This window comes from Streptomyces sp. B1I3, assembly GCF_030816615.1.
GTDB lineage: Bacteria > Actinomycetota > Actinomycetes > Streptomycetales > Streptomycetaceae > Streptomyces.
Map to the genome: position 1 here is coordinate 7,114,386 of NZ_JAUSYD010000001.1, position 57,182 is coordinate 7,171,567.

The following is a 57,182-nucleotide window of genomic DNA, read 5'->3' on the forward strand; positions in this document are numbered from 1 at the left end:
CACGCGGGGCCCAACACCCTCTCGTACCGCTTCGACCCCGGTGACACCGGTCATGTCAACCTCGACCTGATCACCGTGCACGCCCATGGTGCCCCCGTCCCCCTCTTCGACGGCACCGCCGCCTCCCAGCAGCAGTGGCAGCACACGGACGGCCGGCGCGTCGAATGGCCGTTGGCCGCCGAGCGGTCGATGGAGGTGTGCTGCGGTGACATCCGCACCAAGGACGCCTACCAGGACTTCAGACTGCGGCTGGAGTTCCGGGTGCCGCTCCTGCCGGACGAGGTGACCGGTCAGGACCGCGGCAACAGCGGCATCTACCTCCAGGACCGATACGAGCTCCAGATCCTGGATTCGTACGGCGACACCACCCTCGACACGAACGAGGCCGGCGCGATCTACCAGAAGAAGGCGCCGGACCGCAACGCGGCCACTGCCCCGGAGACGTGGCAGACGTACGACGTCACGTTCCGTGCGGCCCGCTTCGACGACAGCGGTCGCAAGATCGCCGACGCCCGGGTGACGGTCGTGTGGAACGGCCGGAAGGTCCATGACGACGTCGCGATCGACGGGCCGACCGGCGCGGGCGCGCCGGAGGGCCCGGCGGCCGGAGCGATCCGCCTGCAGGACCACGGGAACGCGGTGCGGTTCCGTGACATCCGCATCGAACCGCTGAGCTGACGCCCCGGACTCCGCCACCGACGCGGGGCACCTGCGAACCGCAGGTGCCCCGCGTCGCCCCGCTGCGCCCGCCGGGGCCGACGCAGATGACGCGTACACGGCGTCGCCGTTGGCCGAGAATAACGCGTGGACCACCCGCACGCCGTCGCGGGAGACTGCGGTTCCTGGCCTCCCGTACGCCCGCGGACAGTCGCCGCGAGCCGCGTGGGGGCTCCGCCGTCATGCCCGGCTCGTCGGAAGGCGACCCGGCCCAGGGCGACGGCCGAACCGGATCGCCCCGCGGCCGGTACCGCAACGGCGCCTCCCCGGAGACGCGAGGAGCGGGCTCGCCGCACGACCACACAGGGTGGACATGGGATCGCCTGAAGTGCGTGAGACATCGCCGGGCACGGGGTCAGTGCACCTGGCACTGCGTTACTACGGACGGGAGTTGGCCCGGCTCAGGTGGCTGACGGTACCCGCGATGCTGTCGCCGGCACTGGGCAACATCGGCATCAACTACATCGCACCGCTGATCGTCGCGAAGCTGGTCGGTCACATCGCCGACGACGGCAGCAGGACCCTCGGCTCGATGCTTCCCTACGTACTCGGCTTCGCCGCCGTCCTCCTGCTCGCGGAGGTGCTGTGGCGCGTCGGCCTGCACTTCCTCAACCGCCTCGACGCCCGGGGCATCGAGCACCTGTACGTGACCGGCATGGACGAGCTGTACGCCAAGGACGCCGTCTTCTTCCACGACAACTTCGCCGGGTCGTTGACCAAGCGGGTCCTGAGTTTCGCGTCCCGCTTCGAGGAGTGCGTCGACACCCTGACCTTCTCGGTCGTGGGCAGCTTCGTGCCGCTGCTGTTCGGGTCGGTCGTGCTGTGGAGTTACGAACCGCTGCTCGTCCTGGGCCTCCTGGCGATGATCGGGCTGACCGCGCTGTGCGTGACGCCCCTCATCCGCCGCCGCCAGGCGCTCGTCGACCAGCGCGAGGAGGCGATCGCCCAGGTGGCGGGTCACGTCGCCGACAGCCTGATGAACATGGACACGGTCCGGGCCTTCGGCGCCGAGGAACGCGAGGCCGCCGAGCACCGGTCCCGCGTCGCGGAGTCGCGGCGGCTCACGCTGCGGTCCTGGGACTACGGCAACCTGCGCATCGACACGCTGGTCGCCCCCATGTCCGTGCTGACCAACGCCATGGGCCTGCTGCTCGCGGTCACTCTCGGCGGGGGAGGGCACGGCGTGGAGGCGGTCGTCGTCGCCTTCACCTACTACAGCAACGCGACACGGATCATGTTCGAGTTCAACCAGATCTACCGCCGCCTGGAAAGCTCGATGACGGAGGCGGCGCAGTTCACCGAACTGCTGCTGGCACAGCCGACCGTGCTCGACCCGAAGTCACCGGAGCCGCTGCTGTCCGAAGCGGCCGATGTCCGCTTCGAGCAGGTGACCTTCGCCCATGCGGGTGCGAAACCTCTCTTCGAGCGCCTCGACCTCGAGGTGAGCAGCGGCGCCAAGATCGGTCTCGTCGGCCGGTCCGGCGGTGGCAAGACCACGCTCAGCCGGCTGCTGCTGCGCATGACGGACATCGACTCCGGCCGCATCATGATCGGTGGGCAGGACATCAGCAAGCTGCGCCAGGCCGATCTGCGCAGCCTGATCGCCTACGTCCCGCAGGACCCGGCGATGTTCCACCGCACGCTGCGGGACAACATCGCGTTCGCCCGGCCGGACGCCACCGACGCCGAGATCCGGCGCGCGGCCGAGGCGGCTCATGTCACGGAGTTCGCCGACGCCCTGGCGGACGGCTTCGACACCATGGTGGGCGAGCGGGGCGTCAAGCTGTCAGGCGGGCAGCGGCAGCGGGTCGCCCTCGCCAGGGCGATCCTGCGCGACGCGCCGATCCTGCTGCTCGACGAGGCGACCAGCGCCCTGGACTCCGAGAGTGAAGTCCTCGTCCAGAAGGCGTTGTGGCACCTCATGGAGGGGCGAACGGCCCTGGTGGTGGCCCACCGGCTCAGCACGGTCGCCACCATGGACCGGCTCGTCGTCCTGGACCGCGGCCGGATCATCGAGGAGGGCACCCACCAGCAGTTGCTCGCATCGGAGGGCGCCTACGCGAAGCTCTGGCAGCACCAGTCCGGCGGCTTCCTGGACGACGCCCCCGTACCGGCCGACCTGGGCTGAACGGGCGGGCCGAGGACAGCGGGGGCAGGGGTGGGCGCGTGATCTCGTGCGGCGACGTCCGGGGGCGCCCCCTCCTGCCACCGGTGAGCCCGGCGCCGCAGGCGCGCGCCGTCCATGGGCTTGGGTAGGCTCGGCGCCGTAAGCGACGGGTGAAGGCGAAATCGGGGGCGAATCGTGACGGCTCATCAGGAACCGGTACCGGCCGGCGGGGCGGGCGTTTCGGCAGCGGATCCGGAGGTCTTCCAGCCGCTGGCCGACGACGACCCGCGCAGCGTGGCCGGATATCTGCTCAGCGCCCGGCTCGGGGCCGGTGGCATGGGCAAGGTCTACCTCTCGTACACACCCGGCGGGCGCCCCGTGGCGATCAAGGTGATCCGCCCCGAATTCGCCGAGGACCCGGAATTCCGCCGCCGGTTCCAGCAGGAGGTGCGGGCCGCGCAGCGGGTGCAGGGCCTGTACACCGCACCGGTGATCGACAGTGACACCGAGGGCCCGCGGCCGTGGCTGGCCACCGCCTACGTACAAGGGCCTTCCCTGCACTCGGCGGTCGCCGCACACGGGCCGATGCCGGTAGCGTCCGTCCTGCTGCTCGTGGCGGGGATCGCCGAAGCGCTGCAGGTCATCCACCGCGCCGGTATCGTCCACCGCGACCTCAAGCCGTCCAATGTGCTGCTCGCGGTGGACGGACCCCGCGTCATCGACTTCGGTATCGCGCGCGCCGCGGACACCACCGCGCTCACGGGCACCGGCGTCAGCGTCGGCACGCCCTCCTTCATGTCGCCCGAGCAGGCGGCGGGGACGAGCTGCACGGAGGCGACGGACGTCTTCGCCCTCGGCCAGATCGCGGTGTTCGCCGCGACAGGTGCCGCCGCGTTCGGTGACGGCTCCTCGCACGCCGTCCTCTACCGGATCGTCCACGAGGACCCTGACCTGTCCCGGCTGCCGGACGAGCTGCGGGAAGTGGTCACCGGCTGCCTCGGCAAGGACCCGGCGCAACGGCCGTCCACCGCCCGGATCATCGAGATGTGCGGCCTTGCGTCCCAGGACCCGGCGCTGCGCCGCCCGGGCAGCTGGCTGCCGTCCTCCTACGCCGCTGACCTCACCCAGGCAGCCGCACCGACCCCGCCGCCGCATCCGGCGACGCAGGCGGCCCCGAGCACACCGCCGGCCTACCCGGCGACCCAGGCGGCCTCGCACACGCCGCCGGTTCATCCACCCACCCAGGCCGTACACCCGCAGCCCGCGCCCGCACAGCCCCGTCACCCTTCCGCGCCGGGTTCCTACGCCTACCCCCCGACTGCCGGCTACCCGTCCCAGCAGGCCGCCGGGGCCCCCGGCGGCTATCCGAACCGTCCCTTCCCCGGGGCCGCAGGGGGGCACCCGTCGGGCCCGTGGCAGCCGCAGCAGCCCCGCAAGCGGAACCGCGCCGGGCTGGTGGCCGCGGTACTGGCCGCCGCCGCGCTCATCGGGGGTGGCGCGTACCTGGTGGGACAACAGGACGCGGACAAGGGAAGCGCGAAGGACAGCGGGAGCGGCGCGCCGAAGTCCGGCGGCGGCGGGACCTCGGACGCGGAGGCCGGCACAGGCGGGAAGAGCAAGGCCCCTGCGGCTCCCGAGGGAACCGTGTACAAGAACCTCAGCATCCCTGTCGGCTACGCGGTGAAGTTCGCCGACCAGCCGCCGCAGCCGGAGGACCTGGACGTCAACTACGAGGGAGACTTCGGCTACTCCGGCGACATGATCAACGGCGACAGCCTCGCCACGAACCAGTCGGAGAACACCATGGCCCTCCTGGACCCCGCGGAGCCGGGGTCGCTGGCCGGCTGCCGCGCCAACACCCGGTACACCACGTCCATCGCCAAGGACAAGGTGGGCAAGGGTGACCGGATCTGTGTGAAGACCGGATCGGGCCACTACGGCCTGGTCACTCTCAACGGTTTCGCGTCGAAGGACTCCCCGAGCCAGTACGTCAGTGTGGACCTCACGGTGTGGCGCAACGTGACCAGCTCCTGAACCGGCCGCCACCCGTGACGGAGCCCGTCCGCCCGCAGGGTCTCCGTCCGACCCGCCCACCCGGGCACCCGCCCCCTGGTCGACGGGACCGGGCAGGGCGGGGGGTCAGCCCGGCGGAGCCTCCGACACGCGCCAGGCGGTCGCTAGCCCTTCCAGCCACGCCGGGGGCAGTTCGGCGTGCTCCCATTCCGCCCGGAGCGCCGACGGTGCGGCGGTGAGGCGTTCGAGTACGGCGATGCTCGTGGGGGAGTGGAGGAGGGAGTAGCGGCTGTGAACGGCGATGCGGCTGCGGGGCCCGTACTCCGCGTACAACTGGGCCAGCTGCTTCCGGTGTGACTCGGTGAACTGCTCCAGCTGCCCGGCGTATCCGACCCGCCCCACGACACTCATGGTGCCGAGTACCGCGGTGAGGACCTCGTCCGATTCCTCGGGGTCGAGGTCCGAGGCGTCACTGAACGCGAGGTAGAGCGGCGTCACGGCGACCTTCGCACGCTCCACCTCCACCCTTCCGACGGGGTGGCGGCCTCGTGCGGAACCCCCCGCCGAGCCGGACACCGCGGGCCCGATGGCCCGCTCGAGGGTTCGCTCGGCGATGCGGGCGAGCTCGTCGACGACGGCCTGGGCGCCGTCGCGCCGGCCGACGCCGTACGGCTGCCCGCCCTCGACCGGGGCGGCCGCCGCCTTCCCGGCTCGGCTGTGCGCGTCCGCGATCGCGCCGGCTTCGACGAGCGCGATCAGCGCTTCCGCCTCGTCCCGGAACACGCCCGCGCGGCCCAGGAGCTCGAGAAGGGTGCTCTTCGCGTTCAGGACGCTGGCGGAGTCCAGCGGGTGCGGGCCCGTTTCGGCGGTGTCGATCGTGTCCTCCTCGTCGGCCTTGCCCGGTGCTTGCACAGGTGGTTCAGCAGGACGTGGCTCCCTGCCGCACTCCCCGCGCCCCGGCTGTGGACGTCCGGCCGCGAGCGGCCGTCGCCCAGCTTCTCAAGTCTCCATGATCCGGCCGGCCGTCGTCGCGCACAGGCCTTTTCGGATCACACCGTGTCCGTCGGGACCGGGGAGTCACCTCCGCCGTCCGGAAGGGAGCGGCGCACGGCTGGCGGAGTGGATCGGCCGACGTCCGCCCCGCCGACGGGTGCCCGGTTCGGCGGGGTGCCGAATGGCGCCGTTCCGGCGGGGCACCCGATGATTGATCCCGGTAGGCACCACCCCTTTGGTCATCCTTGGAGGCAGCGTCATGAGTCTTCTCCGTATCCTCGGCCGCCCGATGCTCGCCTCGATGTTCGTCGCCGGCGGCATGAACTCCCTGCGCCATCCCGAATACGTGGCCTCGGCGGCCGAACCCGTCGTCCGGCCCGTGACCGACCGCGTGGCCGCGCTGCCGGACGGCACCGAGCAACTCGTCCGGCTCAACGGCGCCGTGCAGGTGGTGGGCGGTGTCCTGCTCGGGCTGGGCCGCTGCCCGCGGCTGTCGGCGCTGGCCCTCGCCGCGACGCTGGTCCCCACCACGCTGGCGGGGCACCGCTTCTGGGAGGCGGATGACCCCTCCGACCGGATGCAGCAGCGCATCCACTTCCTCAAGAACGTGTCCATGCTGGGTGGCCTGCTGATCGCGGCCGACGACACCGGCAGCGCCCCCTCGCTGCTGTGGCGGAGCCGGCATACCGCCCACGACCTGAAGCGCGACGCGCGGGTGGTGCGCCGCTCGGTCCGGGCGACCGCGCGTCCCGCGGCGGCGGCCGGCGGGCTCCGGGCCAAGCTGGGAGTCTGAGCGAGGGGATATCTCCGCGGACGTGGGGGCCGGCCCGCAGAGGCCGGTGCGAGCCGGCGCCCGCCGCGGCCGGTCCGGTGACCGCCGGCCGGCGCCGCGCCGACCGTGCATGCGGCCGCGTGGAGGAGTGGTGGCGCACCACCGCTCCTCCACGGGCATTACGGGGATTGCGGGGAAGCCGCCTGCGCCTCCGGCGCGGGCGCTCCGTCCACTCCGTCCGTGGGCTTCCAGCGCAGCAGGTCTCCCGGCCGGCAGTCGAGTGCCTCGCAGAGCGCGGCGAGCGTGGCGAACCGTACCGCCTTGGCGCCGTTCTTGAGGACCGCCAGGTTGGCGGGTGTGATCCCGACGCGTTCCGCCAGTTCCCCCGCGGACATCTTCCGCCTGGCCGGCATCACGTCGATGTCGACGGCGATCGGCATCAGATCACCTCGTCCAGCTCTGCCTTCACCCGGTCCGCCTCGAGGTCGCGCGCGACGGCCCGGGCGAGCAGCGTCCGCAGCACGAGCACGATGAGCGCGACCCCCATGACCGCCAGGGAGGCCCCGCAGATCAGGAGGACGACGCCCGGGGCCACGGGGCGGGATGCGGCACAGGCCGGGGGTGCTGGGCGCGGGCGTGGCCGGTCATGACCTCGGGCAGCCGGTGGCCGTGGTGCGCCGACGCCGCCAGCAGGCCGAGGGCGACCGTCTCCGCCTCCTGCGCCAGGCCGCAGCGTGCGAGGCCGAGCAGGACGACCGCGTTGTCGTGCGGCCAGGAACTCCCCCGGTGGTAGGAGAGCGGGTGGTGACCAGGCTGGTTCGAGGCGAGCGTCCGGATGGCCCATCCGGAGAAGAAGTCGGGTTCCAGCCGGCGTCGTCCCGCTCGACGGGCGTGCTGTCCGTCGAGGGTGCCGGACCACAGGAGCTGTCCGTCGAGGGTGCCGGACCACAGGAGCTGTCCGGCGTCGGAGGCCGGTGAGTCGGTCTGCCGCCCGCTGCCGTCCAGGGCCGGCGCGGGAAAGGTCGGTCCCCGGGCGGGAGTTCGCCACCGCGCTACGGACCGGCGCGGGCTCAGGCGTCGACGCGGCCCATGGCCTGCGCATACAGCGGCTGCTCGACCAGGCGGCGCACTCCTGCACGGCGGGCGGCCGGTGCCGTCGACGCGACGTAAAGAAGTGAACGCGGCTCCGGTCTATACCAAAGCCTTGACAGGCTCGACGTTCATTCCTTAAATCACGTAGTGAACTAACCGCTTCCGCTCCCGCGCTCTCCCTCCGGTCGGTGCGGGGTGTCCGGGAGGGGTCCGCCTGTCCGGCTCGCCCGTATATGACATGTGCACGTCACCCCCCTCACGCTCCCCGAAGGGAGATGGAATGAGTTCCACGCGTTTTCCTCGGCGTCTGGTCCTGTCCCTGGTCATGGCGCTCGGCCTCGCGTCCCTGTCCACCGGACTGGCGCAGAGCGCGCCCACGCCGGTGACCCCGCCCTCCGTGGCCGCAGCCGCGGCCGCACCGGCCGCCCTCACGTTCTCCGACGAGTTCGACGGAGCCGCCGGCTCCGCCGTCGACGGCGGCAAGTGGCAGATCGAGACCGGCGACAACGTCAGCAACCACGAGCGGCAGTACTACACCGCGGGCAACCGCAACGCCGCCCTCGACGGGCAGGGACACCTGGTCATCACCGCGCGCAAGGAGAACCCGGGCAACTACCAGTGCTGGTACGGGCGGTGCGAGTACACCTCCGCCCGGCTGAACACGGCCGGCAAGTTCACCACCACGTACGGCCGGGTCGAGGCCCGGATGAAGATCCCGCGTGGGCAGGGCATCTGGCCCGCCTTCTGGATGCTGGGCAACGACATCGGCCAGGTCGGCTGGCCCGCCTCCGGTGAGATCGACATCATGGAGAACGTCGGCTTCGAACCGTCCACCGTGCACGGCACCCTGCACGGCCCCGGATACTCCGGCAGCGCGGGGATAGGCGCGGGCTACACCCTGCCCGGCGGGCAGGCGTTCGCCGACGCGTACCACACCTTCGCCGTCGACTGGAGCCCGAACGCCATCACCTGGTCCGTGGACGGGACCGTCTACCAGCGACGCACCCCCGCCGACCTCGGCGGCAAGCAGTGGGTCTTCGACAAGCCGTTCTTCGTGATCCTCAACCTGGCGGTCGGCGGCTACTGGCCGGGCGACCCCGACGGCAGCACGGTCTTCCCGCAGCAGCTCCTCGTCGACTACGTCCGGGTCAGCTCCGGCAGCGGCCAGCAGGGCGGCGGCGGACCCATCACGGGTCTGGCGGGCAAGTGCGTGGATGTGGCGGCGGGTTCGGCGGCGAACGGTACGGCGGTGCAGTTGTACGACTGCAACGGTACGGGGGCGCAGCAGTGGACGGTGGGTGCCGACGGCACGATCCGGGCGCTGGGCAAGTGCCTGGATGTGGCTTCGGGTGGTACGGCGGACGGTACGAAGGTGCAGTTGTGGGACTGCAACGGTTCGGCGGCGCAGCAGTGGGCGACGCCGGCTGCACGGGACATCGTGAACCCGCAGGCGAACAAGTGTCTTGATGTGACTGGCGGCAACAGTGCCAACGGCACCCGGCTGCAGATCTGGACCTGCACCGGTGCCGCCGCCCAGAAGTGGACCGTGACCCGGTGACCGCGAAGCCCATGGCGCGACCGGTGGTCCGGGGCCTGCTGAGCACCGCAGCCGTGACAGCCGCCCTCCTCACCGGCCTGACCGCCGCACCCGCGAGCGGCGCCGCGACGGCCACCGGCCAGATCACGGGTCTGGCGGGCAAGTGCGTGGATGTGGCGGCGGGTTCGGCGGCGAACGGTACGGCGGTGCAGTTGTACGACTGCAACGGTACGGGGGCGCAGCAGTGGACGGTGGGTGCCGACGGCACGATCCGGGCGCTGGGCAAGTGCCTGGATGTCGCTTCGGGTGGTACGGCGGACGGTACGAAGGTGCAGTTGTGGGACTGCAACGGGTCGGCGGCGCAGCAGTGGGCGACGCCGGCTGCACGGGACATCGTGAACCCGCAGGCGAACAAGTGTCTTGATGTGACTGGCGGCAACAGTGCCAACGGCACCCGGCTGCAGATCTGGACCTGCACCGGTGCCGCCGCCCAGAAGTGGACCGCGCCGGGCGCAGGAGGCGGAACCCCCGGACCCGGAGCCATGGCCGTGGCCCCGTACCTGTACAACGGCTGGGGCAGCCCGCCCAGCCCCACCACCGTCATGAACGCGACCGGCGTCAAGTGGTTCACACTCGCCTTCGTCCTCAGCAACGGCTACTGCAACCCGCAGTGGGACGGCAGCCGTCCGCTGACCGGCGGTGTCGACCAGCAGACCGTCAGCACCGTGCGCGCGGCCGGCGGCGACGTCATTCCGTCCTTCGGTGGCTGGAGCGGCAACAAACTGGAGAGTTCCTGCTCGAGCGCGGGGGAACTGGCCGCCGCCTACCAGAAGGTCGTCAACGCCTACGGGCTCAAGGCCATCGACATCGACATCGAGGCCGCGGCGTACGACAGTCCGGCCGTCCAGCAGCGTACGGTCGACGCACTGAAGACCGTCAAGGCCGCGAACCCGGGGATCAAGGTCTACGTCACCTTCGGCACCGGCCAGAACGGGCCCGACAGCAGTCTGATCGGCAAGGCCGCGGCCTCAGGCCTCACCGTGGACAGCTGGACCATCATGCCGTTCAACTTCGGGGGCGCCGGCCAGGACATGGGCCAGCTCACCGTCCGCGCCGCCGAGGGCCTCAAGACCGCGGTCAAGAACGCGTACGGGTACTCGGACGACCAGGCCTACCGGCACACCGGGATCTCCTCGATGAACGGCGTCACCGACAACGGTGAGACGGTGACCGTGGCCGATTTCCGCACCATCCTCGGTTACGCACAGCAGCGTCACCTCGCACGGTTGACCTTCTGGTCGGTCAACCGCGACCGGCCCTGCACGGGAGGTGGAGCCGACACCTGTTCGGGAGTCCCGCAGCAGCCGTGGGACTTCACCCGGGTCCTCGCCTCGTACACGGGATGACCCGCCGCGCGGGGGTGGGCACCGCCCGCCCCCGCGTGCGGTGACCTCGCCGTGCATGCCCACGCGCGGTGCGCGGACGGCACGGTCTGCGGAGTGGCGTCATGAGGCCGGTGCGTCGCCGGCCGCCGCGGCGTAGCGACGCGCCAGACGGGCGAAGGCGTTCCTGAGTTCCGCGGGCCCGACGACCTCGATGCCGGCGTCGAACCTGCCGACGGCGGCGGCCAGTCCGGGCCACGACCAGGCACCCAGGACGAGACGACAGCGGTCCGGGCCGAGTTCCTCGACGACTCCGTCGCGGAGGTAGCCGGACACGAGGGTGGCGGGCAGGTCCAGGATGACCTCGCCACGGCACGGCCAGTCGGCGGAACCGTCGGAACCCCGGAACCTGCCCGCGACGAAGGAAGCCACGTCACCTCCGGGCCGGCGCGCGGGGTGAACCGGGGCCCTGCGGGGGTGCGCGGGGTGATCCGGTCGACGCGGAAGGTGCGCCGGTCCTCGCGGTCGAGGTCCCGGGCGACGAGGTACCAGCGTCCGTCCCAGGTGACGAGGTGGTGCGGCTGGACACGGCGCGGCGGCGCCGGGGTGAGAGACCGGTGCCGACGGGTGCCTCCCGGGATGCGGAGGAGTAGTCGAAGCGCAGCACCTCGCACGCGTGGACGGCGGTGCCGATCGCCAGGAGCACGCCACTGTCGGCCTGCGGGCCCGGCCGGTTCGAGGGCCGCTCGACGGCGGTGACCCGGAGGGTGTCGATCCGGTGGCGCAGTCGGGCGGGCATGACCTGCCGAACGGTGTGCAGGGCGCGTGCCGCGGCCTCCTCGATGCCCACACCGGTGGTGGTGGCGATCTGGAGGGCGACGGCGAGGGCGACGGCCTGCTCGTCGTCGAAGAGCAGCGGGGGCAGCTCCGGGCCGGCTTCGAGCCGGTATCCGCCGTCGGGGCCCTTGGCCGCCACGACGGGGTAGCCGAGTTCGCGCAGGCGTCCGACGTCGCGGCGCACGGTGCGACGGCTGACGCCCAGCCGCTCGGCGAGCAGCGGTCCCGGCCGGTCCCGACGCGCCTGGAGCAACGAGAGCACGCGGAGCAGCCGCGCCGAAGTCTTCCGCATGACCTCCATGGTGCCCCGGGAAGCGGCCACATCCTGTCCGCTTCCCCTGCGACCGTTGTCTTCGAACAGGGCCGGGAACGCCACGCCCGAACCGGCCCGGCCCCCGTACGGGCCGTTGTGCGGAGGACCTCAGGGACGACCCCCAGAGGCAAGGAGCAGATCAGTGGACGTCGTCGGCGGGCACCAGGCGTCCTGACGCCGGAGCCCGGGCGGCCGGCAGGGCTGCCCCGGCGGCAGGCAGGAGGTTCACCGCGGCGCGAACGCCTCGACCTCCAGGATGCGCGAGTAGTCGCCACTGTTCGACGCGTGCACGACCACTCTGACCGCGTCGGCCGTGACCGGATCGAAGGTGGCCACCACCCGTTCGAGCGTGTTGCCGCGGTAGGAGCCCACGCCCAGCCAGTCGCCGCCGCTCCTCACCTGGACATCGAAGTCCTTGATGCCCTGGAGCGCCGCCGGCCGGGCCGGGGTCCCGTAGGTGACGACCTCGATCCGCCCGAGCTCGACCGGCTCGGGCCAGGTGACCGCCAGCCAGTCGGGGAAGGCACCCTTGTCGGCGTCGTTCCACCCGTTCCCGGCCGACCAGTTGCGGTAGTCGCTGTCACCGTCGACCGCCCCACAGGTACGGAAGTTGCCGTGCGTGGACGAGGCGATCACCAACTGCCCGAAGGCCAGGTCGGTCCCGGGCCCGGGCTCGGGGACGGCCTCGACCGTGAGGGGCACGACGACGCGCTGTCTGCCACTGGCCACCGTCAGGTCGTACGTTCCCGGCGCCGTGCCGGGCGGTACCCGGACGCCTACGGAGCGGGTCACGGCCTGGTCCGGGTCGGTGGCCGGCAGGTAGGTGGAGAAGATGTTGTCGGTCAGGGCGATCGGCGCGTCGGAGGAGAGTGTGGCATCGGCGAAGACGGGTTCCTTCCCGGTGTTGGCCATGCTGACGGCGAGCGTGGTGGGCCTGCAGGGGAGTTCGTCGGCGGTCAGGCTCCGCGGTGTCGCCGAGAGGACGACTCCGGGGCCCGGGACCTTGGCGAGGGGCCGGGCCGTGACGGCACGTGCCTCGTCCGACGGGGCACCCGTGGCGACGGTGGCGGCGGCGATGCCCGCGACGACGGTGGTGGTGAGGATCTTCTTCACGCTGGGCTCCTCAAGCCTGCTGAACGGCGGCGACGCCGTTCTCGACGGCGTACACGGCCCGGCTGCTGACGGTGCCGTCCGGGACGGTGACCTTGTCGCACACACGGAAGTCGGACAGCCACAGGTCCGGAGTGATCTCGCAACTGACGTAACCCCGCTGGAAGTTGCCGAACTTCATGTGGGGATTCTCGTCGAGGAGCACCTGGCCCCCGGCGTCGAGGTCCTGCCCGTCCAGCCCCGACGTGATCGACGTCCCGACGAACTCGGTGGCCACCACTCGGGAGTCCGGGTCGTGGAAGTCGAGGGCGAGGTCGCTGACGACGCTGCGGTGCAGGTCGCCGGCGAGGCTGACGACGTTGCGGATCCCGCGCTCGGCGATGCCGCCGAGCAGACGGTCGCGGGAGGCGCTGTAACCGTCCCAGGTGTCCATGGGCACGGCCACGGAAGGCCCCGACACGGTGTCGAGCAGGGTGACGGCGGTCTGGTGGCCCAGGATGTTCCAGCGGGCCGAGGACGCGGAGAGCCCGTCGAGGAGCCACCGCTCCTGAGGGCGACCCAGCAGCGAGCGCGCCGGGTCCGCGGTCGCCTCGTTCGGCGCCTTCGTCCCGTCACCGTTGGCCTGGTCGTCACGGTACTGGCGGGTGTCGAGCATCGAGAACTCGGCGAGTCGCCCGTACCCCAGCCGGCGGTGGAGCTGCATGTCGGGGCCCTGCGGGAGCTGGGGCGCACGCAGCGGCATGTGCTCCCAGTACGCGCGGAAGGCGTTGGCCCTGCGTACCAGGAACTCGGCCGACGGGGTGCTCCCCGCACTGGGACCCGCCCAGTTGTCGACGACCTCGTGGTCGTCGAAGACCACGATCCAGGGCGCGGACGCGTGGGCGGCCTGCAGGTCCGGATCGAGCTTGTAGTAGGCGTAGCGCCGACGGTAGTCGTCCAGCGTGACCGACTGGCGGGTGTGGTGCTCGTCGCCGTCGCCCGGGCGGATGCCCCGGTCGACGCCGAACTCGTAGATGTAGTCGCCGAGGAAGAGCACGACATCGTGCCGGCGTGAGGCGAGGTCCCGGTGAGCGGTGTACCAGCCCTCCCAGATCGCCTGGCACGAGGCGAACGCCAGCGACATCCGGGGCACGAGCTGCTCGGGGGACGGCGCCGTCTTGGTCCTCCCCACCGGACTGATGAAGCCTCCGCTGCGGAACCTGAAGAAGTACTCGTGCCACGGCCGCAGGCCGCGGACGTCGACGTGGGCGGTGTGGCTGAACTCGGGGCCGACATGGGTCGTACCGCGCCTGACGATTCTGCCGAACCGCTGGTCGGTGGCCACTTCCCACTGAACCGGATACGTCCGCCGGTCCATGCCCCCGAACGGGGCGAGGGGGTCGGGCGCCAGACGGGTCCACAGGACGACACCGTCGGGCAGCGGGTCACCGGAGGCGACGCCGAGGGTGAACGGATCGTTCTTGGGATGTGCGGTGACGGCGGCGGAAGCCGAACCGGTTCCGGGCAGGGTCGCGGAGAGGGCGAGGGCGGCGGCAGCGCCGGTGACGGTCATGAACCGTCGGCGTGTGGCTGCCGTGAACGCTGAGGGCGGAGCGGGTCTGGAAGTCACCCGCACAGGAAACCGGAGCGCGATGAACGAGGAGCGTCCCTCAACAATCCGAGGAAGGACGGCCGGAGGGCGGGCGGCTGGACATGGCCGGGCTCGCACCGGTCGGCGTCTTCGTCCGCGGACGCCGGATCTCCCTCGCCCACGTGCCGGAGCCCGGGCCCGGCACGTGGGCATGGAAACGCCCGCCCGCCCGGCCGGAAACGGCAAGCACGGAGACGCCCGCCCGCCCGGCCGGGACGGCAGCCGGCGGTCCCACGCGCGCACGCCCCACTTCCGCCGTCCTCGCAGGACGCGGACTCCGGTGGACCGTCGGCCGGCTGGACGCCCGGAGCCGGCAGTCGTCGCTGCCGGACACACCGTCTGCCGGGCCGCCAGCGGCGCCCGGCAGACGGTCACGCCTCACGCCCGGCCCGCCGCAGCGGAGCCGGGTCAGGCTTCTTCGGGTGTGGCCGGGACCGGTGCCGGACGGGCGGTCGCGGCTGCCGGCCGGCTGCGCCGGGACCGGTGGGACATCCAGGCGGCGACCAGGGAGCCCGAGATGTTGTGCCATACGGAGAACACGGCGGCGGGCAGGGCGGCCAGCGGACTGAAGTGGGCGGTTGCCAGTGAGGCGGCGAGCCCCGAGTTCTGCATGCCGACCTCGAAAGCCATGGCGCGGCTGGCCGGTTGGCCGAGGCCGCTGATCTTGCCCGCGCCGTAGCCGAGAGCGAGCCCGAAGCCGTTGTGCAGCACGACGGCGACCAGCACGCTGAGTGCCGCCGACTTGATCGTACCGGCGCTGCCCGCCACGACGGCGCAGACGATCGCGGCGACGGCCAGCGACGAGAGCCAGGGCATCACACCCAGCACCCGGTCGACGAGCCCGCCCGCGACCAGCCGCACCACCAGGCCGCCGATCACCGGAAGCAGCACGGTCTTGAGGATGTCCGCCATCATCGAACCGGCGTCCACCGGCAGGTACTCGCCGGCCAGCAGGAGGGTGAGCGGCGGGGTCACCAGGGGAGCGAGCACGGTGGAGACGGTGGCGACGGAGACCGACAACGCGACGTCGCCGCGAGCCAGGAAAGTCACCACGTTCGACGCCGTACCGCTCGGCGCACAGCCGACGAGGATCAGCCCGGCCGCCAGCTGCGGCGGCAACCCGAGCGCATGGGCGATGATCCAGCCGAGCCCCGGCATGATCACGTAGTGCGCGACCAGACCGATCGCGACGGCCCACGGCCGCTTCGCGACGCCTTTGAAGTCCAGGGGGGTCATCGTCAGCCCCATGCAGAACATGACGATTCCCAGGAGGTACGGCACCGAGTCCGCCCAGCCCGCGAACGTTCCGGGCGTGGCGAGACCGGCCGCACCCGCCAGGAGCACGAGGACGGGAAACACGGTGACGGCGCGCCTGGCTGCTCTGTCATCGGAAGTCGGCTGATCAGGGACTATCTGTTCGGATTGCACAGGCGCGATGAGACGCCGAGGGCCCTGCCCGTCGCAAACCCGTCTCGGCATGTGGTCGTTGTGTCCACGATGTGTACGATTTGGCAGGCGTCGCACACCGCTTGGCCACCGTGTCCCCTCGCCCGACCTCAGTCCGGCCGCAGACCTGGCCACCGCGCTGAGCGGCCGGCCGACGCGCCGCCCCGCTCTCGCCGGCGCACGGGGCCCGCTTGCGCGACGAGGGCCTCGAACGCCCGGGGGTGGCGAGGGATCAGCTCGACGTGACCGCCGCGTCGGCTCGCTCGTCGGCGCAGGCGAAAGCCCGCACACGCACCGGCACGTGAGCGCCTGTCAGAGCTGGAACTCCGCGGGGGACAGGTTCAGCGCCACGCACGCCTCCCGGATGACCATGTGCTCGGCCTGGGAGAAGTCGCCGTCGGCACCGGCGACGACGATACCGGTCTGGATCACGGCACGCGCCTCCGTCGGCTTCTTGACGGTCTTGGCGATGTCCTGCATCGCCTCGGCCTTCCCTTGCGGGAAGTTGTGCGTGAGGGCGTCCACGTGCTTGTTGAAGCGCTGGCGCAACTGCTCGGGCGGGAAGTTCTGCAGTACGTCGTTGCCGAGGATCATCGACTCCACGTGCTGCCGCTCGGCGGGGTCCACGTGCCCGTCGGCGGCCGCCACCAGCGCACACATCGCCATACTCGCGTCCCGGTACGCCCCGCTCTTGAGCTCGGTCTTGAGGGAGCCGAGCTGTGTCTTGAGCATGCTGACCAGTTGGGCGCGCGAGCCGCCGCCGGATCCCGTGCCTCCACTGCGCCCTCCGGTCCGGCCGCTTGCGCCCTGGGACTGCTGCAGAGTCCTGGCCTGGTCCTTGAGCCGGTCCCACACTGCCATGTGACGTCACCTCGGTATTGATCTGGTACATCGGTCGCGAGTTCGCGCGTGTGCACTGATCCAACGGCCGGAGCTGGGTAAAGGTTCCGCAAAGCCGAATGTCCGCTCCCGCGCACCTCACCCGGACGGCGGGCACCGTCCCTCGCCCGGCCGGGACACGCGAGGGCGGCACGGCCCCACGGCGGCCGCGTGCAGCAGACTGCGTGCATGGGCGATCAACATCCGCCGGGGCCTGCGCCGCGCCGGTTCCCGCCGCGGCCGGAGAGCGTGGCGTCGGCCCGGCGCTTCGTGCGCGCGGCTCTGCGCGGGACCGAGCCGGACGTGGTGGACACCGCACAGCTCCTGGCCGGCGAGCTCGTGACCAATGCGGTGCTGCACGCACGCACGGAGGTCGAGGTGGACGCCCGGCACGTCCACGGCGTGGTCCAGGTGCGGGTCACCGACCGGCAGCCGCGCCGCTCGCCGGTCCCGCTGGAGGACCCGTCCTACTCCTGGACGGGATGGGGGCTGGTTCTCGTCGAACGGCTGGCCTCGCGCTACGGGGTCGACGCAGGCCGTGACCACAAGACGGTGTGGTTCGACCTGCGCACCGGCGGGGGGCCACCACCACCGCCATCCGGCTGGGGAGCTCCGGCGTGCTCCGGTGTCACCGTGACGCTGGTCGACTTCCCGAGGGCGCTGTACGCGGCGTGCCGGCGGCGCCGGAACGCGCTGCTGCGCGAACTGGTGCTCGCCGTGCCCGCCGCCGGCCGGCTCGGGGTACGGCCGGAGGACCTGGTCACCGCCCATGACACGAGCAACGTCATCACCGCCTGCGTGGCGGCCGCGCTGGACAGGCAGCCGTCGCCCGCGGACATCCGTTCCCTGTCCCCGTCGGTGTCCATCTCGGTGCCGGCGGACGCCGCACCGGCGGTGCTCACCCTGCGCCGTGTGCTCGGACTGGCCGAGGAAGCGGCCAGGGAGGAGCGCCTCCTCGCCCGGCCGACCCTCCCCCAGGCGTGCGCCTTCCGGGGATGGCTGTTCGACCAGATCGTCGGCCAGCTCGCCGGCGCGCATCCCACCGCGTGGACCGTCGTCCCGCGCGACCCGAGCGCGAGCCTCTCCGGGCTGGTGCCGTGGGAGCCCGGCCACATCCAGGCCAGCCGGGTCCCGGCCGTCGTGGCCGACGAGGAGCACACGATCATCGCGGTCAACGAACCGGCGGCGGCGATGCTCGGCTGGGAAGCGGACGATCTCCTGGGACGGCGGTTGACCACACTCATCCCGGAACACCTGCGGCAGCGTCACAGGGCGGCGTTCAGCTCCCTGCTGCTCACCGGCCGCCCCCGGATCCTGGGCCGCTCCGTACCGCTTCCCGCGCTGCACCGCGACGGCCGGCTGGTCCCCATCCGGCTGGTCATCCAGACCCAGGAGACGGCCGACGGCCGCACCGTGTTCGTCGCCCAGCTGACCCCCAGGACGGTGGAACCCGCGCTCGCGCCGGCCTCGCCCGGCGGGATCCGGCAGACACCGGCGCAGAAGCCGGACCGGCCGGAACGGCCACCGGGCCGGCCGGACGCCCCGGTACGGGACACCCGGACGGGCGACCGTGCGGACGGCATGGCGGCGCTGGAGCGACTTGCCCTCCTGGCGGACACCGGCACCGCGCTCAGCAGCGCCGCGGATCTGCACGAGGGCCTGCGGCGGGTGTGCCGCATCCTGACGCAGCGGCTGGCCGACTGGTGCGTGGTGGACCTGGTGGACGAGCACGGCCACGTACAGCGGGTCTGCCTGTTCCACCGCCACGCCGGTGAGCTGACCCCCGAAGCCTACGGCGGCAGGTTCCCGCCGGCGTCGGACACCGCGCGGGGCCCACTGGCCCGGGTGCTCCGGGGGGCGGGCCCGCTGCTCCTCACCGATTTCCCCTCGCCGGGGCGGGCGGAGAGCCGGGTCGACCTCCATCACCTGGACCTGTTCGAGCGGCTCGGGGCGAGCAGTGCCGTGGTGGCCCCCCTCCGAGCCCGCCGGGAAGTCTTCGGCGCCCTGACCCTGGTCCGCCTCAGCGGTGAACGGCCGTTCGGCGAAGGGGATCTGCCCTTCGTCGACGACCTGGTCCGCGGCCTCGCCCTCGGAGTGGACAACGCCCGCCTGTTCCAGGAGACGCGGGCCATCGCCGAACACCTCCAGCGCTCCCTGCTGCCCGCGCTGCCGGACATCCGGCATCTGCAGCTGGCCGCCCGCTACGCCCCCTCCTCCACCGCCGCGCAGGTCGGCGGCGACTGGTACGACAGCTTCGTCCTCCCCAACAAGGAAGCGGCACTGGTCATCGGAGACGTGGCCGGACACGACCTCGACGCGGCCGTCACCATGAGCCAGCTGCGCAGCATGCTGCGCGGGATCGCCATGGACCGCCAAGAACCTCCCGGAGAGGTCCTGCGCCGCCTGGACAGGGCGAACCACAGCCTGTCCCAGGAGGCCACCGCCACCTGCGTCTACGCCCTCGTGAAGGGCCCCGAACAAGGTCCATGGCTGCTGCACCACTCCTCGGCCGGACACCTGCCACCGCTGCTGACCACCGAGGACGGCGGCACCCGCTACCTGGAGGAGGGCGCGGGCCTGCTGCTCGGCATGGATCCCGAGCTGCCCCGTCCCGCCGCCGAGGACCCCCTCCCGGCCCGCTCCACCCTGCTGCTGTACACCGACGGGCTCATCGAACGCCGCGGCGAAACCCTCGACCAGGGCATGGACGCGCTGCGCCGGCACACCGCCGAGCTGGCGGGCGAACCCCTCGACGTGTTCTGCGACGAACTGCTCATCAAACTGGGTGCCGACAGCGCCGACGACATCGCCGTCCTCGCCGTCCGCCCCACGCCCCCGCCCTGACCGGTTGCGGCAGCCGCCGCCGGCGAACACCCGGGTGCCCACGGACGCCCGGGTGCCCACGGACCGTCAGCGCAACGCTTCGGGCAACGGCTCGCGGTGGACGATCCCGAGGCGCTGCGTGGCACGGGTCAGCGCCACGTACAGATCACTGGTCCCGTACCGGGCCGGCTCCACCACGAGGACGTGGTCGAACTCCAGCCCCTTGGCCCCGCGCGGGTCGAGCAGCACCACCGGAAGGGTGAGGTCTGGAGCGTCACCGGCCGTGACACCCGGGAGCGGGGCGGCGATCTCTTCATGCAGGTCGCGCGGTGCGATCACCGCGAGGCGCCCCTCCTCGGGCGTCAGCTCCCCGACGGCCCGCGCCACCGCGCCGGCCAGGTCCTCACCCGCGTCCAGCGTCCACGGCACCTCACCGGTGGACCGCACCGAGCCGGGCGGTTCGAAGGAGGGGTCCTCGGCCCGGACGACCTTGGCGGCCAGCTCCATGATCTCGGCGGGCGTGCGGTAGTTGACCCCGAGCCTGACGTGCTCGAAGCGGTCACCGACGTACGGCCGCAAAATGCGCTCCCACGAGCCCACACCGGCCTCCTCGGAGGTCTGCGCCGGATCGCCGACCAGGGTCAGTGAGCGGGTCGGTGCCCGTCGCATCAGCAGGCGCCACGCCATCGGGGACAGCTCCTGGGCCTCGTCCACGATGATGTGCCCGAAGGCCCACGTCCGGTCGGCGGCGGCCCGCTCGGCCGCGCTGCGGTGATCGGACTCCTCGTGCCGCTCCGCCATCCGCTCGGCGTCGACGATGTCGTGGGCGGAGAGGACCTCGGACTCCTCGTCCTCGAACTCGTACGTCTCCGATCCCCTCGAAAGCTCCAGCACACCCTGGGCGTAGGCGATCCGCTCCTGGCGCCCGGCCTCGGCGGCGGCCCGCTCGGCGCTGTCGTCGGCGCCGAGCAGTTCGGCCGCCTCGTCGAGCAGCGGGACGTCGGCGGGTGTCCACTGCGCCCCGCCGGGCGTGCGCCGGATCGCCTCGGCGTCCTCGGCCGGCAGGTACACCGGCTCGGACAGGTAGTCGCCGAGGAACTCCTCAGGGGTGAGCGTGGGCCACAGGTCCGCGACGGCGGCATGCACCTCCTCGCTCGCGGCGACGGCCTTGCCGAGCTGGGCGATGTCGTCGGGCCCCAGGAAGTTGGGGCCCCCGTACGGGTCGGCCCCGATGCGCTCCGCGAGCTGCGCGGTGAGGGCGTCGATGATGTGGAAGGCGAAGTACGGACGGGCGAGATTGTGCGGCAGACGGGTGTCGCGGGCCGCCTGCCGTGCCTCGTAGGCGATCTCCCAGTCCAGCACGAGGTCCCCGTCGTCGTGGGGGACGACCACGGGGTCCCCCGGCTCGGGCAGCCGCTGGCGGTCGCGCACGGCGAGGGCGAGGGCCTCCGCCATGTCCTCACCGCCCTTGACGGCGGCGGCGCGGGGCGTGTCGGTGCCACGGGCGTACACCCCGGGGAAGAGCTCGGCCTGCGTGGCCAGCATGACGCCCGTCTCACCGAGCGCCGGCAGCACCTCGCCGATGTAGCGCAGGAAGGCGGGGTTGGGGCCCACGACCAGGACGGCGCGCTTGGCGAGCAGTTCACGGTGTTCGTAGAGCAGGAAGGCCGCCCGGTGCAGCGCGACCGCCGTCTTGCCCGTACCGGGGCCGCCCTCGACGACGAGCACACCGCGGTGCGGGGCGCGGATGATGCGGTCCTGCTCCGCCTGGATGGTGCGCACGATGTCGCCCATGCGGCCGGTGCGGGCGGCGCCGAGCGCGGCGAGCAGTACGGCGTCGCCGCTGGGGTCCTCGAAGCCGCTGCGCTCGCGGTCACCCAGGTCGAGGATCTCGTCGTGCAGCTCGGTCACCCGGCGGCCCTCGGTGGTGATGTGCCTGCGCCGGCGCAGCCCCATGGGCGTGTACCCGGTCGCGAGATAGAAGGGACGGGCGACCGGCGCCCGCCAGTCGATCAGAAGAGGCGTGTGCTCGGCGTCGTCCTCGCGGATTCCGACCCGGCCGATATGGTGCGCGGTGCCGTCCGAAAGGTCGATACGGCCGAAACACAGTGAGCCGTCCACCGCATTGAGCGCTGCCAGCAGACCTGAACGCTCGGCGACCAGCACGTCGCGTTCCAGGCGCGCCTGCAGACCGGTCCCGACCGGCGTCAAGGCGTCCTCGACGTGCTGCGCGGCCGCTCCGCGCAGCACGTCGACACGCTCGTGGACCCGCCGGACGAATTCCTGTTCCGCCTGCAGTTCGGCGTTTTCGCGGGTTGACAAAGTGGCTCCCTGCCCGATACGGTGAATCTTGTTGGGCCCCCTTGCGGGGTCTTTTTCTGTATGCACACAGAAACAACGAATATACGCGACGAAATCCCCGATCCGCAATTGCGGATCGGGGATTTCGCCGTTCCGGACCGGTCGTGGCCCGCCCACGCGGTTCCTCAGGGGCGCGGCCCGACCAGCCGTTCCCCGTCCCTGACGAGGATCGCCGAGGCGGGACAGGAGTCCGCGGCGTCCAGCGCGCGCTCGTCCCGGGGAATGCGGTCGTTCACGGGTCGCGCCCGGTCCGTGTCGTCCAGTCGGTACAGCTCGGGTGCGATGCCGCTGCACATGCCCGACCCCATGCAGAGCCCGCGGTCGACCTCCGTCGTCCAGGTCACGGCCCTCACCACCCCACCGGCATCTCGCGGGGACCCCGCACGAGCATCTGGTCCTTCCATGCCACGTCCCCTGCCAGATGCAGGCCGGGGAAGCGGACGAGCAGGGCTTCCAGTGCCTCCTGCAGTTCCAGCCTGGCGAGCGGCGCACCGAGGCAGTGGTGGACCCCGTGTCCGAAGCCCAGGTGCTGCACACCGCTCCTGGTGACGTCCAGCCGGCCGGCTCCGTCGAACTTCAGGGCGTCGCGGTTGGCGGCGCCCACCGCGACGAGCACGGGTTCGCCGGCCCGGACCAGCGTGCCGCCGACCTCCACGTCCTGGGTCGCGTACCGCGGGAAGCTCGCGCCGCTGCCCAGCGGCACGAACCGCAGGAGCTCCTCGACCGCTCCGCGGATCAGGCCGGGGCGCTGCCGCAGCAGTTCCAGCTGGCCGGGGTGGTCGAGCAGGACGTGCACGAAGTTGGGGATCTGGGTCGCGGTGGTCTCGTGGCCCGCGACGAGGATGCCGACGCAGAGGTCCACCAGTTCCTGCTCGCTGAGCCGGTCCCCGGTGTCGCGGGCCTCGATCAGTCCGGTCATCAGGTCCGCCTCGGGGTGGCGCCGGTGCTCCTCGATCAACCGGCCCATGTAGGCCTGCAGTTCCTCGCGACTACGCTGGAACTCCGCGGCCGTCAGGGAACTCGTGGACAGCGCGGCGTCGCTCCAGACCCGGAATTTGGGCCTGTCCTCCTCCGGTACGCCGAGCATGCGGCAGATCACCGCGACCGGGATCGGCAGCGCGTAGTGCTCCACGAGGTCGGCGGGCTGCCCCTGGGTCTCCATCGCGTCCAGCAGCCCGTGGGCCAGTTCCCGTACGGCGGGCCGCAACTTCTCCACCTGGTGCACGGTGAACGCCTTCGCCACCAGGGTGCGCAGGCGGGTGTGCCCCGGAGGGTCCATGCTCAGGATGCCGCTGTCCCGGCGGCCTTCCGACTGGCGGGGTTCGTCGTGACGCAGAGCCTCGGCCCGGCTGAAGCGCCGGTCGCCGAGGACGAGGCGGGCGTCGGCGTAGCGGGTGGCCAGCCACGCGGGTTCGCCGTACGTCATCCGCACGCGCATCAGCCCGGGCCGTCCCAGGGCCTCCTGGTAGGCGTCTGCCAGCCCCAGCCCGGCCGGTTCGTTGAAGGGGTAGGGAACGGGCGTCTGTTCGGCCGTGGCCGTCATCGTGTGACCTCCCTGTTACTCAGCGGACACTCGAGCATCGGGTTCGGCCGCCGAGACGGTCAACAGCGCCTTGTCGGCCATCGCGAACTCCTCCGGGCGCCGGCGGGAGCGGGGCACGCGGAACGAAACCGCGGGGACGACGGCGGCCCGCCGCCACCGGGTGGCGTGTCACGCGAACGAGTGAAAGGCTCCGTTCCGTGGACCGTGATCAATTGGGAAAGCAACTACTGGACGGCCTGACCGTCGACACGAGCAGGCCGGAGCAGCCGATCCTGCTCGACGAGGCGGGCAGGCCGATCAAGACCTGGCGTGAGAACTATCCGTACGACCGCAAGGTGCGGCGCAAGGAGTACGAGCGGGACAAACGCATCCTGCAGATCGAGATGCTCAAGCTCCAGAGGTGGACGAAGGACACCGGCGCGCGGATCGTCGTCGTGTGCGAGGGACGGGACGCGGCCGGCAAGGGCGGCACCATCCAGCGCTTCACCGAGCGCCTCAATCCTCGCGGCGCCCGCATCGTGGCCCTGGACAAGCCGACGGACCGCGAGCGGGGCCAGTGGTACTTCCAGCGTTACGTCGGCCGTCTGCCGGCGCCGGGCGAGCTCGTCTTCTTCGACCGCTCCTGGTACAACCGGGCCGGCGTCGAACGCGTCATGGGGTTCTGCACGCCGCCCGAATACGAACTGTTCCTCCGGCAGGCGCCGGTGTTCGAGCAGATGCTCGTCGACGACGGCATCCTCCTGGTGAAGTTCTGGTTCTCCGTCTCCCGGGCCGAGCAGCGCACGCGCTTCGCCATCCGCCAGGTCGACCCGGTACGCCAGTGGAAACTCTCACCCACGGACATCGACTCCCTCGACCGCTGGGACGACTACACCACCGCGAAGATCGACATGTTCCGTGCCACCGACACCGCGCACGCGCCGTGGACCGTCGTCAAGAGCAACGACAAGCGCCGCGCCCGTATCGAGGCGATGCGCAGCCTCCTCGCCCGGATCGACTACGCGGCGAAGGACCGCGAGGCGGTCGGCGCGCCGGACCCACTGATCGTCGGGGCGGCGGCCACGCTGCTCGAACCGGGGGAGGAGGACACCGCGCTCTCACCGACCCGCCTCGCGCCGAACACCGAAGGCCCGGGCGAGCATCCCTAGCGGCGAACGGAAGACTCTTGAAGGACGCCACGGCCGCCGGCCGGCGAGCGCCCGGCGGCCGTGGGGCCGCCGGGCGCACGTGTGCGGGAGCAGGGCTCGGACAGCGGACGTCGGCGCCCGGCGGCCTGCCGGCCGCAGTCCCCGTCAGTCGGTGCCGAACTCCATCGCGGCGCGGTCGAGCATCTGGTCGGCGTCGCCCTCGGCCGGGCCGCGGGACGCGATGACCTCGGCGCCGCCCTCCGGCATCTCGCCGATCAGCTTCGTCGAGTCGGCCTGGGCGGCACCGAGCAGCGCCGCGTGGGTGTTGCCGACGATGCCGAGGCCCGCGTACTGCTCCAGCTTGGCGCGGGAGTCGGCGATGTCGAGGTTGCGCATGGTGAGCTGGCCGATCCGGTCCACCGGGCCGAACGCCGAGTTGTCCGTGCGTTCCATGGACAGCTTGTCGGGGTGGTAGCTGAACGCCGGGCCGGAGGTGTTCATGACCGAGTAGTCCTCACCGCGCCGAAGCCGCAGCGTCACCTCTCCGGTGACTGCCGCGCCCACCCACCGCTGCAGCGACTCGCGGACCATCAGGGCCTGCGGGTCGAGCCAGCGGCCCTCGTACATGAGTCGGCCCAGGCGCCGTCCCTCGTTGTGGTACTGCGCGACCGTGTCCTCGTTGTGGATCGCGTTGACCAGACGCTCGTACACGGCGTGCAGCAGCGCCATGCCCGGGGCCTCGTAGATGCCACGGCTCTTGGCCTCGATGATCCGGTTCTCGATCTGGTCGGACATGCCCATGCCATGGCGGCCGCCGATGGCGTTGGCCTCCATCACCAGGTCGACCGGGGAGGCGAACTCCTTGCCGTTGATCGTCACCGGACGGCCCTGGTCGAAGCCGATCGTCACGTCCTCGGCGGCGATCTCGACCGAGGGGTCCCAGAACCGCACCCCCATGATCGGGTCGACGGTCTCGACGCCGGTGTCGAGGTGCTCCAGCGTCTTCGCCTCGTGGGTGGCGCCCCAGATGTTGGCGTCGGTGGAGTAGGCCTTCTCCGTGCTGTCGCGGTAGGGGAGGTCGTGGGCGAGCAGCCACTCCGACATCTCCTTGCGGCCGCCGAGTTCGGAGACGAAGTCCGCGTCGAGCCACGGCTTGTAGATGCGCAGGTGGGGGTTGGCGAGCAGCCCGTAGCGGTAGAACCGCTCGATGTCGTTGCCCTTGAACGTCGAGCCGTCGCCCCAGATCTGCACGTCGTCCTCGAGCATGGCCCGGACCAGCAGGGTGCCCGTGACGGCGCGGCCGAGCGGCGTGGTGTTGAAGTACGCGCGCCCGCCGGAGCGGATGTGGAACGCGCCGCAGGTGAGCGCGGCCAGGCCCTCCTCGACCAGCGCCGCGCGGCAGTCGACCAGACGCGCGATCTCGGCGCCGTACGCCGACGCACGGCCGGGCACCGACGCGATGTCGGGCTCGTCGTACTGGCCGATGTCGGCCGTGTAGGTGCACGGGACGGCACCCTTGTCGCGCATCCACGCGACGGCGACGGAGGTGTCGAGTCCGCCGGAGAAGGCGATGCCGACGCGCTCGCCGGTGGGCAGGGAGGTGAGAACCTTAGACATGGGAAGAGTATGCGCCAGATCGCATGATCATGCAAAGTGGGCTGCGTGACTCCGCTGCCGGCACCTCCACGGGAAGCCGGTGCGCGCACGAATGACCGCCGTCGGTGTGGCGGGTCGCCACGCCACGGCGAAGGAGCCGTACCGCCGGGGCAGGGGACCGCCGCGACGACCGTTCCGGGCCGTTCCTGGCCGGCCGCGTGACCTTCGGGGCGTACGCGGGCATAGGTCCTGTCCGGGACGGGACCCACGGCCCCACGACGCACAGCGGACGGAGACAGGCGATGGCCCCCACCACCGGCGAGGCCCGCGCGGCGAAGGCCCCCCGCAGCATCCGGCTGCCGGGGATCATGCTCGGGATCGGGCTGGGCGGGTTCGTCGACGGCATCCTGCTGCACCAGCTCCTGCAGTGGCACCACATGCTCACCAGCACCGACGACGACCGCATCGGGGTGAAGTACTACAACCCCCACACCGTCTCGGGCCTGGAGATGAACACCGTGTGGGACGGCATCTTCCACGTCGTGTGCTGGTTGGCGGTCCTCGTGGGCCTGGCCGTCCTGTACTCCCGGGTCACCCGCGACCGCCGCCGCGTATGGGCCTCCCGCGTGCTGTGGGGCTGGATTTTGGCCGGCTGGGGTCTGTTCAACATCGTGGAGGGGCTCATCGACCACCAGATCCTGGCCATCCACCACGTCCACGGCGGCCCCCACCGGATCTGGTGGGACATGGGATTCCTCCTCCTGGGCCTGCTCCTGCTCATCGGCGGCCACCTCCTCCGGCGCAGCGGGGAGCCGTTCGACCCCGACGCCCCCGCGCGGGGTGGGCGGCAGGCCGGGAACGACTGATGGACCACGACATGCCCCTGCCCGACCCCGGAGCCTCCGGCGGCGTGCCGGGGGCCGCGGTGCCCGCGTTCGTGCTGCTGTTCGCCGGCGCCTACCTGGTGCTGGCCCACCGGGCCCGCCGCCGCAACCCCGTACAAGGGTGGAGCCGATGGCGGACAGCCGGCTTCGTGGCCGGGATCGCGCTGCTCGCGCTGGCCCTGCTGCCGCCCGTCGCCGCGTACGCCCACCACGACTTCCGCGGGCACATGGTCCAGCACATGCTCATCGGGATGTACGCGCCGCTCGCCCTCGTACTCGGCGCCCCCGTCACCCTGCTGCTGCGCACCCTGCCCGCCCCAGGGGGCCGGGGGCTGACCAGGGTGCTGCACAGCCGCCCGGCCCGCCTGGCGGCGCACCCCGCCGTCGCGCTGCTCCTGTCCACCGGCACCCTCGTGGCGCTCTACGTCACCCCGCTGTACGACGCGACCATGCGCCACCCGGCAGGGCACTGGCTGCTGAACGCGCACTTCCTGCTGTCCGGGTGCCTGTTCGCCCACGCCGTCGCCGGGCCCGACCCGGCGCCATCACGGCCGGGCGTACGTGCCCGGCTGGTCTGCCTGGGTGTCGCGATCGCGGTACACGCCGTGCTCTCGCAGATGATGTACGGGGGCTTCTGGACGGACGTCCACGCGCCCGTCGACCAGGTCCGGGGCGGCGCGGAGATCATGTACTACGGCGGCGACATCGCCGAACTCCTCCTGGCCGCCGCCCTGGTGGCCACCTGGCGCCCCGACCCCCGGCCACGCCCGCGCGCCCGGGGACCTGCCCGGGGCGTGCCTGCGGGAGGAGCCGGGGGCTGAGGCGTTCCCGCCCCCGGCCGCGCCGGGCCGGAACGGGCCCTGCGCAGGGGTAAGAAGGGGGTGTGCAGACTTTTCTCCCTTTTCCCTCCTTCGCGGACTCGGCACTGGTCCTGGACGGGCGGCGGCTCGGCAAACAGCGGGTGGAAGCGCTCCAGGTGCTACGCGGTCTGACCGTCCCGGGCTACGGCTGGCGCAGACACCCGGCCGTCCGCATGTGGGCCGGGTACGAGGAAGCACTCGTACGGTACGGGCTGGACATCTGCGCGGCGTGGACGGCCGAGGGGCGCTCCGACACCTGCGCGGCCACCCTGACGCGGGACTTCGGCGCCTGGCGTCCCGGGGCGGCGGTCCGGAGCCAGGGCGGGCTGGCCTCGGCCGGGGAGCTGCCGCCCTGGCTCGGGATCCCCGAGTTCCACCGCAGCCACCAGTCGGCGCTGCTCCGGAAGGACCCGGACTTCTACCGCGACCGCTTCCCCGGGGTGCCCGGCGACATGCCGTACTTCTGGCCGAAGTCGGATCGCGACCCGGAACCCGGGCCCGCCGGATGACCCGGTGTGCCCTCTCGGTGTCGATGGGGGCCGGCAGCTCGTGCGTCCGGTCGCGCTTCACGGACGGAAGCTGAGGGCCCGTCTGGTGACGCCCCGTCCGTCCGGCAGCCGCACGCCTGTGGAGCGGCCGCCGGGAGGGGCCGCCGCCGTAGGGGGCGATGGGGGGATCCTTCGCCGGGGCGGCGGCCGGCCGGGGACCGCGGTCAGCGGGAAGGGTGAGAAGGGCACCGCTGAGGCTCGCCCCACGGCATCTCCAGTGCGGCCCGCAGGGCGGCGACCATGTCGATGCCGATGCGCGCCTCCAGTTCCTCCTCCAGGCGTTCCAGGACGCCGAGGGCCTTCCGGTGGGTGCGGGCCCCCTCCTGCGTGCGCCGGATCAGGCGCTGCCGGCCGTGAGCCGGGTCCGCCACCTGCTCCAGGTGCCCCGACGCGATCAGGCCGTGCACGGCCTGATGGGTCGTCTGGCGGGCGACCCCCATCCTGCGGGCCAGCTCGGCGACGGTCGTGCCCTCCTCGTCCAGCACGGCGAACAGCTCGAGCTGGGCGGGGGACACCGGCGCGATGCCCGCGGCCTCCAGGGACGCGAGCAGCCCCTCCTCGAACCAGCGGCGGGCGTCGAGCAGCAACTGGGGGAGGTTGGGGCGGGGCGGATACATCGGTTCCTCGTGGTGGAAGGCAGGGCAGGGCGAGTGTACGGCCTGGCTTGTCAACCCAGGCTCCGGCATGTCAGGCTACCTGACATTCGACGTGGGCCTTCCTTCCGCCTGGAGCTTTCATGACCTTCGAGTACGCCACCCGCTACCGCCGCGCCTCGCACATCCCCCCCGACCCGGGCAAGCCGTACTTCATCGAGAAGGGGAACGGCGACCGCGCCCACCTGTTCACCGACCTGTTCACCATCTACGCGGGCGGCGAACAGACCGAGAACACCTTCAACTTCTTCACCTGTGAAGGCCCCAAGGGCGATGTCATCCCCGCCCATTCACACGCCGACACCTATGAGGTCTTCTACATCACGCACGGAGCCGTCCGGCTGTTCGTCGAGGATCTGGAGGGGGAGCAGTACGAGAAGCTGCTGACACCCGGCGACTTCGGATTCGTGCCGAAGAACTGCCCGCACTCCTACCGCATGGAGCGTCATCACAGTCAGATCGTCGGCGTCGCCGCCGGTCCGGGCGGCACCTTCGAGCGGTTCTTCGAGAACCTCGGCGCCCCCGCCGAGGAACTGGGTCTGCCGAGCGCACCGGTCATCCCGGCACGGGAGAAGTTCGCGACGGTTCCCCGGGCGTACGACGTGACGTTCCTGCCCGAGCAGCAGTGGCGCAGCCGGTGAACCCCGAACTGCTGAAGGTGATCGGCGCGCCCGCTCCGGACGTCGCCCCGCTCCCGCCGGCGGTCGTCCACGCGTCCGGGGTACGGACCCTGCGTGCGCTTCCCTATGCCGAAGTGGAGGGCAGCCGGCCCCTGGAGCTGGACCTCTGGCTGCCGCGGGACTCCGGGGCACCGCACCCCCTGGTCCTCTTCGTGCACGGGGGTGCCTGGCGCCGTGGGCGGCGCGACGACATGGGCCTGCGTACGCGGCACTGGGAGCCCGGACCCTTCGCGCGCATGGCCGCGGCCGGTCTGGCCGTCGCGACCGTCGACTACCGGCTCAGTGGTGAAACCACCTTCCCCGGACCCCTGGACGACCTGCGTTCGGCGTTGCGCTGGCTCACCCTGCGCCGCACCGAACTGTGCATCGATCCCACCCGCACGGTGGTGTGGGGCGAGTCCGCGGGTGGGCACCTCGCCTCGTTGCTCGCCCTCACCCGTCCCGGCCCTTCCCTGGCCGGCGCCGTCATCTGGTACGGCCCCAGTGACCTCACCGCCGCCGGGCCGGGCACCCCCGAGGCGCTCCTGCTCGGCGCCGACCCGGCCACCGTCGCGGACCGGGCCCGCCAGGCCAGTCCGCTCACGCATGTGCACGCGGCCGCGCCGCCGTTCCTGCTCGTGCACGGTGAACAGGACAGCATGGTCCCCTGCGCACACAGTGAACGTCTCGCGGCCGGCCTCGGCGAAGCCGGCGCCCGGGCCGAGCTGTGGACCGTGCCCGGCTCGGACCACGTCTGGTACGGGCTCCCCGATGAGCAGGTGGAAGCGGTCTTCGCCCGGTCGCTGAACTTCGCCACGGACCTGCTGCTCGGGCCCGGGCGCCCGTAGCGCCGCGGCGATGCGCCCAGGCGCACCGGAGGAGGTGCGCGCAGTCGCTTCCGGCGCGCGGCGGGGCCGTATCCCGTACTCGCGGCAGGGCCCCGGGCGTGCCCGGGGCCCCGCCGCGGCGGTTCCTCGATCCGTGTGATCCGAGCGGAGGACGGCCTGATCCGAGCGGAGGACAGTCTGATCCGAGCGGAGGACAGGACAGTCTGATCCGAGCGCAGACCTAGGGCCCGCCGGGTCCTTGCCGCCGTGCCTCACCGGCCAGCTGCTGTCCGGATTCGCGGGCCCGGTCGGTGACCTGTTCGGCCTGGCCGCGCCCCTCGTCACGGGTGGTGCGGGCGGCGTCCGTCGCGGTCTCCTTGACCTGCTGCGCCGCCTGTTTCGCCGTCTCGGTGGCGTCCTCCTTCACGCGCCGGGCGGATTCGGCGGCGGCCTCCTTGACCGGCTCGACCGCGCCACTCGCCTGCTCGGAGAGCCGGCCTGCCGCCTGCTCCTCGGCCTGGGACCCGGGGAGAAGAGAGGCCGCCAGCAGGCCTGCGCCGAAGGCGATCAGTCCGGCGGCCAGAGGATTGCCCTCTGTCTGCCGCAGTGCCTGTTCCGGTGCCTGCCTGACCGCCTCGCCCACTTGCCCTGCGCCCTCCGGCACGGCGTGTGCCGCCTGCCGAGTCCGCTCGGCGGCCTGACCGCCCGTGTCCGAGGCGGCGCCCATGACCCTGTGCCGCAGGCCGGTGGCCCTCGAGCGCACCCGGTCGGTGCGCCGTCGCACCACGCGCTTCGGACTGGCGCGGTCGGCCAGCTGGTCCACGTCTTGGGAGAGCCTGTTGCGAGTCGCCTGGATGTCGGCCTTTACCTGGTCGGGTGACGTGCCCACTGTGCGTCCTCCTTCAATGTCTCCATGGTTCGTTCCGGCTGGGGCGAGACGCGCCGCATCCTGGCCCGGCCCATCACGAACAGCACGCCCGCGACGGCCGCCCACACAGCGGTGACGATCAGTGCCGCCCAGCCGGCGTCCATGACGTTGGCCAAGCCGAACACAGCTGCCAGCGACAGGAACAGCGCCACCATGTAACCGGCGAACCCGGCCCCGCCGAACATTCCGGCGGCCTTGGCCGCCTTGGTCGCCTCCTCACGGATTTCGGCCTTGGCGAGTTCCACCTCCTGCCGGAACAGCACCTGCACGTCCGACGTCACCACGGACAGCAGCTCGCCGACCGAGCGGTCCTCGACCGTGCTCTGCGTCGTGGACATCGACTGCCTCGATATGGTCGACATCTCACACCCCCGGACGGCGCGGAAGCTCCGCCCGTGCCGAGCCGGCCGGCTCCAGCGCGTCCCTCTCCCGGGAACCGTCGGCCGATCGGCCACCGTCCGGCGAGTGGGCCGCCTTGCCTGCCTTGCCGAGACGTCCGACGACGAGTCCCGCCAGCACCGCTCCGCCCAGGAACGCGCCCGGCCGCCGACGGCCGAAGTCCCGCAGATCGCCCAGCATGTCGTCGAGGCTGTTCTCGGCGAGATAGTTCGCGGCCCGGTGACCCTGGCCCGCGGTGCGGACCGTGAGGCTGCGGGCCGGGGAATCGCCCGATGCTCCCTGGGCGAGACCCTCGAGATCGTCCGCCCACTGCCGCACCGCGTCGGCCAGGCGGTCCGTCTGTTCCTGCCCCTCGTCCATCAGGCGCCGCTTCAAGTCGTGCATCGCGCTGTCGGCCTGCCGGCGAGCTTCACCGGCCACCTCCTTCGCCTGCTCGGCGGCGGTCCCGGCCACTTCGCCGGCCGCCTGCCCGGCCTGGGAGGTCGTTGCCGAGGCCTGTTCCTTCGCTGTCCGACCCACTTGCTGCGCCCGCTCGGCTTCCCTCATGAGCCATCCCTCCTTCAACGGGGGCACCGGCCCGGCCCTTCGACCCGCCGCATGTGAAGCGGCCTGCCTGCGAGCCCTCCCGCGCTGCCGCGGCGGATCCGGCCGGTACTGTTCCAAGGCCTTCACACCCCGGGTAACCATCAGATAAGTGCGCAAACAACCCATGACGAGACTTTTGCGGGCATATCAATACGGCGCGGCTGTCATGTCTCCATGCCGCGTCGATCCGGCCACTGCGACGTGCCGACTTCGGGGGAGGCCGACCTCGCACCGGGCGCCGCGGAGGTCTGCCCCGGCGGCGCGGCTCAGTGGGCCAGGGTGAAGTCCTGGCCGAGCCGGTCGAGGAGTCCGTCCCGGTGCAGGGCGGATATCGGCTGCAACAGGTCGGGGTGGCGCAGCAGGGCGGCTGCCTCGAGGTCGTGCGCGTCGGGCGAGACGAGGCGCCGGAAGCCGGCGGCTCCGTCACTCATGTGCTCGCCTCCGGCGAGCGCGGCCACGGCGGCCTCGGCCAGTGAGGGGCCGGCCAGCAGGCAGGCGGCCCAGCTGGCGACGACCTCGTCCACCCACGAACACCACGGGTGGGGGTCCTGGGCGCCGAAGCCTCCTGTCACCCGGTCGAGCCGGGCCGAGCCACCCGGCCCGGCCATGGTCACGAGGGCGGCGTCCATCGCGGTCGGGTAACGCAGCCAGGCGGCGACCGTGACGGCCTGCCGCGCCTGCACCTCCGACAGCGCCGACGAGAACGCGCCCCGCGACGGGTAGGCGCGCGTGAGCCACTGTGCGGTCGCGGTAATCAGTTCGGAGAGATCAACGTGCACGCCGGCCACCCGTAGTCGCCACGGAATCAGGGCTGCCGACGCTACGCCGGAGGCCTCCGTGTCCCGCATGACGCAGAACACAGCCCGGCAGTGGCGTCCGCCACTGCCGGGCTGCCGGGGTGCGGCCGGTTCCCGCCGGCTACGGGCCGGGGCCGGCAGGACCGCGAGCGGGGTCAGACCGCCGGCGCCGGGTAGGTGGGGTACTCCACTCCCGAGACGTGCTGGACGACGCGGATGACCTGGCACGAGTAGCCGAACTCGTTGTCGTACCAGAGATAGAGGATCGCGTTGTCGCCCTCGACCTTCGTGGCACCGGCGTCGACGATCGAGGCGTGGCGCGAGCCGATGAAGTCGCTCGAGACGGCGTCAGGGGCGCTGATGAAGTCGATCTGGCGCTTGAGCGGCGAGGTCAGGGACACGTTGCGGAGGTAGCCGAGGACGTCCTCGCGGGTGGTCTCGCGGCCGAGCTGGAGGTTGAGGATCGCGATCGACACGTCCGGTACGGGAACGCGGATCGAGCTGCCGGTGATCGTGGCGTCGAGGTCGGGCAGTGCCTTCGCGACGGCGGACGCGGCACCGGTCTCGGTGATGACCATGTTCAGTGGCGCCGAGCGGCCGCGGCGGTCGGACGCGTGGTAATTGTCCAGCAGGTTCTGGTCGTTGGTGAACGAGTGGACGGTCTCCACGTGGCCGCGCAGCACGCCGTACTCGTCGTTCATCGCCTTCAGCGGCGGAACGATCGCATTGGTCGTGCAGGACGCGCAGGACAGGATCTGCTCGTCCGGCTTGATCGTGTCGTGGTTGACGCCGTGCACGATGTTGGGGACGTCGCCCTTGCCCGGCGCGGTCAGGACGACCTTGGCGATCCCGGGGCGCAGGTGCTGGGACAGGCCTTCACGGTCGCGCCACCTGCCGGTGTTGTCGATGAGGATGGCGTCCTTGATGCCGTACGCCGTGTAGTCCACCTCGGCGGGGTCGTCGGAGTAGATCACCTTGATCTCGTTGCCGTTGGCGATGATCCGGTCGTCGGCCTCGTCGACGGTGATCGTGCCCTGGAACTGGCCGTGGATGGAGTCACGCCGCAGCAGTGAGGCGCGCTTGACCAGGTCCTGGCCGGCGGCCCTGCGGACGACGACGGCACGCAGCCGCAGGCCGTTGCCGGAGCCGGCCTTCTCGATCAGCAGGCGGGCGACGAGACGGCCGATGCGGCCGAATCCGTAGAGGACGACGTCGCGCGGCTCGCGGCGCTCGATCTTGTCGGCGCCCGTCGCGCCGGCGACGGCCTCGGCGGTGAACTCCGCGATCGGCAGACCGCGGCCGTCGGTCCGGTACGTGGCGGCCAGCATGCCGATGTCGATCTGGGCGGGGCCGAGGTCGAGCGTGGTGAGGGCCTGCAGGAAGGGCAGCGTCTCCGTGACCGAGAGTTCCTCGCCGGCTATCTGGCGGGCGAACCGGTGGATCTTCAGGAGGCTGACCACCGACCTGTTCACCAGGGACCGGCTGTGGAGGAGGACCGTGACGTCCCGCTCCCGGTGCAGCTTCCCGATGATCGGGATCATCGACTCGGCGATCTCCTCGCGGGTCTTCCAGTTCGTGAACGCGTCTTCGTTGACAGTCACAGGTCCATCTTTCGAGCTAGGCGGTGCTCATATGTTAGACCCTTGGTTTTCCGGTCGTTCGGACGGTCCTGCCGAGTGACTTCCCGCCGGTCCGGAGGCGGCCCGGAGGCGGCCCGGAGACGGCCCGGAGACGGCCCGCGGGCCGTCTCCGGAAGGCGTACCGGCGGCACGTCGGGCCCGGGCCGACGGTCAGGCGTGGGACAGGGCGAAGGACACCAGGAAGCCGCTGACGATGATCAGCCCCATGGCCAGGTGGGTGTCCTCGAAGGCTTCGGGAATCATCGTGTCCGCGATCATGGCGAGGATCGCACCCGCGGCGACCGCTGTGACCGCGGCGATCACGGCCGGTGAGAATCCGCCGATCACGGTGTAGCCGAGGACCGCGGAAACGGTGCACGTCGCGGCGATCGCGCCCCACACGCCGAAGACGTACCTCTTGCTGCGCCCGGCCTTCTTCATGCCTGCCGCGCTCGACAGTCCTTCCGGGACGTTGCTGATGAAGACGGCCGCCACGGTCACCATGCTCACCGCGCCACCGTCGAGAAGACTCACCCCGATGACCGCGGATTCCGGAACACCGTCGAGCAGCGCTCCCAGGGCGAGCGCCGCCCCGGAGCCGCCCTGCTCGGCCTCCGAGGGCTGGCCCTGCCCGTGACCGGACCGTTTGCGGTGGCGGGCTCCGCGGTGGGCCAGCCACATGTTCCCCACCGTGTAGGCGACCGCGCCGCCGAGCGTTCCCACGACGGCCGGCGCCAGGCCCGCCTGCTCGTACGCCTCCCCGACCAGTTCGAAGGAGACGGCGGAGATCAGCACCCCCGCGCCGAAGGCCATGACGGTCGCGATCACCCTCTGCGGTACCCGCACGGCGAAACCGGCCGCGGCGCCGACGAGCAGCGCCGAACCGGCCACCAGCCCCCACAGACCTGCCTGTATCACTTCATCCATGCCGCCCTCCGTACCCCGTACAGCCGCGATCACCGCCTGACCGCGGAACAGACACCTGCCCGGGTCAGCTCCGCGCGGGCCGGTGCAGTGGCAGCTCCGCCCAGATGGTCTTCATGGGGTGGGCGTAACGGGTGCCCCAGCGCGTGGAGAGCTGGGCGGTGATGAAGAGTCCGCGCCCACCCTCGTCGACGGAGCGGGCGTGACGCAGATGCGGAGCGGACGGGCTGCTGTCGCTGACCTCGACGGTGAGCGCGTCGGTCCGGATCAGGCGCACGGTCAGGGGCGGGGAGCCGTGGCGGACGGCATTGGTGACCAGCTCGCTGACGGCGAGTTCCACGGCGTCGCCTGCGTCCGGGGGGACGCCCCACCGCGCCAGGTGCTCACGGACCGCGCGGCGCGCCAGGGACGGGGCCTGATGGGTGTGAGGCAGTTCCCGGGTGATGTGGTCCGCCCCGGGGAGTCCGGCCGCCCGGGCGAGGAGCAGGACGGAACCGTCGTACTGCTCCTGGCCGGAGAAGGAGTAGACGAGCTGGTCACAGAGTTCCCGCAGGGCGGGGAGGTCCTGCGCGGGAGCGGGGCGGCGGGGGCACGCGGCCGAGGCGTCGCCGCTGAGCATGGCGAGTACGGCGCCGCCGCTCAGGTCGACCGTGGTGACGGGGAAGGGGGCGGCTCCGGGCGAACCGAGCGGCGCTCCTTCCTGCAGTGAGGCTGTGACGTCGTCACCGTCGGCCCGCATCAGGAGCGGTGGCCGGTGACCGGCGCACGCCATCGTGCACAGGCCCGTGAAGGGGTCGAAGACGGCGTAGAGGCACGTCGCCGCGAGCGGCTGGGTGTGCAGCGAGTCCCCCGCCGGCAGGGCCGCCCGTTCCGCGGCCAGTTGGGCGGCCGTGTCGGAGAGCCGGGCGAGGAGTTCGTCCGGCGGCAGATCGAGCGCGGCCAGGGCGCGCGTCGCTGTCCGCAGCTGCCCCATGCTGGTGGCGGCGTTGATGCCGTGGCCCAGGACACGGCCGACGATCAGGGCGGTGCGGGCGCCGGACAGCGGGATGGTGTCGTACCAGCTCCCGCTGGAGCGGCCGGGGAGGTAGGCGTGGGCCGTCTCCAGCCCCGGAGCACGGGTGTCCGCCTGGGGGAGCAGCCGGCGCTGGAGGGTCGAGGCGATGGTGTGGTCGCGCTGGTAGCGCCTGGCGTTGTCGAGGGCCAGCGCCGCCTGCCCGGCGAGCAGGACCGCCTGCGTCCTGTCGGGTGTGGTGAACGGGGCGGAGCCTTCGCACCTGTACAGGCTGAGGATGCCCAGGACCGTCCCTCGCAAGGTGAGCGGCACGGCGAGGAGGGAATGGGCGGAAGTTGCCGCGACGATCTCGGCGTGCGCCGGCGCGGTCGTGAGCCAGGGCGTGTCGGGCCCGACCGCGGCCATGCGCGGCTGCAGGTCGGAGAGAGCGCGAGCGTGCGGGGTGGCCGCCGGCAGGAGCAGCATGCGCCCCCACAGGACCGAACCGTCCTCGTCCTCCGTCCGGTGTGACGGGCCGAGCAGGGCCGTCCGCCGCAGGGGCACGGCCGGATCGAGCGGCGCGAGCGGCGGATCGCCACCGCGCAGGACGTCGTCGACGAGCTCCACCACGGCGGCGTCTGCGAACGCCGTGGCGGCGGCGGCGAGGCTCGCGCAGGTCTCCGCGAGGTCCAGGGACTGCCCGATCTGCCGGCGGGCGTCGGCGGTCCCACTGGCCAGGGCGTCGACGCCGTCCACGAGGACCCGGTCGGCCACCAGGGCGAGCAGTCCGAGCAGCTGCCCCGCTTCGTGGCGCAGAGGCTGCAGGAACAGTGAGAGGGGAGGGGCGGGTGCCGCGCTGTGATCGGTGATCTCCCACACGTCCACCCACGGCACGGTGGCCTCGTTCCGCAGCGCTTGTGCCAGGAGGGTTTCGAGCCCTTTCCAGGTGTCCATGCGGTAGACGTCCGTGAACCGCGACGCGGGTACCGGCGCCGTGACCCCGGCCCGCCGGATGACGAGATCCGTGTCCAGTACGTAGACGCGCTGTGCGGTCTGCTGGAAGAGGGCGTCGAGGAGTGACTGCTCCAGGGCGTCCGCCGCAGGGACCGGCCCTTCGTCGTCCGGCACGGTCCCACCGCCTCTCCCTCGGGTGCCCTTGCTCCTGCCTGGCTGTCTACAGAATCGGTCAGCCGGCCCCGCCCTGCCAGCGGACCCGTGTGCCGGTGGACCCGTGAGACGCCGGGCGCGGACGGCGCTGGGCTCCGGCGGGTGCGTCGCGCCGCGACCGAAAGCTCGACCGAGAGGGCGGCGACCGCCCATTTCCAGGGCTCCTGTCGCGCCCCGACCGCTCCGGCTCCGCCCGCCCGTCCTCGATCACGAGCACGCGGTGCTCCGCCCGGTCAGCCCACGCAGGAGTGCGGCTCCCTCTGGCGGCACAGGAACCCCGGGCCGTTCAGCCGGGCTTCGGCCCGCAAGGGCTTGCCCGCTCTGCCGTCCTTCACGGTCTGGCAGGAGTAGTGCGTCCTGACGAAGGCGGGCACCAGGACGGCCTTCGGAATGTCACCGCACCGCACGAGGTCGGGGGCGTAGTAGGTATAGAGCGCGTTGGCGGCTCCATCTCGCGTGATGATCCCCGTACGGGGTTCGGCGGACCACTGCACGTCGTTTCCGAACCGGTCCTTCGAAGCGCCCACCAGGACGTCCCACTCGATCCTCAGGCCTTCGTACGTGCTCACGCACACGGCCTCGGCCCCCTTCCTCAGCGTGAGACCGGCCGGGCACCGGGCCGTGGTCGTCCCGGCGGTGTTGGCCATGGCGAGGGTCTTCTCGCGCAGGCCGAAGGCGACGCGCTCGTGGAAGGCGGCACCGGCCGGCGGCGACGGGTGCGGTCCGCCGGCCGGCAGCGGCACCGGCTTCACGATCTTCTGCGGCAGTTCCGGGAAGGCGGTACTTCGGGCGGCGCTGTGGTCCGCGCCGGTTCCGCAGCCGGTGAGCAGCAGGCCGACGAGCCCGGCGGTCACGATGGTATTCATGCGCATGTAGGCACCAGTAGTGAGGGAGAGGGACCCGGCCGCCCATCGGCGCACGTCCGGCCGGCGCCTATTGCGTGGCCGCCGGTTCGTACGCGTCCGCGTCCAGGATCGAGATCTCCAGCTTGCGCAGCAGCCGCGCCAGCTGGCGGCGTTCCGAGGGGGAGAGCCCACCGAGCATCCGGCGTTCGTTGTCGAGATGCTCGGCGAAGACGGTGTCGACCGTGGCGAGGCCCTTCCCGGTGAGACGCGAGTAGACGACCCGGCGGTCGTCGGCGTCCCGTTCGCGGACGATCAGGCCGTCCTTCTCCAGACGGTCGATCCGCAGTGTCACGCCTGCCGACGAGACCAGCCCGGAGTCGGCGAGCTGACCGGCCGTCAGCCGATAGGGCTCGCCCGACCGGCGCAGCGCGGTCAGCACGTCGAAGCCCGCCACCGACAGCCCATGGCGTTCGATGGACGCGGTGAGCCTGGAGCTGTAGCGCAGGAACGAACGGTGCAGCCGTGCCAGGACCTCCAACGGGCTGGTGTCCAGCTCCGGCCGTTCACGCGCCCAGTCCTCGATCACGCTCGCGACGGCGTCCCGGTCCGCCGGCCTTGATGCAGCCATCCTCACCCCTCGCACGGATCCCGCCGATTTCTCATGGCCTGAGAATCTTACCGCTGAAGGGAAGAGGCCTGGCGACGGAGGGCGTGTCGTCAGGTCCTCTCCCGGGAGAACGCCGCCTCGGTGCCTGGACCACCACGACGGCGCACAGCGCGGCCGCAGCGGGGCGGCGGTATTCCGGCAGAGTACGGGCGAGGCCGCCCCTTTTAGGCCGACCGCCCCCGGCCCGTCACCTGGTGGCGCACCGGCCGCGTCAGGAGTTGAGTTCCTCCAGCGTCCTGCCCTTCGTCTCGACGGCGAACCACGCGATCACGGCCCCCACCGCTGCCACCGCGGCGAGCTGCGCGAAGACCAGGGCCAGGCTGCCGCCCGCTCCGATGATCGCTCCGACCGTCACCGGACCGAGGATGACGCCGATCCGGTTCCACAGGCCGCCGAAGGCGGCGCCCCTGGCCCGGTTGGCCGTGGGGTACAGCTCGGGGGAGTACAGGTAGAGCGCCGCGTTGATCGCGTACAGGAAGAAGGTCGTGCAGGAGGCGAAGAGTGCGACCTGGGCGCCCGACGTCGCGCCGGCCAGGGCGAGCACGCCGAGCGAGAGTACGGTGCCGACGAGCGCGCCGACCAGCGCCGGCCTGCGGCCGAGCCGGTCGATCAGCAGGGCCACGACGAAGGTGCCGAGCAGACCGGTGACATTGCTCAGCAGCGTGTAGACCAGGGCCGTGGTGAGATCCAGGCCGAACTGCTTGGTGTAGAGCGACGGCAGCCAGGTCGATATGCCGTGGTTGACGTAGTACGCGACGAACCACAGGCCCGACAGGACCGCCGTGCGCCGCAGATACCGCCCCCTGAACAGTTCGGACAAGCGGCCCCGGACCGTCTCCTCGGGTGCGTCCGTGCCGGGGGAGGGCGGGGGGAGCTCCTCGGCGGTGGCGCGTGCGACCTCCGCCTCGATGCGGGAGATGGCCGCCTCCGCCTCTGCCGTACGCCCACGGGCCAGCAGCCAGCGCGGGGACTCCGCGACCTGCCGGGGCAGGGCGGCGGCGATCAGTACCGGGAGCGTGCCGACGACGAACATCGCGCGCCAGCCGAAGGTGGGGACCACCCACACTGCGAGCAGGGTGGCGGCCGCGAGGCCGGCCGGGAAGATCATTTCGTAGAGCAGTACGAAGCGGCCCCGCTTGTCGGAGCGGGCGATCTCGTTGATGTACGTCGCGGCCACGGGCACCACGCCGCCGATGCCCAGCCCCTGCACGAACCGGAACAGCGAGAACGTCCCGATGTCGTGGGAGAAGGCCACGGCGAGGCTGGCCAGACCCGTGACGGCCACGCCGAGGGCCACGGTCCGCACACGGCCGATCCGGTCGCCCAGCCAGCCGGCGACCAAGGCCCCGAGCAGCATCCCGACGGAGGCCGAGGTGACCGCGAACGTGGCCTGGCCGGTCGTCAGGTGCCATTCCTTCATCAGGACGGGCAGTGCGGAGGCGGCCAGCAGCTGGTCGAACGCCTCGAAAAAGGTGACGGCGCCGATGAGGAAGCGGACTTTGACGTGCCAGCGTGAATGCGGCAGTCGTTCAAGTCGCGCGGCAATGGAGCCGAGCCCGGGCTTGCCGGCCACAGTCGTCATGGAGGAGGTCCTTCCGCGGACAGATGAGTTGCGGAGACAGTAGGGGCCGTTGTCTAAGCGGTCAATGGTTAAGGGCTTAGGAACGTATGCCCGGCAACCCGACGCCCATCATCTGTGCAGTCGCTGCTGAGCTCAAGGCGGATCAGGCAACGATTTCGCTGCGGGGTCTTGCGGCGAGAAACTTAAGCGCTTAGATTTCTAGCACTTCACCAGTTCCGGAGGGCGGCAGCACGCCGAGCGTGTCCGCATCCGGGGCCCACGCCCTTCCCGCCGCCTCGCCCGGAGGTCCACCCGTGCTCCAGTTCCCCACCGACATCCTGATCGCGGGCCAGTGGCGACGCGGTGCGGGCGAGCCCGTCGACACCGTCGACCCGGCGACGGGCCAGGTCCTCGCCACCGTGCACTCGGCCTCCGCCGCCGAGGTCGCCGAAGCGGCCGAGGCCGCGGCGAAGGCGGTGGCCGACCCGGCCTGGCGCGACCTGCTCGCCCACGAACGCGCCAGGGTGCTGCACCGCATCGCCGAGCTGACCGAGCAGGCGGCCGACGAGCTCTCCGCTCTGCAGACCGCGGACACCGGCAAGACACTGACCGAGACCCGCGCCCTCGCCCTCAGCGCGGCAGGCACCTTCCGCTACATGGCGGCAGCCCTGGAGACGGCGCAGGACTCGGTCACACCGTCCCGCGGCCCCTACGTCACCATGAGCGTGCACGAACCGGTCGGCGTCGTCGGCGCGATCAACCCCTGGAACTCCCCGGTCGCCAGCGACGCACAGAAGATCGCCCCCGCCCTCGCCGCCGGAAACGCGGTGCTGCTCAAGCCCGCCGCCTGGACGCCCCTGGTCTCCCTCGCCCTCGGCCGGCTGATCAGCCGGGCGCTCGAAGAGTTCCGCCTGCCCGCCGCCCTGCTGTCGGTGCTGCCCGGAAGCGGGCGTGTGGTCGGCGACGCCATCGTGCGCCACCCCCTCGTCACCCGCATCGGATTCACCGGCGGCACCGAGACCGGGCGGTCCATCGCAGCGGCGGCCGCCCACAAACTCGTCCCCGCCTCCCTGGAGCTCGGCGGCAAGTCACCGACGATCGTGCGCGCCGACGCCGACGTCGAGCAGGCCCTGGCCGGTGTGCTGTTCGGGATCTTCTCCTCCAGCGGGCAGTCCTGCATCGCCGGCTCCCGGCTCTTCGTGGCCCGCGGGATCTACGACTCCTTCGTCGGTGAACTCGTCGAGCGCGTACGCGCACTGCGCGTCGGCCCCGGCACCGAACAGGGCACCCAGGTCGGCCCGCTGGTGCACCACCGCCACCGCGACTCCGTGGCCGCCTACGTCGACCTCGCCCGCTCGGAGGGCGCGCGGGTCCTGTGCGGCGGCTCGGCACCCACGGGGGAGCGGTACGAGGGCGGGGCGTACTACCTCCCGACCGTCCTGGACGGACTGGCCAACACCTCCCGCACCTGCCAGGAGGAGATCTTCGGCCCCGTCCTGGTGGCCCTGCCCTACGACGACGAGGACGACCTGGTCCGCCAGGCCAACGACTCCGTCTACGGCCTGGCCTGTGGGATCTGGACCCGGGACCTGCGAGCCGCCTGGCGGATCGCACGCCGGATCGAGGCCGGCACCGTCTGGATCAACACGTACAAGCAGTTCAGCGCCTCCACCCCGTTCAGCGGATGGAAGGACAGCGGCCTCGGTACGGAGAAGGGCCGCGACGCGATCCGCGCCTACCAGCGGCAGAAATCCCTGTACTGGGGCACCTCCGACGCCCCGCTGCCCTGGGCCGGCTGACCCGGCACGCACGCACCCCCGTACGTACGCCCGCCCGTCTGGAGAGACTGATGCACCAACCACCCCCCGGCCCGATCGCCCGGCTCCGCTCGCTGCGGTACGTCGAGCTGCACACCCCCGCCTTCGCCGAGGCCGCCGACTTCTACGAAGAGGTCTGGGGTCTGGAGACCGTCGAGTCCGACACCGGCGCGCGCTGGCTGCGCGGCACCGGCGACGAGCACCACGTCCTCCACCTGGCGGAGCGGGAGCGGGTCGGCCTCGGCCGGATCGCCTTCGCCGTCGCGACCCCGGCCGAGGTCGACGAGGCGGTGCGGCGCCTCGAAGCACGTGCCATCGTCCCCGTCGCCGGCCCCGGCCCGCTGGAACAGGCGGGCGGCGGCTACGGACTGCGCTTCACCGACCCCGAGGGGCGTCTCATCGAGATCAGCGCCCAGGTCCAGGCGGTCGTCCCGCGCGGCAGGGACGGCGCCGTGCCCGTCGGGGTGACCCACGCCGTGCTCAACACCACCGACATCGACGCCGCCGTCACCTTCTACAGCGAGGTACTCGGACTGCGCGTCTCCGACTGGTCCGAGCACCAGATGGCCTTCCTGCGCTGCAACACCGACCACCACTGCATCGCGTTCAACCAGGCCGAATGGACCTCGCTGAACCACGTGGCGTACGAGATGACCTCGGTCGACCACTTCATGCGAGGCCTGGGACGACTGCGCCACCACGGGATCACCCCCCAGTGGGGCCCCGGCCGGCACGGGCCGGGCAACAACACCTTCTCCTACTTCACCGACCCGTCCGGACTGGTCTGCGAGTACACCTCCGAGGTCGCCCAGATCGTCGAGGACGCCTGGATCGCCCGCGTGTGGCGACGGGTGCCGGACCTGTCCGACCTGTGGGGGACGGCCGGCCCGCCGTCGAAGGAGATCCGCTGCCACATGGCGGGCACACCGGACCCCGGTCCGCTCGCTCCCCTCGACGCCCAGGAGGCCACCGCATGAGCACCGTACGCAAGGTCGGCATCGTCGGCTGGGGTGCGATCGGCCGGGTCGTCGGCAGCGCACTCGCCCAGGGGCGGGTACAGGGCGCCGAGCTCGAGTGCATCGTCGACAACCGCCCGCTCGGCGAGGCCGCGCCGGCCCGGCAGGTCTCCTTCGAGCATGCCCTGGAGGCCTGCGACCTGATCGTGGAGGCCGCGGGCCAGGGCGTCGTACGGGAGTGGGGCGAGCGGGTGCTGGCCTCCGGCACCGACCTGCTGATCGCCTCCACCGGTGCGCTGACCGACGAGGAGCTCGCGAAGCGGCTGCTCGCGGCGGGCCCCGGCCGGGTGTACTTCACCGGCGGTGCGGTCGGCGGCCTCGACCTGCTCCAGGCCGTTCGCTCCCTCGGCCCGCTGGACGAGGTGCGGCTGACCACCACCAAGCTGCCTTCCACCCTCGAACAGCCGTGGATGGAAGAGGAGTTGCTGACCCGGATGCGGACGGCGACGGGGCCGGTCGAGGTCATGTCCGGCACCGCCCGCGAGGTCCCGGTCAAATTCCCCAAGTCGACGAACGTGGCCGCCTCGGTCGCGCTGGCCGTCGGCGACCTGGACGCTGTGCGGGTCCAGGTCGTCGCCGACCCGGCGGCGCACCACACCCGCCATGTGATCGAGGCCTCCGGCGCCCACGGCTCCTACCGGTTCGAGGTCGCCCACCTGCCCGACCCGGGCAACCCCGCCACCAGCCAGGTGGTTCCGTACGCCGTCCTGCGCAGCCTCGCCGCGCTCGCCGGCCGGACCGGGCAGATCCTGTGAGCGCCCGCACCGAAGCCGGGCCGGCCCTCCACGTCGAGGAGGCCGGCGACCGGGGCCCCCTGCTGCTGTGCCTGCACGGGATCGGCTCGTCCTCGGCCGCGTTCGCCCCGCAGCTCGCCGAACTCTCCTCGTACGTACGGGTCGTGGCCTGGGACGCCCCCGGATACGCGCAGTCCGCCGACCCGGAGACCCCCTACGGCCTCGACGACTTCGCGGACGCGGCCGCCCGGGTCATCCGCGAGCGCGCCGGCACCGCCCACGTGCTCGGAGTCTCCTGGGGCGGAGTGATCGCCCTGCGGCTCGCCGCCCGTCACCCGGAGCTCGTCGCCTCGCTCGTCGTCGCCGACTCCAGCGCCGGCTCGGGCACGGACCCGGCCAAGGCGCAGGGCATGCGGGCCCGGGCCGCCGAGCTCGCCGCGCTCGGCCCGCGCGCCTTCGCCGAGGCCCGCGGCCCGCGCCTGGTGTCGCCCGGCGCGCCGGACGCACTGGTGCGCCGGGTCGTGGACACCATGGCGTCCTCGGTGCGGCTGCCGGGCTACGCGTACGCCGCCGAGTCCATGGCCGCCGCCGACCTGCGCGCGGAACTCCCCTCGATCGCCGCACCCACCCTCGTCCTGTGCGGCGAGCAGGACACGGTCACCGGCATCGAGGCGAGCCAGGCCATCGCCGGGGCCGTCCACAAGACCGCCTACGTGATCGTCAAGGACGCCGGTCACCTGGCCAACCAGGAGCAGCCCGGGCACTTCAACGCCTGGGTCCTCTCCCACCTCCGCATCACCGCCTCCATCCCCGAGTAGGAGCCCTCCCATGCCTCTCAACACCACCGCGTACGACAACGGCGACGACCTGTCGGCGTACACCGACTCCCTCATCGCCACCAAGGAGTCCCGGGTCGCCGACTTCGACACCCTCTCCTTCCAGGAGAAGGCCGGCCCGCAGTTCCGCCGCGGCCAGATCCGCTACGTCGGCTCCGGCGCGACCGGGAACCACGAGAGCGACAGCCGCATCCTCCCGTCCGGCGGATTCACCTTCTCCAACATGCTGCTGCCCCCCGGCGCCGAGGGCCCGGCCCACACCCACCACGACGTGGAGGAGGCCTTCTTCGTCCTGGAGGGCGAGGTCAAGGTCGGTATCCACCGAGGTCCCGACGAGGCCGAGTACCGCACCCTCGGCTACCGGGACATGATCGTCGTCCCGGCCGGTGTGACCCGCTCCCTCAAGAACGAGGGCGACACCGACGCCCTGTTCTGCGTCGTCATCGGCACGCAGAAGCCGCAGGTGCCGACCTACCCCGAGTACTCACCGATGCACGGCGTCACCCGTGGCTGACCAGCCCCCGGCCGACCGGCGCACCGTCGTCGTCACCGGGGCGGGCCGTGGCCTGGGACTGGCCATGGCCCGCCGGGCGGGTGCGGACGGCTTCCGGGTCGTCGTCGCCGAGCTGGAGCGCGAGCGGGGCGAGCGCGCCGTCGCGGAACTGCTCGCCGACGGCCTGGACGCCCACTTCGTCCGCTGCGACGTCGCCGACCCAGCCTCCGTGGACGCCCTCGCCGAGGCGGTGCGCCGGCTGGGCGCCCTGCACGGTCTGGTGAACAACGCGGCCCTCGCCAACGGCGTCGGCGGCAAGGAGTTCCAGGACATCGACGTCGAGGTGTGGGACCGGCTGATGACGGTCAACGCCCGCAGCCCCTGGCTGGTGTCCAAGGCCCTGTACCCGCTCTTCTCCGGCCCCGGCCGCATTGTCAACATCGCCTCGGACGCCGCCCTGTACGGCTCCCCGCGCCTCGCCCACTACATCGCCTCCAAGGGCGCGGTCATCGCACTGACCCGGGCCATGGCACGCGAGCTCGGCGACAAGGGGATCACCGTGAACGCGGTGGCCCCCGGCCTCACCGAGTGCGAGGCGACCGAGACCGTACCCGCCGAGCGGCACGACCTCTACCGCCTGAACCGGGCCGTCTCGCGGCCCCAGCGGCCCGACGACATCACCGGGATCGTCTCCTTCCTGCTCGGCGACGGATCCAGCTATCTGACCGGACAGGTGATCGCCGTCAACGGCGGCTTCACCATGAACTGACCCACAGGAGAAACGCGTTATGGATCTGGGCCTCGCCGACCGCACCATCGTGGTCACCGGCGGCAGCTCGGGCGTCGGCCTGGCCACGGTCCGCGCCCTGCTCGACGAAGGCGCCCGCGTCGCCACCTGCGGCCGCGACGCGGACCGGCTGGCCAGGGCGGCAGCCCGGCTCGGCACCGGACACGACCGCCTGCTCACGGGAGTCTGCGACGTACGGGACGCCGACGCGGTACGCGACTTCGTGCGGCGCACCGCCGAGGAGTTCGGCTCCGTCGACGGACTCGTCAACAACGCCGGCCAGTCCCGGATGAAAGGGCTCGACGACTCCACCGCCGAGGACTGGCGCGACGAGCTGGAGCTCAAGTTCGCCGGGGTGCTGAACCCCGTGCACGCCGCCCGCCCCTATCTCGCCGCCTCCGACGCGGCGAGTGTCGTCAACATCAACGCGGTGCTCGCCAAGCAGCCCGAACCCCGGCTGATCACCACGAGCGCCGCGCGCGCCGGCATCCTCAACCTCTCCAAATCCCTGTCGGCCGCACTGGCCGGCGACGGCATCAGGGTCAACTCCGTCTGCCTCGGACTCATCGACACCGGCCAGTGGACCCGGCGTCACGCCGCCGCCGGCTCCGGCACGACCTACGAAGCCTGGCAGGCGGAACTGGCCGCCGACCGGGGTATCGCACTCGGCCGGCTCGGCCGGGCCGAGGAGGTCGCCTACGCGGTCCTCACCCTGCTCTCACCCCGGGCCTCCTACATCACCGGCACCGGCATCGACGTCTGCGGCGGCGTCGGCCGCTCCATCCTCTGAGGAGACACCCATGCGTCACGACAACGGAGGCGATCTCCTCGTCACCGTCCTGCGCGAACTCGGCGTGGACACCGTCTTCGGCATCGTCAGCGTGCACAACCTGCCGCTCGTCGAGGCCGTCGACCGCGAACTGCGGTTCGTACCCGTCCGGCACGAGGCATCCGCGGTGAACGCCGCCGACGCCTACGGGCGGGCCCGCTCCGGCCTGGGCTGCGCACTGACCTCCACCGGCACCGGCGCGGGCAACGCCGCCGGGTCGCTGATCGAATCGCTCAGCGCCGGCAGCTCCGTGCTGCACATCACCGGCCAGGTGGAGAGCCAGTTCCTCGGCAGCGGAAGGGGCTTCATCCACGAGACCAAGGACCAGCTCGGCATGCTGACCGCCGTCTCCTCCTACGCGGCGAGCGTGCCGGACACGGAGCAGGCGGGCCGCATCCTGCGCGAGGCGGCCCGTTCGGCGCTCACCGCGCCCGGTGGTCCGGCCAGCGTCGAATGGCCCATCGACCTGCAGTACGCGGCACAGACCGACGAGCCCGCCCGGACCTCGGCCACCGGTACGGCCCCCGGCCCCGAAGCCGGTGACCTCTCCGCCGCCGGAGCCCTTCTCGCCTCGGCCCGCCGCCCGCTGGTCTGGGCCGGAGGCGGCGCGACGGCCGCCCGCGACGAGCTGGCCCTGCTCCTGGAGGCGACCGGCGCCGGGCTGCTCACCTCCAACTCCGGGCGCGGCACCGTCCCCGAGGACCACCCGCAGGTCATCGGCAACTTCGCCACCACCCCGGCGGTGCGCGCGCTGCTCGCCGACGCGGACGTCCTGCTCACCGTCGGGACACACTTCCGCTCCAACGAGACGGCCGACTACACCCTGGAACTCCCCGGGGCGCACATCCAGATCGACATCGACGCCGCCGCGCTCAGCCGTGTCTACCCGGCAGCCCACGCACTGCACGGCGAGGCGGCGGGCGTCCTGACCGGTCTGTTGCCGCACGCCGGGACGGCGGAGCCCGGCTGGGCGGGCCGGGTCGCCGCCGTACGGGCCGAGGTGCGGGAAGCACTGCACACCGGCATCGGGCCGCAGGCCGCGATCTGCGACGCGATCCGGGCCGCACTGCCCCGCGAAGCCGTCGTCGCCCGCGATGTCACCATCCCCTCCAGCAGCTGGGGCAACCGGCTTCTGGAGATGTACGACCCCCGGGACAACATCTTCCCCCGGGGCGGGGGCATCGGGCAGGGACTCGGCATGGGTATCGGTGCGGCACTCGCCCGGCCCGGCGCCCCCACCGTCGTGATCGCCGGGGACGGCGGGCTCGCCGTCCACCTCGGCGAGCTCCTCACCCTGGCCCAGGAGCGGCCCCGCCTGACTCTGATCGTCTTCAACGACGGCGGCTACGGCGTCCTGCGCAACATGCAGGACCGCTACAGCGAACGACGCTCGGGGGTCGACCTCGTCACTCCCGACTTCGAGCTCCTCGCCCGCGCCTGCGGCCTGCCCTACGCCCGCATCGCCGCCGAGGAGCACGCCGGCCCGGTGCTCGCACACGCCGTCGCCTCGGACGGGCCGACGCTCGTCGAGGTCGACCTGTCGGCGCTCGGCCCGATGAAGAACCCGTTCACCCCGCCCGTGAGGATCCCGGGCCGGTGACCAGGCCACCCGGACTGCCGGTAAGGAGGCACCAGGCCATGAGTGACCCCACGCTGCACCTGATCGTCCGCCGCATGACATGGGAGGCCGAGGGCGTCCTGTCCGTCGAGCTGGCCCGTCCCGACGGCAAACCGCTCCCCGCGTGGACGCCCGGCGCCCACATCGACGTCCACGTCGGCGGCCAGGTCCGCCAGTACAGCCTGTGCGGCGACCCGCACGACGCGGACGTCTACCGCATAGGCGTGCTCAACGAGCCCGCGTCACGCGGCGGTTCGCGCCACGTCCACACCCGGCTGCGCCCCGGGCAGCCGGTCACGGTCTCCGAGCCGCGCAACCACTTCGCCCTGGAGGACGCCGCCGGCTACGTGTTCGTCGCCGGCGGCATCGGGATCACCCCGCTGCTGGCCATGGCCAGGGAGGCCGCCCGGCGGGGAGCCGCCTGGCGGATGGTGTACGGCGGCCGGAGCCGCGCCTCCATGGCGTTCACCCCGGAACTGGCGGCGCTCGGCGGTGACGTCACCCTCGTCCCCCAGGACGAACGCGGCCACATCGACCTGGACACCGCCCTCGCCGACCTGCCCACCGGCACGCTGGTGTACTCCTGCGGCCCCGAGCCCCTGCTCGCCGCCGTGGAGGAGCGCTGCCCCCAGGACCGGCTGCGCCTCGAACGCTTCAGCGCACCGGCCGTGGAACGCACCGGCGACGACGAGGCGTTCGAGGTCGAGTTCCGTACGTCCGGTGTGACGCTGACCGTCGGCGCCGGCACGTCCGTCATCGACGCGGCGGAGAGCGCCGGACTCACCGTGGAGAGCTCCTGCCGCGAAGGCATCTGCGGCTCCTGCGAGACCAGGGTGCTCGACGGCACCCCCGACCACCGCGACTTCCTGCTCAGCGAGGCCGAGCGCGCGGCCGGCACCACGATGATGATCTGCGTCTCGCGGTGCGCCTCCGGCCGACTCGTCCTCGACCTGTGACACCTTCCTCCGCACCCTCAGGAGACACACCGTGACCGACACCTGGCCCCGCCTGGACGTCCACCAGTCCCGTACGCACGAGCCGACCCCGTACGAGTACAAGCTCGCCGCGACGCTGGAGGAGGTCTTCACGCGCGAGGGACACGAACTGGCCGACGTCGTGCGCGGCCTCAACACCCGCCAGGTCCACGCCGCCGACGGCGCACCGTGGACCGAGGAGTCCTTCCGCGCCGAGATGAACCGACTGGGAGCCTGACCATGACGCTGTCGTCCTCCGCCACCGCGGACCACATCTACGCCACCGGACTGCGCAACCAGTGGCACGCCGTCGTCCCCTCGCACCACGTCGCCCCCGGCGCGATGCGCAAGGTGACGGCACTCGGCGAGCAGTGGCTGCTCTTCCGCCGCTCCGACGGCGTCCTGTCCATGCTCGCCGACCGCTGCCCGCACCGCGGTGCCCCGCTGTCGCTCGGCAAACACCTCGGTGACCGGGTGGCCTGCTGGTACCACGGCGTCGAGGTCGAGCCCGACGGCACGGTCTCCTCGGTCCCCGGGCTGCCAGGCTGCGGCCTGGAGGGCAAGAAGCTGGTGACCTCGCTGCCCGTGCGGGAGGTCGCGGGCGCGATCCTCGCCTACTTCGGAGACGAGGAACACCCGGAGCCCGTCGAGCTCACCCTGCCGGAGCCGCTCACCGACCCCGAGGTGGACGCGTTCCTGTGCTACGCGGAGTGGAACGCCCCCTGGCGCTACGCCGTGGAGAACCTCCTCGACCCGATGCACGGCGCCTTCCTCCACCACGAGTCGCACACGATGTCCGACGGGGACACGACGGCCAAGTTCCGCATCCGCGAGACGGCGCGCGGGTACTTCTTCGAGAAGACCGACCAGCGCGGCGTCAACTTCGACTGGGTGGAGCTCTGCCGCACCGGCGTCGACTGGGTCGACCTCTCCATCCCGTACCCGCCGTCGGCCGGCCCCGGCGGGCCGTTCGGCATCGTCGGCATGGTCTGCCCGGTGGACGAGCGGCGCAGCGGTGTCTTCTTCTGGCGCTACCGCCGGGTCGCGGACTGGCAGCGCGCGTCGTGGCGTTTCCTGTACCGGACGGTGATCGAGCAGCGTCACTGGGACGTCCTGGAGCAGGACCGCGTGATGCTGGAGGCCATGCCGGCCGACGCCGACCAGCGCGAGAACCTCTACCAGCACGACCTCGGGGTGGTACGGCTGCGGAGGCTGTACCGGGCGGCGGCAGAGGCCCAGTCGGCGGCCGGCGCCTGAGCCAGGGGCCCGGCCGCGCCGGGCGGGCCGCGCACGACGGGCCGCGCCGGACGAGCGGGCAGGCGCGGGCGGTTCGGGCGGCCCACCCGTGGGCGGGGCCGTGCCGCACCGGAGCCGTCCCGGCGTCCGGTGCGGCACCGGAACGTGGGCGCCTCAGGGAGTGAGTCTCCAGCGGCTGCCCTTCGACGCCGCCACCAGCTCCGCCACCGTCGCGAACTTGACCCGGGGCCGGCCGTCCTGGCGTCCACGGGCCAGCTCGGCCCGGTCGATCGCCGCCAGGCCACGGGCGTCGACGACCGCGCGGTTACGCCGTCTCACCAGCCGCCGGAAGGCCTTCGCTTCGTACCGCGGCGTGGGCAGCGCGCCCTGGACGGCGTCGGCCAGAAGGGAGCCCACGGTCTCGGCGGCGCAGGTGCGGTTGGCGCCGATGCCACCCGAAGGGCCGCGCTTGATCCATCCCACGACGTACGTCCCCGGCCGCCCCGTCACGCGACCGCTCTCGTGCGGGACGGTTCCCGTGGACTCGTCGAACGGCAGTCCGGCGACCGGTGTCCCGCGGTAGCCGACGGCCCGCAGCAGCATGCCGGCCGGGATCTCCGGCCGGTCCGGGCCGCCCGTGACCCGTACGGCACGGACGCCGGGTCCGCCCAGCGCCTCCACGGCTTCGGAGTGGAAGCGGAAGACGATCCGCCGGCCCGGCGCGGGTGCGAGCGACCAGTCGACCGACTCGCGGGTGACCCCCTGCAGGACCGCGGCCTTGTCACCCTCGCCCGCCGCGTCGATCGACATGCCGACCCTCGGGTCGTGGTCGTCCACGACCAACTCCACGCCCGGCAGGTGCTTGAGCGCCAGCAGTTCCGACCGCGTGTACGCCGCCTCCTGAGGCCCACGCCGGCCCAGCAGCACCACCTCGCGCACGCCGCCGGAGCGCAGGGCGTCGAGTGCGTGAGCGGCGATGTCGCTGCCTGCCAGGGTCTCCGGGTCCGAGACCAGGATGCGGGCCGCGTCGAGTGCGACGTTGCCGTTGCCGACCACGACCACCCGGTCCGTGGACGGATCGACGGTGCCGGGCGGGGTCTCGGGGTGGGCGTTGTACCAGGAGACGAACGTCGTGGCGGTGAGGCTGCCGGTCAGGTCCTCGCCCGGGATGCCGAGACGGCGGCCGGTGGACGCGCCGACGGCGTAGACGACCGCGTCGTGGTGCTCGGCGAGTTCCTCCGGCGTGATGTCCACGCCGACGTCGAGTCCGAGGTGCATACGCACGCGCGGATGCGTGTGGAACCTCGCGAAGGTGTCGCCGGCCTTCTTGGTGGACAGGTGGTCGGGCGCGACGCCGTAGCGTATGAGCCCGCCCGCGACGGGCAGCCGGTCGATCAGCGTCACCTCCGCGTCGGTGTGCAGCAGAAGGTCCTCGGCCGCGTACATGCCGGCCGGGCCCGTACCCACCACCGCCACCCGGATCCGCGCGAAGTCGGAGGGAAGACTGCGTGCGAAGGCCGGTTCGCCCCACACGTGGAAGTTCGGGCCGGGGTCGACGGATTCGGGCTCCCGGTCCGCGAAGTAGGCCGCGTTGATCGGTCCGTACTCCTGCTGCGCCCCGGTCAGGCTATCCACCGGGAAGACCGCGTCCACCGGGCAGGCGTCGGCGCAGGCGCCGCAGTCGATGCAGGATTTCGGGTCGATGTACAGCATCTCCGTCCTCCCGAAGTCCTCCTCCTCCGGCGTCGGATGGATGCAGTTGACGGGGCACACCGCGATGCAGGTGGCGTCGCTGCAGCACGTCTGGGTGATGGCGTAGGTCATGTCGTCCGCTCAGATCAGGTGGGCACGCTTGTAGAAGATCAGCGCCGGCTTGGTGAGCAGGCGGGCCGAGGCCAGGAAGTCCATGAGCCCCGAACAGCTCGAGCGCATCATCGCCTTGTGGTGCTCGTTGGCCTTCGCCTCACCGATGGCACGCTTCCCGTCGAGGCCGGCGTCGGCGTAGACGGCCTTGTTGACCATGCTGGTGACGATGACGTACGAGGCGATCGCGATGACGAAGGCGTGGATGTGACGTCGCACCCGGCCGGCCTTGGCGAGGTGCCGGCGCGTCTCGGCGCGGGCGAACTTCATGTGCCGTGATTCCTCCACGACATGGATGTTGTTGATGGTGCGCACGAACGGCACCACCCGCTCGTCGCGCATCCAGTCGCGCTGCATGACGTCGAGAACCTCTTCGGCCACGAGGATGGCCGCGTACGCCGCCTCCCCGAAGGCGACCGTCTTGAAGGCCCGCCCCAGCTCGACCGCGAGCCGGTGCGGCCGGTAGGCGGGCGCTCCCAGCTTCTGCGCCCCGCGGGCGAACATGATCGAGTGCCGGCACTCCTCGGCTATCTCGGTCAGCGCCCACTGGACATCGGCGCCCGTCGGATCCTTGGCGTAGACGTCACGGAGCACCATCTGCTGGAGGATCATCTCGAACCAGATGCCCGTGCTGGCCACCGACGCGGCTTCGTGGCGGGTCAGTTCCCTGCGCTGGGCCTCGCTCATCTCCTCCCAGTACGCCGTGCCGTACAGCGTGCTCCACTCGGGGCTGGCGCCGTGGAAGTCCTTGTCCAGCGGGGTCTCCCAGTCGACCTCCGTGGCGGGGTCGTACGCCAGCGTCGCCGCCGAGTCGAGCAGACGGCGGGCCACTTCGTGCTCGTCGGGCCGGTCCTGGGCATCCGGTCGAACGGTGCTGCTTGCCATGGTGCGGCTCCTCGGTTCGCGTGGGGTTCCTTCGTCGGGGCGGGCACGTGGGCCGGTGAGGGCGCCGGGGCCCGTGGCGCCTGACACGGGCGTACGGGACGCGAGGCACCCGGGGCGGGTTCGCCGCCCCTGGGCGCCGTGCGCGTGTGTGGCCCGGGGGAGTGGGTGTTCGTGCCTACGCTGTCGGCGGGGCGGAGCAACTCCGTTCGCACACAGCGCTGCTGACACAACGTGCTGCTCGTGTTCGCCTCGCCGCCATGACCGACACCTCCGGTGGATCACTGCGGGGCAGCGCCCCGCCCCGGCTTGTTAGACGCAAGGTATAGCAAGGATGCCGGACGGGCCTACCCCCCGGTAGGGAAGAGGTGCGCTCCTCCGCATTTTCTTTGCTTCTCCGGCCCGTTGACGACTTCGCGGGGGGTCGGGCCGGGCGGCGGGGAGGGGTCCGGAGGCCCGGTGTGGATGCGCCCGGAGGGTGCCCGTGTTCGTGATATCGAACATTGTTCGCAATTTCAGCGCGAGTCATTGACGCCCGGTTGTGCCCCGCCTACGGTCCCGTCCGAAGTGACGAGCGGGCTTCGATATACCGAACACGCGCGTCCGGTCGTGCGCTGCCCACCCTCCCCCTGTCCGCGCGTAGGAGCCCTCCATGAGCCCCCACACCTCCCGGTCCGCGCTCGCGCGCTGACCCCGGCCCAGGGTCGCGAAGACCGTCCCCTCCTCAGAGACGAGCCGCCATGCATCCACCTCACCTCAGCCGGCGCCGAGCCCTCGCGGGCGGTGTCGGCGCCCTGGCCTCCGCAGGAGCCCTCGGCTCCCTGTCCGGCTGCGCCGCGCCCGCAACGGCCGTCGGGGCCGGGCAGACCCGGCTGCGGTACTGGCACCTGTTCGGCGGCGGCGACGGCGTCAACATGCAGTCGATGCTGGCGGACTTCCGCGCCGAACATCCGGCCATCGCCCTGGAGGCCGCGACGCTCCAGTGGGGCGCCCCGTACTACACCAAGCTCGGTATGGCGGGAGCCGGCGGCCGGGCGCCCGAGCTCGCCGTCCTGCACCTGGCCCGGCTCGCGGGCTTCGCTCCCGGCAGGCTCATCGACCCCTTCGACCTCGGACTGCTGGCCGAACACGGCGTGCGCGAGGAGGACTTCCCCCAGGACATCTGGCGTCGGGGTCAGGTGGGCGGCAAGCAGTACGCCGTGCCCCTCGACACCCACCCCTTCGTCCTCTACTACCAGACCGAGGTGTGCGAGAAGGCCGGGCTCATGTCGGGCGGCAGGCTCAAGCCGGTCAGCGGCGCATCCGGGTTCACCGACGCACTGCGAGCCGCGAAGAAGGTGACAGGGCAGCCGGCGCTGGTGACCGAGACGCTCGGCCCCGACTGCATCACCCCCTGGCGGCTCTTCTCCACCTTCTACGCGCAGACCGGGGGCACCGTCCTCTCCGCGGACGGCAAGCGCCTCGCGCTCGACGACGCCAAGGCACTGCGGGTGCTGGAGTACCTTGCCTCCCTCGTCGAGGAAGGGCTGATGGTGCGCCGCGCAGACTACGCCGCCTCCGTCGGCGTCTTCAACGGTGGCAGGACCGCCTTCCACCTCAACGGCGAATGGGAGGTCACCACCTTCCGGACCGCCGGCATCCCGTTCTCCATGACCCGTGTGCCCGCCCTCTTCGGCAGCGCCGCCACACAGGCCGACTGCCACACGTTCGTCCTGCCGCACCAGGACGACCGCGGCGGAGCGACCGACGAGGCCGCGCACGCCCTCGTCGCCTGGATGCTGCGCCACTCGTCCACCTGGGCCGAGGGCGGCCACGTACCGGCCTACCTGCCCGCGCTCGAGGAACCCGCCTACCTGGCCCTGAAGCCGCAGTCCGAGTACCGCGACGTCATCGACGACGTGGCGCTCGACGAGCCCGCCTGGTTCACCGGCTCCGCCTCCCGCATGTGGATCGAGCTGGGAGCCGTGTTCTCCGGCGTCCTCACCGGTTCCCGCACCCCCCGCGGCGCGCTGACCGAGGCCAAGGCCCGCCTGCGCACGCTTCTCGACACCCCGAACCCCCTTCCGGGAGCCGCGTCATGACCTCCACCACCGCGGCGCCGCCCTCCGTGGCGAAGCAGTCCGGGGGAGCGCCCGGCCCCCGGCCCCGCTCCGTGCGCAGGAAGTGGACCGAACACGGGCTGGTGTTCATCGCCCCCTTCCTCCTCGTGTACGCCGTGTTCCTGATCTGGCCGCTGGTCTCGGGCCTCGGCATGAGCCTGACCAGCCAGGACATCACCGGCAGCGGAGGGGAGTTCGTCGGCCTCGACAACTACGCCGAGGCGATGGGCGACCCGGAGGTGTGGTCCTCGCTGTGGAACACCGTCTGGTTCACCGTCCTGTCGACCGTCCCGCTGGTCCTCGTCGGCCTGGGGCTCGCCCTGCTGGCCCACCAGCTGAGCGTGGTGCAGTGGCTCTGGCGGCTCAGCTGGTTCGCCCCCTTCCTGCTGCCGTCCGGTGTCGTCTGCCTGCTCTTCGCGCAGATGATCTTCCCGTCCGGCTTCGGTCTCGCCGACCAGATGCTCGCCTCCGTCGGCCTCGAACCGGGCATCGGATGGCTCAGCGACGAGCGGTACGCCATGCTCTCCGTCGTCGCGACCACCGTCTGGTGGACGGTCGGCTTCAACTTCCTGCTCTACCTCGCCGCGCTGCAGGCCATCCCGACCCACCTGTACGAGGCCGCCGAGCTGGACGGGGCGGGCGCCTGGCACCGCCTGTGGCACATCACCCTGCCGCTGCTCCGCCGCACCACCGGACTGGTCGTGGTCCTCCAGGTACTGGCTTCACTGAAGATCTTCGACCAGGTCTACATCATGACCGGCGGAGGTCCGGACGACTCCACCCGGCCCATCCTGCAGTACGTCTAC

The 57,182-nt window shown here is 71.9% G+C and carries 49 protein-coding genes and 3 pseudogenes (2 of these 52 cut by a window edge); 26 read left to right on the forward strand and 26 right to left on the reverse strand.

The annotated features are described in order from the left end of the window. The 3 genes from QFZ58_RS32340 to QFZ58_RS32350 all read left to right on the forward strand — a co-directional run. A protein-coding gene (locus tag QFZ58_RS32340) for a family 16 glycoside hydrolase (protein WP_307128416.1) crosses the window boundary here: on the forward strand, positions 1 to 678 show its end. 2,331 nt of this gene lie to the left of the window's left edge; only the last 678 of its 3,009 coding nucleotides appear in the window; the start codon falls outside the window, past its left edge; it ends in the stop codon at positions 676 to 678. A gap of 352 nt (positions 679 to 1,030) precedes the next feature. Further along, positions 1,031 to 2,845, forward strand: coding sequence for an ABC transporter ATP-binding protein (locus tag QFZ58_RS32345; protein WP_307128417.1), 1,815 nt, complete (start codon positions 1,031 to 1,033; stop codon positions 2,843 to 2,845). A gap of 174 nt (positions 2,846 to 3,019) precedes the next feature. Beyond that, entirely contained in the window at positions 3,020 to 4,858 is a 1,839-nt protein-coding gene (locus tag QFZ58_RS32350; protein ID WP_307128418.1) for a serine/threonine-protein kinase, read from the forward strand. 105 nt (positions 4,859 to 4,963) lie between these two features. On the opposite strand, the gene QFZ58_RS32355 is transcribed toward QFZ58_RS32350, so the two are convergent. Beyond that, entirely contained in the window at positions 4,964 to 5,749 is a 786-nt protein-coding gene (locus QFZ58_RS32355) for a hypothetical protein (protein WP_307128419.1), read from the reverse strand. Between the two features lie 340 nt (positions 5,750 to 6,089). On the opposite strand from QFZ58_RS32355, the gene QFZ58_RS32360 reads away from it, so the two are divergent. Next, complete coding sequence (locus QFZ58_RS32360; RefSeq protein WP_307128420.1) at positions 6,090 to 6,623, forward strand: DoxX family membrane protein; 534 nt, start codon at positions 6,090 to 6,092, stop codon at positions 6,621 to 6,623. Positions 6,624 to 6,781: 158 nt separating this feature from the next. On the opposite strand, the gene QFZ58_RS32365 is transcribed toward QFZ58_RS32360, so the two are convergent. The 3 genes and pseudogenes from QFZ58_RS32365 to QFZ58_RS32375 all read right to left on the reverse strand — a co-directional run. Then, a complete protein-coding gene (locus QFZ58_RS32365) occupies positions 6,782 to 7,042 on the reverse strand; it encodes a helix-turn-helix transcriptional regulator (RefSeq protein WP_307128421.1) in 261 nt (86 codons plus the stop codon). Further along, positions 7,042 to 7,197 (reverse strand): annotated as a pseudogene (locus tag QFZ58_RS32370) (DUF2975 domain-containing protein); the annotation flags it as partial. The pseudogene QFZ58_RS32370 and the gene QFZ58_RS32365, both read right to left, overlap by 1 nt. Beyond that, a pseudogene (locus QFZ58_RS32375) lies at positions 7,173 to 7,625 on the reverse strand (aminotransferase); the annotation flags it as partial. The pseudogenes QFZ58_RS32370 and QFZ58_RS32375, both read right to left, overlap by 25 nt. 349 nt (positions 7,626 to 7,974) lie before the next feature. On the opposite strand from QFZ58_RS32375, the gene QFZ58_RS32380 reads away from it, so the two are divergent. Both QFZ58_RS32380 and QFZ58_RS32385 read left to right on the forward strand, forming a co-directional pair. Then, a complete protein-coding gene (locus QFZ58_RS32380) occupies positions 7,975 to 9,252 on the forward strand; it encodes a glycoside hydrolase family 16 protein (protein ID WP_307128422.1) in 1,278 nt (425 codons plus the stop codon). 11 nt (positions 9,253 to 9,263) lie between these two features. Further along, positions 9,264 to 10,637: a chitinase gene (locus tag QFZ58_RS32385; RefSeq protein WP_307129069.1), complete on the forward strand. Its 1,374-nt coding sequence runs from the start codon at positions 9,264 to 9,266 to the stop codon at positions 10,635 to 10,637. 99 nt (positions 10,638 to 10,736) lie between these two features. Here the strand turns inward: QFZ58_RS32385 and QFZ58_RS32390 are convergent. From QFZ58_RS32390 to QFZ58_RS32410, 5 genes and pseudogenes are all read right to left on the reverse strand, one after another. Next, a pseudogene (locus QFZ58_RS32390) lies at positions 10,737 to 11,742 on the reverse strand (helix-turn-helix transcriptional regulator). A gap of 246 nt (positions 11,743 to 11,988) precedes the next feature. Further along, on the reverse strand, positions 11,989 to 12,876 hold the full coding sequence (locus QFZ58_RS32395; RefSeq protein WP_307128423.1) for a discoidin domain-containing protein: 888 nt from the start codon (positions 12,874 to 12,876) through the stop codon (positions 11,989 to 11,991). 10 nt (positions 12,877 to 12,886) lie between these two features. Next, entirely contained in the window at positions 12,887 to 14,425 is a 1,539-nt protein-coding gene (locus QFZ58_RS32400) for an alkaline phosphatase (RefSeq protein ID WP_307128424.1), read from the reverse strand. A gap of 486 nt (positions 14,426 to 14,911) precedes the next feature. Further along, positions 14,912 to 15,931, reverse strand: a complete 1,020-nt coding sequence (locus QFZ58_RS32405) for a bile acid:sodium symporter family protein (protein ID WP_373428624.1) — start codon at positions 15,929 to 15,931, stop codon at positions 14,912 to 14,914. 330 nt (positions 15,932 to 16,261) lie between these two features. After that, complete coding sequence (locus QFZ58_RS32410) at positions 16,262 to 16,810, reverse strand: tellurite resistance TerB family protein (protein WP_307128426.1); 549 nt, start codon at positions 16,808 to 16,810, stop codon at positions 16,262 to 16,264. Positions 16,811 to 17,017: 207 nt separating this feature from the next. On the opposite strand from QFZ58_RS32410, the gene QFZ58_RS32415 reads away from it, so the two are divergent. Then, positions 17,018 to 19,672 (forward strand): SpoIIE family protein phosphatase, encoded by a 2,655-nt coding sequence (locus QFZ58_RS32415; RefSeq protein ID WP_307128427.1) that lies wholly within the window; start codon positions 17,018 to 17,020, stop codon positions 19,670 to 19,672. A 66-nt stretch (positions 19,673 to 19,738) separates the two neighbouring features. Here QFZ58_RS32415 and QFZ58_RS32420 read toward each other — a convergent pair whose 3' ends face one another. The 3 genes from QFZ58_RS32420 to QFZ58_RS32430 form a co-directional block, all read right to left on the reverse strand. Continuing rightward, positions 19,739 to 21,949 carry an AAA family ATPase gene (locus tag QFZ58_RS32420; protein ID WP_307129070.1) on the reverse strand — a complete coding sequence of 737 codons (2,211 nt, stop codon included), beginning with the start codon at positions 21,947 to 21,949 and terminating at the stop codon, positions 19,739 to 19,741. 188 nt (positions 21,950 to 22,137) lie between these two features. Then, positions 22,138 to 22,365: a ferredoxin gene (locus QFZ58_RS32425; protein WP_307128428.1), complete on the reverse strand. Its 228-nt coding sequence runs from the start codon at positions 22,363 to 22,365 to the stop codon at positions 22,138 to 22,140. Then, entirely contained in the window at positions 22,362 to 23,555 is a 1,194-nt protein-coding gene (locus QFZ58_RS32430) for a cytochrome P450 (protein ID WP_307128429.1), read from the reverse strand. Before QFZ58_RS32430 ends, QFZ58_RS32425 begins: the two co-directional genes overlap by 4 nt. A 212-nt stretch (positions 23,556 to 23,767) precedes the next feature. Here QFZ58_RS32430 and ppk2 point away from each other — a divergent pair, with 212 nt between their 5' ends. Continuing rightward, complete coding sequence (ppk2, locus tag QFZ58_RS32435) at positions 23,768 to 24,703, forward strand: polyphosphate kinase 2 (protein ID WP_307128430.1); 936 nt, start codon at positions 23,768 to 23,770, stop codon at positions 24,701 to 24,703. 144 nt (positions 24,704 to 24,847) lie between these two features. Here the strand turns inward: ppk2 and argG are convergent, their stop codons facing one another. After that, a complete protein-coding gene (gene argG, locus QFZ58_RS32440) occupies positions 24,848 to 26,299 on the reverse strand; it encodes an argininosuccinate synthase (RefSeq protein ID WP_307128431.1) in 1,452 nt (483 codons plus the stop codon). Positions 26,300 to 26,580: 281 nt separating this feature from the next. Between argG and QFZ58_RS32445 the strand changes: the two genes are divergently transcribed. The 3 genes from QFZ58_RS32445 (at position 26,581) to QFZ58_RS32455 (ending at position 28,531) form a co-directional block, all read left to right on the forward strand. After that, positions 26,581 to 27,144 carry a DUF2243 domain-containing protein gene (locus tag QFZ58_RS32445; RefSeq protein ID WP_307128432.1) on the forward strand — a complete coding sequence of 188 codons (564 nt, stop codon included), beginning with the start codon at positions 26,581 to 26,583 and terminating at the stop codon, positions 27,142 to 27,144. Further along, positions 27,144 to 27,983: a cytochrome c oxidase assembly protein gene (locus tag QFZ58_RS32450; RefSeq protein WP_307128433.1), complete on the forward strand. Its 840-nt coding sequence runs from the start codon at positions 27,144 to 27,146 to the stop codon at positions 27,981 to 27,983. Before QFZ58_RS32445 ends, QFZ58_RS32450 begins: the two co-directional genes overlap by 1 nt. Before the next feature lie 62 nt (positions 27,984 to 28,045). Next, the gene (locus QFZ58_RS32455; protein ID WP_307128434.1) at positions 28,046 to 28,531 is read left to right on the forward strand and encodes an MSMEG_6728 family protein; all 486 of its coding nucleotides are present in this window, start codon (positions 28,046 to 28,048) and stop codon (positions 28,529 to 28,531) included. A 203-nt stretch (positions 28,532 to 28,734) separates the two neighbouring features. On the opposite strand, the gene QFZ58_RS32460 is transcribed toward QFZ58_RS32455, so the two are convergent. Next, a complete protein-coding gene (locus tag QFZ58_RS32460; RefSeq protein ID WP_307128435.1) occupies positions 28,735 to 29,187 on the reverse strand; it encodes a MarR family winged helix-turn-helix transcriptional regulator in 453 nt (150 codons plus the stop codon). 119 nt (positions 29,188 to 29,306) lie between these two features. On the opposite strand from QFZ58_RS32460, the gene QFZ58_RS32465 reads away from it, so the two are divergent. Both QFZ58_RS32465 and QFZ58_RS32470 read left to right on the forward strand, forming a co-directional pair. Beyond that, positions 29,307 to 29,864, forward strand: coding sequence for a quercetin 2,3-dioxygenase (locus QFZ58_RS32465; protein ID WP_307128436.1), 558 nt, complete (start codon positions 29,307 to 29,309; stop codon positions 29,862 to 29,864). Continuing rightward, positions 29,861 to 30,730 (forward strand): alpha/beta hydrolase, encoded by an 870-nt coding sequence (locus QFZ58_RS32470; protein ID WP_307128437.1) that lies wholly within the window; start codon positions 29,861 to 29,863, stop codon positions 30,728 to 30,730. Before QFZ58_RS32465 ends, QFZ58_RS32470 begins: the two co-directional genes overlap by 4 nt. A gap of 220 nt (positions 30,731 to 30,950) precedes the next feature. Here QFZ58_RS32470 and QFZ58_RS32475 read toward each other — a convergent pair whose 3' ends face one another. The 10 genes from QFZ58_RS32475 to QFZ58_RS32520 form a co-directional block, all read right to left on the reverse strand. Continuing rightward, the gene (locus tag QFZ58_RS32475) at positions 30,951 to 31,598 is read right to left on the reverse strand and encodes a DUF3618 domain-containing protein (RefSeq protein WP_307128438.1); all 648 of its coding nucleotides are present in this window, start codon (positions 31,596 to 31,598) and stop codon (positions 30,951 to 30,953) included. Further along, positions 31,574 to 31,975 (reverse strand): phage holin family protein, encoded by a 402-nt coding sequence (locus QFZ58_RS32480; protein ID WP_307128439.1) that lies wholly within the window; start codon positions 31,973 to 31,975, stop codon positions 31,574 to 31,576. The genes QFZ58_RS32475 and QFZ58_RS32480 overlap by 25 nt, the downstream gene beginning before the upstream one ends. A 25-nt stretch (positions 31,976 to 32,000) precedes the next feature. Further along, the gene (locus tag QFZ58_RS32485; RefSeq protein WP_307128440.1) at positions 32,001 to 32,582 is read right to left on the reverse strand and encodes a hypothetical protein; all 582 of its coding nucleotides are present in this window, start codon (positions 32,580 to 32,582) and stop codon (positions 32,001 to 32,003) included. A 305-nt stretch (positions 32,583 to 32,887) separates the two neighbouring features. Continuing rightward, positions 32,888 to 33,400 (reverse strand): hypothetical protein, encoded by a 513-nt coding sequence (locus tag QFZ58_RS32490; RefSeq protein ID WP_307128441.1) that lies wholly within the window; start codon positions 33,398 to 33,400, stop codon positions 32,888 to 32,890. Between the two features lie 173 nt (positions 33,401 to 33,573). Continuing rightward, complete coding sequence (locus tag QFZ58_RS32495) at positions 33,574 to 35,019, reverse strand: glyceraldehyde-3-phosphate dehydrogenase (protein WP_307128443.1); 1,446 nt, start codon at positions 35,017 to 35,019, stop codon at positions 33,574 to 33,576. A gap of 189 nt (positions 35,020 to 35,208) precedes the next feature. After that, entirely contained in the window at positions 35,209 to 35,964 is a 756-nt protein-coding gene (locus QFZ58_RS32500) for a ZIP family metal transporter (protein ID WP_307128444.1), read from the reverse strand. Positions 35,965 to 36,028: 64 nt separating this feature from the next. Beyond that, positions 36,029 to 38,080, reverse strand: a complete 2,052-nt coding sequence (locus QFZ58_RS32505) for an ATP-binding SpoIIE family protein phosphatase (RefSeq protein WP_307128445.1) — start codon at positions 38,078 to 38,080, stop codon at positions 36,029 to 36,031. Positions 38,081 to 38,352: 272 nt separating this feature from the next. Further along, positions 38,353 to 38,985, reverse strand: a complete 633-nt coding sequence (locus QFZ58_RS32510) for a hypothetical protein (RefSeq protein ID WP_307128446.1) — start codon at positions 38,983 to 38,985, stop codon at positions 38,353 to 38,355. Positions 38,986 to 39,052: 67 nt separating this feature from the next. After that, positions 39,053 to 39,592 carry a MarR family winged helix-turn-helix transcriptional regulator gene (locus tag QFZ58_RS32515; protein ID WP_307128447.1) on the reverse strand — a complete coding sequence of 180 codons (540 nt, stop codon included), beginning with the start codon at positions 39,590 to 39,592 and terminating at the stop codon, positions 39,053 to 39,055. 250 nt (positions 39,593 to 39,842) lie between these two features. Further along, positions 39,843 to 41,213 (reverse strand): MFS transporter, encoded by a 1,371-nt coding sequence (locus tag QFZ58_RS32520; RefSeq protein WP_307128448.1) that lies wholly within the window; start codon positions 41,211 to 41,213, stop codon positions 39,843 to 39,845. A 293-nt stretch (positions 41,214 to 41,506) separates the two neighbouring features. Between QFZ58_RS32520 and QFZ58_RS32525 the strand changes: the two genes are divergently transcribed. Genes QFZ58_RS32525 through QFZ58_RS32575 form a run of 11 tightly spaced genes read left to right on the forward strand, consistent with a single transcriptional unit; the run spans position 41,507 to position 51,553 of the window. Continuing rightward, complete coding sequence (locus QFZ58_RS32525) at positions 41,507 to 42,991, forward strand: aldehyde dehydrogenase (protein ID WP_307128449.1); 1,485 nt, start codon at positions 41,507 to 41,509, stop codon at positions 42,989 to 42,991. A 50-nt stretch (positions 42,992 to 43,041) separates the two neighbouring features. Then, positions 43,042 to 43,986, forward strand: coding sequence for a VOC family protein (locus tag QFZ58_RS32530; RefSeq protein ID WP_307128450.1), 945 nt, complete (start codon positions 43,042 to 43,044; stop codon positions 43,984 to 43,986). Then, positions 43,983 to 44,780 carry an aspartate dehydrogenase domain-containing protein gene (locus QFZ58_RS32535; protein ID WP_307128451.1) on the forward strand — a complete coding sequence of 266 codons (798 nt, stop codon included), beginning with the start codon at positions 43,983 to 43,985 and terminating at the stop codon, positions 44,778 to 44,780. The genes QFZ58_RS32530 and QFZ58_RS32535 overlap by 4 nt, the downstream gene beginning before the upstream one ends. Continuing rightward, positions 44,777 to 45,577 carry an alpha/beta fold hydrolase gene (locus QFZ58_RS32540; protein ID WP_307128452.1) on the forward strand — a complete coding sequence of 267 codons (801 nt, stop codon included), beginning with the start codon at positions 44,777 to 44,779 and terminating at the stop codon, positions 45,575 to 45,577. The genes QFZ58_RS32535 and QFZ58_RS32540 overlap by 4 nt, the downstream gene beginning before the upstream one ends. 10 nt (positions 45,578 to 45,587) lie before the next feature. Further along, on the forward strand, positions 45,588 to 46,109 hold the full coding sequence (locus QFZ58_RS32545) for a cupin domain-containing protein (RefSeq protein WP_307128453.1): 522 nt from the start codon (positions 45,588 to 45,590) through the stop codon (positions 46,107 to 46,109). Further along, positions 46,102 to 46,857, forward strand: coding sequence for an SDR family oxidoreductase (locus QFZ58_RS32550; RefSeq protein WP_307128454.1), 756 nt, complete (start codon positions 46,102 to 46,104; stop codon positions 46,855 to 46,857). The genes QFZ58_RS32545 and QFZ58_RS32550 overlap by 8 nt, the downstream gene beginning before the upstream one ends. Positions 46,858 to 46,876: 19 nt before the next feature. Next, positions 46,877 to 47,665 carry an SDR family oxidoreductase gene (locus QFZ58_RS32555; protein WP_307128455.1) on the forward strand — a complete coding sequence of 263 codons (789 nt, stop codon included), beginning with the start codon at positions 46,877 to 46,879 and terminating at the stop codon, positions 47,663 to 47,665. A gap of 10 nt (positions 47,666 to 47,675) precedes the next feature. Then, the gene (locus tag QFZ58_RS32560) at positions 47,676 to 49,304 is read left to right on the forward strand and encodes a thiamine pyrophosphate-binding protein (protein WP_307128456.1); all 1,629 of its coding nucleotides are present in this window, start codon (positions 47,676 to 47,678) and stop codon (positions 49,302 to 49,304) included. Between the two features lie 38 nt (positions 49,305 to 49,342). Next, positions 49,343 to 50,278 carry a PDR/VanB family oxidoreductase gene (locus QFZ58_RS32565; protein ID WP_307128457.1) on the forward strand — a complete coding sequence of 312 codons (936 nt, stop codon included), beginning with the start codon at positions 49,343 to 49,345 and terminating at the stop codon, positions 50,276 to 50,278. A gap of 31 nt (positions 50,279 to 50,309) precedes the next feature. After that, positions 50,310 to 50,534 (forward strand): recombinase-like helix-turn-helix domain-containing protein, encoded by a 225-nt coding sequence (locus QFZ58_RS32570; RefSeq protein ID WP_307128458.1) that lies wholly within the window; start codon positions 50,310 to 50,312, stop codon positions 50,532 to 50,534. 2 nt (positions 50,535 to 50,536) lie between these two features. Beyond that, on the forward strand, positions 50,537 to 51,553 hold the full coding sequence (locus QFZ58_RS32575) for an aromatic ring-hydroxylating dioxygenase subunit alpha (RefSeq protein WP_307128459.1): 1,017 nt from the start codon (positions 50,537 to 50,539) through the stop codon (positions 51,551 to 51,553). Positions 51,554 to 51,706: 153 nt separating this feature from the next. Here QFZ58_RS32575 and QFZ58_RS32580 read toward each other — a convergent pair whose 3' ends face one another. Further along, positions 51,707 to 53,356: an FAD-dependent oxidoreductase gene (locus QFZ58_RS32580; RefSeq protein ID WP_307128460.1), complete on the reverse strand. Its 1,650-nt coding sequence runs from the start codon at positions 53,354 to 53,356 to the stop codon at positions 51,707 to 51,709. 9 nt (positions 53,357 to 53,365) lie between these two features. Further along, positions 53,366 to 54,280: a diiron oxygenase gene (locus tag QFZ58_RS32585; RefSeq protein WP_307128461.1), complete on the reverse strand. Its 915-nt coding sequence runs from the start codon at positions 54,278 to 54,280 to the stop codon at positions 53,366 to 53,368. 737 nt (positions 54,281 to 55,017) lie between these two features. Between QFZ58_RS32585 and QFZ58_RS32590 the strand changes: the two genes are divergently transcribed. Further along, on the forward strand, positions 55,018 to 56,358 hold the full coding sequence (locus QFZ58_RS32590) for an extracellular solute-binding protein (protein WP_307128462.1): 1,341 nt from the start codon (positions 55,018 to 55,020) through the stop codon (positions 56,356 to 56,358). Further along, positions 56,355 to 57,182, forward strand: the 5' portion of a protein-coding gene (locus QFZ58_RS32595) for a carbohydrate ABC transporter permease (protein ID WP_307128463.1). The gene runs 132 nt beyond the window's last position; the window shows 828 of its 960 coding nt (coding positions 1-828); its start codon is at positions 56,355 to 56,357; its stop codon lies off the right edge, out of view. The genes QFZ58_RS32590 and QFZ58_RS32595 overlap by 4 nt, the downstream gene beginning before the upstream one ends.

Coding starts and splice junctions, on each gene's coding strand:
- QFZ58_RS32345 (WP_307128417.1), top strand. CDS start 1,031: ATGGGATCGCCTGAAGTGCGTGAGACATCGCCGGGCACGGGGTCAGTG.
- QFZ58_RS32360 (WP_307128420.1), top strand. CDS start 6,090: ATGAGTCTTCTCCGTATCCTCGGCCGCCCGATGCTCGCCTCGATGTTC.
- QFZ58_RS32365 (WP_307128421.1), bottom strand. CDS start 7,042: ATGCCGATCGCCGTCGACATCGACGTGATGCCGGCCAGGCGGAAGATG.
- QFZ58_RS32380 (WP_307128422.1), top strand. CDS start 7,975: ATGAGTTCCACGCGTTTTCCTCGGCGTCTGGTCCTGTCCCTGGTCATG.
- QFZ58_RS32385 (WP_307129069.1), top strand. CDS start 9,264: ATGGCGCGACCGGTGGTCCGGGGCCTGCTGAGCACCGCAGCCGTGACA.
- QFZ58_RS32400 (WP_307128424.1), bottom strand. CDS start 14,425: ATGACCGTCACCGGCGCTGCCGCCGCCCTCGCCCTCTCCGCGACCCTG.
- QFZ58_RS32410 (WP_307128426.1), bottom strand. CDS start 16,810: ATGGCAGTGTGGGACCGGCTCAAGGACCAGGCCAGGACTCTGCAGCAG.
- QFZ58_RS32415 (WP_307128427.1), top strand. CDS start 17,018: ATGGGCGATCAACATCCGCCGGGGCCTGCGCCGCGCCGGTTCCCGCCG.
- QFZ58_RS32430 (WP_307128429.1), bottom strand. CDS start 23,555: ATGACGGCCACGGCCGAACAGACGCCCGTTCCCTACCCCTTCAACGAA.
- argG (WP_307128431.1), bottom strand. CDS start 26,299: ATGTCTAAGGTTCTCACCTCCCTGCCCACCGGCGAGCGCGTCGGCATC.
- QFZ58_RS32445 (WP_307128432.1), top strand. CDS start 26,581: ATGGCCCCCACCACCGGCGAGGCCCGCGCGGCGAAGGCCCCCCGCAGC.
- QFZ58_RS32450 (WP_307128433.1), top strand. CDS start 27,144: ATGGACCACGACATGCCCCTGCCCGACCCCGGAGCCTCCGGCGGCGTG.
- QFZ58_RS32460 (WP_307128435.1), bottom strand. CDS start 29,187: ATGTATCCGCCCCGCCCCAACCTCCCCCAGTTGCTGCTCGACGCCCGC.
- QFZ58_RS32465 (WP_307128436.1), top strand. CDS start 29,307: ATGACCTTCGAGTACGCCACCCGCTACCGCCGCGCCTCGCACATCCCC.
- QFZ58_RS32480 (WP_307128439.1), bottom strand. CDS start 31,975: ATGTCCACGACGCAGAGCACGGTCGAGGACCGCTCGGTCGGCGAGCTG.
- QFZ58_RS32485 (WP_307128440.1), bottom strand. CDS start 32,582: ATGAGGGAAGCCGAGCGGGCGCAGCAAGTGGGTCGGACAGCGAAGGAA.
- QFZ58_RS32500 (WP_307128444.1), bottom strand. CDS start 35,964: ATGGATGAAGTGATACAGGCAGGTCTGTGGGGGCTGGTGGCCGGTTCG.
- QFZ58_RS32510 (WP_307128446.1), bottom strand. CDS start 38,985: ATGAATACCATCGTGACCGCCGGGCTCGTCGGCCTGCTGCTCACCGGC.
- QFZ58_RS32515 (WP_307128447.1), bottom strand. CDS start 39,592: ATGGCTGCATCAAGGCCGGCGGACCGGGACGCCGTCGCGAGCGTGATC.
- QFZ58_RS32520 (WP_307128448.1), bottom strand. CDS start 41,213: ATGACGACTGTGGCCGGCAAGCCCGGGCTCGGCTCCATTGCCGCGCGA.
- QFZ58_RS32530 (WP_307128450.1), top strand. CDS start 43,042: ATGCACCAACCACCCCCCGGCCCGATCGCCCGGCTCCGCTCGCTGCGG.
- QFZ58_RS32535 (WP_307128451.1), top strand. CDS start 43,983: ATGAGCACCGTACGCAAGGTCGGCATCGTCGGCTGGGGTGCGATCGGC.
- QFZ58_RS32545 (WP_307128453.1), top strand. CDS start 45,588: ATGCCTCTCAACACCACCGCGTACGACAACGGCGACGACCTGTCGGCG.
- QFZ58_RS32555 (WP_307128455.1), top strand. CDS start 46,877: ATGGATCTGGGCCTCGCCGACCGCACCATCGTGGTCACCGGCGGCAGC.
- QFZ58_RS32560 (WP_307128456.1), top strand. CDS start 47,676: ATGCGTCACGACAACGGAGGCGATCTCCTCGTCACCGTCCTGCGCGAA.
- QFZ58_RS32565 (WP_307128457.1), top strand. CDS start 49,343: ATGAGTGACCCCACGCTGCACCTGATCGTCCGCCGCATGACATGGGAG.
- QFZ58_RS32575 (WP_307128459.1), top strand. CDS start 50,537: ATGACGCTGTCGTCCTCCGCCACCGCGGACCACATCTACGCCACCGGA.
- QFZ58_RS32580 (WP_307128460.1), bottom strand. CDS start 53,356: ATGACCTACGCCATCACCCAGACGTGCTGCAGCGACGCCACCTGCATC.
- QFZ58_RS32585 (WP_307128461.1), bottom strand. CDS start 54,280: ATGGCAAGCAGCACCGTTCGACCGGATGCCCAGGACCGGCCCGACGAG.
- QFZ58_RS32590 (WP_307128462.1), top strand. CDS start 55,018: ATGCATCCACCTCACCTCAGCCGGCGCCGAGCCCTCGCGGGCGGTGTC.